Source organism: Deefgea sp. CFH1-16 (assembly GCF_016881365.1).
Classification (GTDB): domain Bacteria; phylum Pseudomonadota; class Gammaproteobacteria; order Burkholderiales; family Chitinibacteraceae; genus Deefgea.
The window spans coordinates 1937497-1995167 of sequence record NZ_WLYT01000001.1; the positions used below are offsets into that span (position 1 = coordinate 1937497).

At 49.0% G+C, this 57671-nt stretch carries 48 protein-coding genes, 3 tRNA genes, 3 rRNA genes and 7 pseudogenes (2 of these 61 only partly in view); 37 read left to right on the forward strand and 24 right to left on the reverse strand.

Going from position 1 to position 57671, the window contains the following annotated elements:
• Nucleotides 1–131: the 3' portion of a 2-hydroxychromene-2-carboxylate isomerase gene (locus GKO28_RS10670; RefSeq protein ID WP_182076242.1), read on the forward strand. Its footprint begins 472 nt before the window's first position; 131 of the gene's 603 nt are visible here — the last part of the coding sequence; its start codon lies beyond the left edge, outside the window; its stop codon occupies nucleotides 129–131.
• Between the two features lie 21 nt (nucleotides 132–152).
• On the opposite strand, the pseudogene GKO28_RS10675 reads toward GKO28_RS10670, so the two are convergent.
• From GKO28_RS10675 to GKO28_RS10700, 6 genes and pseudogenes are all read right to left on the reverse strand, one after another.
• Nucleotides 153–492, reverse strand: a pseudogene (locus tag GKO28_RS10675) (FKBP-type peptidyl-prolyl cis-trans isomerase).
• 29 nt (nucleotides 493–521) lie between these two features.
• Nucleotides 522–1136: a LysE family translocator gene (locus GKO28_RS10680; RefSeq protein ID WP_182076243.1), complete on the reverse strand. Its 615-nt coding sequence runs from the start codon at nucleotides 1134–1136 to the stop codon at nucleotides 522–524.
• Between the two features lie 80 nt (nucleotides 1137–1216).
• The gene (locus tag GKO28_RS10685; protein ID WP_182076244.1) at nucleotides 1217–2359 is read right to left on the reverse strand and encodes a hypothetical protein; all 1143 of its coding nucleotides are present in this window, start codon (nucleotides 2357–2359) and stop codon (nucleotides 1217–1219) included.
• Nucleotides 2360–2424: 65 nt separating this feature from the next.
• Nucleotides 2425–3192: a hypothetical protein gene (locus GKO28_RS10690; RefSeq protein ID WP_182076245.1), complete on the reverse strand. Its 768-nt coding sequence runs from the start codon at nucleotides 3190–3192 to the stop codon at nucleotides 2425–2427.
• An 80-nt stretch (nucleotides 3193–3272) separates the two neighbouring features.
• Nucleotides 3273–3836, reverse strand: coding sequence for a hypothetical protein (locus tag GKO28_RS10695; RefSeq protein WP_182076246.1), 564 nt, complete (start codon nucleotides 3834–3836; stop codon nucleotides 3273–3275).
• Nucleotides 3833–4117 carry a DnaJ domain-containing protein gene (locus GKO28_RS10700; RefSeq protein ID WP_173533062.1) on the reverse strand — a complete coding sequence of 95 codons (285 nt, stop codon included), beginning with the start codon at nucleotides 4115–4117 and terminating at the stop codon, nucleotides 3833–3835. Before GKO28_RS10700 ends, GKO28_RS10695 begins: the two co-directional genes overlap by 4 nt.
• Before the next feature lie 456 nt (nucleotides 4118–4573).
• On the opposite strand from GKO28_RS10700, the gene ahpC reads away from it, so the two are divergent.
• Both ahpC and ahpF read left to right on the forward strand, forming a co-directional pair.
• Entirely contained in the window at nucleotides 4574–5137 is a 564-nt protein-coding gene (ahpC, locus tag GKO28_RS10705; protein ID WP_173533073.1) for an alkyl hydroperoxide reductase subunit C, read from the forward strand.
• A gap of 133 nt (nucleotides 5138–5270) precedes the next feature.
• Nucleotides 5271–6825: pseudogene (gene ahpF / locus GKO28_RS22825) on the forward strand (alkyl hydroperoxide reductase subunit F).
• 451 nt (nucleotides 6826–7276) lie between these two features.
• Here the strand turns inward: ahpF and GKO28_RS10715 are convergent.
• Nucleotides 7277–7978 (reverse strand): glutamine amidotransferase, encoded by a 702-nt coding sequence (locus GKO28_RS10715; RefSeq protein ID WP_182076247.1) that lies wholly within the window; start codon nucleotides 7976–7978, stop codon nucleotides 7277–7279.
• A gap of 118 nt (nucleotides 7979–8096) precedes the next feature.
• Entirely contained in the window at nucleotides 8097–8642 is a 546-nt protein-coding gene (locus GKO28_RS10720) for a carboxymuconolactone decarboxylase family protein (RefSeq protein WP_182076248.1), read from the reverse strand.
• Between the two features lie 201 nt (nucleotides 8643–8843).
• On the opposite strand from GKO28_RS10720, the gene GKO28_RS10725 reads away from it, so the two are divergent.
• A complete protein-coding gene (locus GKO28_RS10725) occupies nucleotides 8844–9722 on the forward strand; it encodes an AraC family transcriptional regulator (protein ID WP_182076249.1) in 879 nt (292 codons plus the stop codon).
• A 353-nt stretch (nucleotides 9723–10075) separates the two neighbouring features.
• Here GKO28_RS10725 and GKO28_RS10730 read toward each other — a convergent pair.
• Nucleotides 10076–10152: transfer RNA gene (locus tag GKO28_RS10730), tRNA-Met, on the reverse strand.
• 80 nt (nucleotides 10153–10232) lie between these two features.
• Nucleotides 10233–11547 (reverse strand): annotated as a pseudogene (locus GKO28_RS10735) (Na+/H+ antiporter family protein).
• Between the two features lie 201 nt (nucleotides 11548–11748).
• Here GKO28_RS10735 and GKO28_RS10740 point away from each other — a divergent pair.
• Nucleotides 11749–13143, forward strand: coding sequence for an amino acid permease (locus tag GKO28_RS10740; protein ID WP_307838990.1), 1395 nt, complete (start codon nucleotides 11749–11751; stop codon nucleotides 13141–13143).
• Nucleotides 13144–13615: 472 nt separating this feature from the next.
• Here GKO28_RS10740 and GKO28_RS10745 read toward each other — a convergent pair whose 3' ends face one another.
• From GKO28_RS10745 to GKO28_RS19845, 3 genes are all read right to left on the reverse strand, one after another.
• Nucleotides 13616–14401 carry a 1-acyl-sn-glycerol-3-phosphate acyltransferase gene (locus GKO28_RS10745; protein ID WP_203564100.1) on the reverse strand — a complete coding sequence of 262 codons (786 nt, stop codon included), beginning with the start codon at nucleotides 14399–14401 and terminating at the stop codon, nucleotides 13616–13618.
• Between the two features lie 236 nt (nucleotides 14402–14637).
• Nucleotides 14638–15468, reverse strand: a complete 831-nt coding sequence (locus tag GKO28_RS10750) for a class I SAM-dependent methyltransferase (protein ID WP_247646488.1) — start codon at nucleotides 15466–15468, stop codon at nucleotides 14638–14640.
• Between the two features lie 68 nt (nucleotides 15469–15536).
• Nucleotides 15537–15806, reverse strand: coding sequence for a hypothetical protein (locus GKO28_RS19845; RefSeq protein ID WP_247646489.1), 270 nt, complete (start codon nucleotides 15804–15806; stop codon nucleotides 15537–15539).
• Between the two features lie 151 nt (nucleotides 15807–15957).
• Between GKO28_RS19845 and GKO28_RS10755 the strand changes: the two genes are divergently transcribed.
• Nucleotides 15958–16179, forward strand: a complete 222-nt coding sequence (locus tag GKO28_RS10755; RefSeq protein WP_247646767.1) for an FAD-dependent monooxygenase — start codon at nucleotides 15958–15960, stop codon at nucleotides 16177–16179.
• Nucleotides 16154–16816, forward strand: coding sequence for an FAD-dependent oxidoreductase (locus GKO28_RS10760; RefSeq protein ID WP_182076252.1), 663 nt, complete (start codon nucleotides 16154–16156; stop codon nucleotides 16814–16816). The genes GKO28_RS10755 and GKO28_RS10760 overlap by 26 nt, the downstream gene beginning before the upstream one ends.
• Nucleotides 16817–17174: 358 nt before the next feature.
• On the opposite strand, the gene GKO28_RS10765 is transcribed toward GKO28_RS10760, so the two are convergent.
• The 3 genes from GKO28_RS10765 to GKO28_RS10775 form a co-directional block, all read right to left on the reverse strand.
• Entirely contained in the window at nucleotides 17175–17498 is a 324-nt protein-coding gene (locus tag GKO28_RS10765; RefSeq protein WP_182076253.1) for a hypothetical protein, read from the reverse strand.
• Nucleotides 17499–17607: 109 nt separating this feature from the next.
• Complete coding sequence (locus GKO28_RS10770; RefSeq protein ID WP_182076254.1) at nucleotides 17608–18285, reverse strand: hypothetical protein; 678 nt, start codon at nucleotides 18283–18285, stop codon at nucleotides 17608–17610.
• Nucleotides 18254–19687, reverse strand: coding sequence for an Ig-like domain-containing protein (locus GKO28_RS10775; RefSeq protein ID WP_182076255.1), 1434 nt, complete (start codon nucleotides 19685–19687; stop codon nucleotides 18254–18256). Before GKO28_RS10775 ends, GKO28_RS10770 begins: the two co-directional genes overlap by 32 nt.
• Nucleotides 19688–20010: 323 nt before the next feature.
• Between GKO28_RS10775 and ttcA the strand changes: the two genes are divergently transcribed.
• From ttcA to GKO28_RS10810, 7 genes are all read left to right on the forward strand, one after another.
• Complete coding sequence (ttcA, locus tag GKO28_RS10780) at nucleotides 20011–20952, forward strand: tRNA 2-thiocytidine(32) synthetase TtcA (protein WP_182076256.1); 942 nt, start codon at nucleotides 20011–20013, stop codon at nucleotides 20950–20952.
• Entirely contained in the window at nucleotides 20949–21743 is a 795-nt protein-coding gene (locus GKO28_RS10785) for a spermidine synthase (RefSeq protein WP_182076257.1), read from the forward strand. The genes ttcA and GKO28_RS10785 overlap by 4 nt, the downstream gene beginning before the upstream one ends.
• Nucleotides 21744–21911: 168 nt before the next feature.
• Nucleotides 21912–22406: an RNA pyrophosphohydrolase gene (locus GKO28_RS10790; RefSeq protein WP_173533088.1), complete on the forward strand. Its 495-nt coding sequence runs from the start codon at nucleotides 21912–21914 to the stop codon at nucleotides 22404–22406.
• A 51-nt stretch (nucleotides 22407–22457) separates the two neighbouring features.
• Complete coding sequence (locus GKO28_RS10795) at nucleotides 22458–24044, forward strand: PAS domain-containing sensor histidine kinase (protein WP_182076258.1); 1587 nt, start codon at nucleotides 22458–22460, stop codon at nucleotides 24042–24044.
• Entirely contained in the window at nucleotides 24028–25395 is a 1368-nt protein-coding gene (locus tag GKO28_RS10800) for a sigma-54 dependent transcriptional regulator (RefSeq protein ID WP_182076259.1), read from the forward strand. The genes GKO28_RS10795 and GKO28_RS10800 overlap by 17 nt, the downstream gene beginning before the upstream one ends.
• Nucleotides 25396–25441: 46 nt before the next feature.
• The gene (ampD, locus tag GKO28_RS10805) at nucleotides 25442–26035 is read left to right on the forward strand and encodes a 1,6-anhydro-N-acetylmuramyl-L-alanine amidase AmpD (protein ID WP_182077461.1); all 594 of its coding nucleotides are present in this window, start codon (nucleotides 25442–25444) and stop codon (nucleotides 26033–26035) included.
• Nucleotides 26036–26137: 102 nt separating this feature from the next.
• Nucleotides 26138–28030: a potassium transporter Kup gene (locus GKO28_RS10810; protein ID WP_182076260.1), complete on the forward strand. Its 1893-nt coding sequence runs from the start codon at nucleotides 26138–26140 to the stop codon at nucleotides 28028–28030.
• Between the two features lie 174 nt (nucleotides 28031–28204).
• Here GKO28_RS10810 and GKO28_RS10815 read toward each other — a convergent pair whose 3' ends face one another.
• The 3 genes from GKO28_RS10815 to argB form a co-directional block, all read right to left on the reverse strand.
• Nucleotides 28205–28726, reverse strand: a complete 522-nt coding sequence (locus tag GKO28_RS10815) for an HAD family hydrolase (protein WP_182076261.1) — start codon at nucleotides 28724–28726, stop codon at nucleotides 28205–28207.
• A 63-nt stretch (nucleotides 28727–28789) separates the two neighbouring features.
• Complete coding sequence (locus GKO28_RS10820; protein WP_182076262.1) at nucleotides 28790–29221, reverse strand: CBS domain-containing protein; 432 nt, start codon at nucleotides 29219–29221, stop codon at nucleotides 28790–28792.
• 107 nt (nucleotides 29222–29328) lie between these two features.
• Nucleotides 29329–30207, reverse strand: a complete 879-nt coding sequence (gene argB / locus GKO28_RS10825; protein WP_182076263.1) for an acetylglutamate kinase — start codon at nucleotides 30205–30207, stop codon at nucleotides 29329–29331.
• A 170-nt stretch (nucleotides 30208–30377) separates the two neighbouring features.
• Here argB and GKO28_RS10830 point away from each other — a divergent pair, with 170 nt between their 5' ends.
• From GKO28_RS10830 to GKO28_RS10910, 16 genes and pseudogenes are all read left to right on the forward strand, one after another.
• Nucleotides 30378–31022, forward strand: coding sequence for a TetR/AcrR family transcriptional regulator (locus GKO28_RS10830; protein ID WP_182076264.1), 645 nt, complete (start codon nucleotides 30378–30380; stop codon nucleotides 31020–31022).
• Nucleotides 31015–32100 (forward strand): efflux RND transporter periplasmic adaptor subunit, encoded by a 1086-nt coding sequence (locus GKO28_RS10835; RefSeq protein ID WP_182076265.1) that lies wholly within the window; start codon nucleotides 31015–31017, stop codon nucleotides 32098–32100. The genes GKO28_RS10830 and GKO28_RS10835 overlap by 8 nt, the downstream gene beginning before the upstream one ends.
• Entirely contained in the window at nucleotides 32097–35162 is a 3066-nt protein-coding gene (locus tag GKO28_RS10840) for an efflux RND transporter permease subunit (RefSeq protein ID WP_182076266.1), read from the forward strand. Before GKO28_RS10835 ends, GKO28_RS10840 begins: the two co-directional genes overlap by 4 nt.
• Before the next feature lie 129 nt (nucleotides 35163–35291).
• Nucleotides 35292–35900 carry a TolC family protein gene (locus tag GKO28_RS10845; RefSeq protein WP_182076267.1) on the forward strand — a complete coding sequence of 203 codons (609 nt, stop codon included), beginning with the start codon at nucleotides 35292–35294 and terminating at the stop codon, nucleotides 35898–35900.
• The gene (locus GKO28_RS10850; RefSeq protein WP_182076268.1) at nucleotides 35816–36622 is read left to right on the forward strand and encodes a TolC family protein; all 807 of its coding nucleotides are present in this window, start codon (nucleotides 35816–35818) and stop codon (nucleotides 36620–36622) included. Before GKO28_RS10845 ends, GKO28_RS10850 begins: the two co-directional genes overlap by 85 nt.
• 93 nt (nucleotides 36623–36715) lie before the next feature.
• Nucleotides 36716–37033 (forward strand): H-NS family nucleoid-associated regulatory protein, encoded by a 318-nt coding sequence (locus tag GKO28_RS10855; RefSeq protein ID WP_173533099.1) that lies wholly within the window; start codon nucleotides 36716–36718, stop codon nucleotides 37031–37033.
• 102 nt (nucleotides 37034–37135) lie between these two features.
• A pseudogene (locus tag GKO28_RS10860) lies at nucleotides 37136–39293 on the forward strand (UvrD-helicase domain-containing protein).
• Nucleotides 39294–39358: 65 nt separating this feature from the next.
• Nucleotides 39359–41038 (forward strand): response regulator, encoded by a 1680-nt coding sequence (locus GKO28_RS10870; RefSeq protein WP_182076269.1) that lies wholly within the window; start codon nucleotides 39359–39361, stop codon nucleotides 41036–41038.
• Nucleotides 41039–41245: 207 nt separating this feature from the next.
• A complete protein-coding gene (locus GKO28_RS10875) occupies nucleotides 41246–42049 on the forward strand; it encodes a metal ABC transporter ATP-binding protein (protein WP_203564103.1) in 804 nt (267 codons plus the stop codon).
• A 130-nt stretch (nucleotides 42050–42179) separates the two neighbouring features.
• Nucleotides 42180–43056 (forward strand): annotated as a pseudogene (locus GKO28_RS10880) (metal ABC transporter permease).
• Between the two features lie 335 nt (nucleotides 43057–43391).
• Nucleotides 43392–44267: a metal ABC transporter solute-binding protein, Zn/Mn family gene (locus GKO28_RS10885; protein ID WP_182076271.1), complete on the forward strand. Its 876-nt coding sequence runs from the start codon at nucleotides 43392–43394 to the stop codon at nucleotides 44265–44267.
• A gap of 106 nt (nucleotides 44268–44373) precedes the next feature.
• Complete coding sequence (locus GKO28_RS10890) at nucleotides 44374–44697, forward strand: acyltransferase (RefSeq protein WP_182076272.1); 324 nt, start codon at nucleotides 44374–44376, stop codon at nucleotides 44695–44697.
• Nucleotides 44651–45454, forward strand: a complete 804-nt coding sequence (locus GKO28_RS10895) for an acyltransferase (RefSeq protein WP_182076273.1) — start codon at nucleotides 44651–44653, stop codon at nucleotides 45452–45454. The genes GKO28_RS10890 and GKO28_RS10895 overlap by 47 nt, the downstream gene beginning before the upstream one ends.
• Before the next feature lie 76 nt (nucleotides 45455–45530).
• Nucleotides 45531–46001 carry an NUDIX hydrolase gene (locus GKO28_RS10900; RefSeq protein WP_307838991.1) on the forward strand — a complete coding sequence of 157 codons (471 nt, stop codon included), beginning with the start codon at nucleotides 45531–45533 and terminating at the stop codon, nucleotides 45999–46001.
• Nucleotides 45998–47064 (forward strand): annotated as a pseudogene (mnmA, locus tag GKO28_RS10905) (tRNA 2-thiouridine(34) synthase MnmA). The gene GKO28_RS10900 and the pseudogene mnmA overlap by 4 nt, the downstream one beginning before the upstream one ends.
• Before the next feature lie 398 nt (nucleotides 47065–47462).
• Nucleotides 47463–47690, forward strand: coding sequence for a hypothetical protein (locus GKO28_RS10910; RefSeq protein WP_182076274.1), 228 nt, complete (start codon nucleotides 47463–47465; stop codon nucleotides 47688–47690).
• 401 nt (nucleotides 47691–48091) lie between these two features.
• Here the strand turns inward: GKO28_RS10910 and GKO28_RS22830 are convergent.
• The 5 genes and pseudogenes from GKO28_RS22830 to grxC all read right to left on the reverse strand — a co-directional run bounded on the left by GKO28_RS22830 (nucleotide 48092) and on the right by grxC (nucleotide 50417).
• Nucleotides 48092–49085, reverse strand: a pseudogene (locus tag GKO28_RS22830) (NAD(P)H-dependent glycerol-3-phosphate dehydrogenase).
• A gap of 36 nt (nucleotides 49086–49121) precedes the next feature.
• On the reverse strand, nucleotides 49122–49289 hold the full coding sequence (locus GKO28_RS10920) for an SH3 domain-containing protein (RefSeq protein WP_182076275.1): 168 nt from the start codon (nucleotides 49287–49289) through the stop codon (nucleotides 49122–49124).
• Entirely contained in the window at nucleotides 49261–49539 is a 279-nt protein-coding gene (locus tag GKO28_RS10925) for an SH3 domain-containing protein (RefSeq protein WP_182076276.1), read from the reverse strand. The genes GKO28_RS10920 and GKO28_RS10925 overlap by 29 nt, the downstream gene beginning before the upstream one ends.
• Before the next feature lie 40 nt (nucleotides 49540–49579).
• Nucleotides 49580–50059 carry a protein-export chaperone SecB gene (secB, locus tag GKO28_RS10930; RefSeq protein ID WP_173533111.1) on the reverse strand — a complete coding sequence of 160 codons (480 nt, stop codon included), beginning with the start codon at nucleotides 50057–50059 and terminating at the stop codon, nucleotides 49580–49582.
• Between the two features lie 103 nt (nucleotides 50060–50162).
• The gene (gene grxC / locus GKO28_RS10935; RefSeq protein ID WP_173533112.1) at nucleotides 50163–50417 is read right to left on the reverse strand and encodes a glutaredoxin 3; all 255 of its coding nucleotides are present in this window, start codon (nucleotides 50415–50417) and stop codon (nucleotides 50163–50165) included.
• 547 nt (nucleotides 50418–50964) lie between these two features.
• On the opposite strand from grxC, the gene GKO28_RS10940 reads away from it, so the two are divergent.
• The 7 genes from GKO28_RS10940 to GKO28_RS10970 all read left to right on the forward strand — a co-directional run.
• Nucleotides 50965–52499: ribosomal RNA gene (locus tag GKO28_RS10940) — 16S ribosomal RNA — on the forward strand.
• Nucleotides 52500–52627: 128 nt separating this feature from the next.
• A tRNA-Ile gene (locus GKO28_RS10945) sits at nucleotides 52628–52704 on the forward strand.
• 7 nt (nucleotides 52705–52711) lie between these two features.
• A tRNA-Ala gene (locus tag GKO28_RS10950) sits at nucleotides 52712–52787 on the forward strand.
• A gap of 360 nt (nucleotides 52788–53147) precedes the next feature.
• Nucleotides 53148–56042 (forward strand): 23S ribosomal RNA (locus GKO28_RS10955).
• A 255-nt stretch (nucleotides 56043–56297) separates the two neighbouring features.
• A 5S ribosomal RNA gene (rrf, locus tag GKO28_RS10960) occupies nucleotides 56298–56411 on the forward strand.
• The 16S, 23S and 5S rRNA genes sit together here with 2 tRNA genes alongside, the layout of an rRNA operon.
• A 202-nt stretch (nucleotides 56412–56613) precedes the next feature.
• On the forward strand, nucleotides 56614–57123 hold the full coding sequence (locus GKO28_RS10965) for an adenylyltransferase/cytidyltransferase family protein (RefSeq protein WP_182076277.1): 510 nt from the start codon (nucleotides 56614–56616) through the stop codon (nucleotides 57121–57123).
• On the forward strand, nucleotides 57120–57671 hold the beginning of the coding sequence (locus GKO28_RS10970) for a mechanosensitive ion channel family protein (protein ID WP_182076278.1). 753 nt of this gene lie beyond the right edge of the window; only the first 552 of its 1305 coding nucleotides appear in the window; its start codon is at nucleotides 57120–57122; its stop codon lies beyond the right edge, outside the window. The genes GKO28_RS10965 and GKO28_RS10970 overlap by 4 nt, the downstream gene beginning before the upstream one ends.

The following is a 57671-nucleotide window of genomic DNA, read 5'->3' on the forward strand; positions in this document are numbered from 1 at the left end:
AGGCTGAAGTCGATATGGCTGAGGCGCGCGGAGTCTTTGGCTCGCCTTTTTTTATGGTGGGGGGCGAGCGCTTTTGGGGTAATGATCGTTTGCCGCAACTCGAGCGCTGGCTGGCTACTGGCCCATACTAACGCTGCCGCCGCAGATGCGGCTTAGTCGCGTGTTAACACTTCTAATAATTCAATTTCAAAATACAAATCAGAATTGGGCTTGATATGCTCGCCAATTTGCCGCTCGCCATAGGCCAAATGCGCGGGGGACGAATAACTTTCGCTTGCCACCGACTTGCATCCCCATCAGCCCTTGATCCCAGCCTTTAATGACTCGCCCAGTCCCAATCACGCATTGAAATGGTCGACCCTTAAGGTGTGACGAATCAAACACCGTGCCGTCAAGCAAAGTGCCAGTGTAATGGGTGGTAATCAACGCGCCTTTGACAGCGGCCTTGCCATCGCCGACGACGAGGTCTTCGATAATGAGTTCTGTGGTCATCGTTTTTGAATCATAAAGTGGATAAAAAATTAACGTTTGGCGAAGGCTAAAGCACCACCTACAGCAAAAAAAGCCAGTGCACAGCTGCGATTAAACGCTTTAATTCTTTGGCCGCTGGCTAACCAGCGCGCCAGTGACATCCCACCCAAGGCATAAATCAGTTGCCAACTGAGCTCAATAACAAAAAAGCTACTGAGTAAAATCAGCCATTGTGGGCCTTGCGGCAAACTGGGGTTAATAAACTGCGGCAAAAAAGCACCGGCAAATAAAATCGCTTTGGGATTAGATAGGGCGATAGTCAGACCGGTTCGAAAGCGGGCGGGTGCAGTATCGGCGTTGGCGTTTGGCAGCGACAGTTGGCTGCCTGCATTCCAGCATTGATAGCCTAAATACAGTAAATACAAGGCACCGACTATTTTTAGCGCGGTGAATAGCATTGCTGATGCGGCTAAAATGGTGCTGACGCCCATCGCCGATGCACTCAGTAGCAAGGTCAAACCGACAATCGTTCCTGCCATCGTCGCCGTTGTTGCCCGCCAGCCATAGCGGGCACCATGGCTAATCATTAACAACATATTTGGCCCAGGCGTCGCCGAGATAAAACACGTTGTGGCAATAAATGCCAGCCAAATCTGCAAAGACATATCGTCAAATCCTTTAGGTATTGCTCTATAGCCTATTTAAAATAAAGCGCATGGCCAGATACCTATATGAACATGGCAATTTAGCTGCGGCCTTTCCAAGTGGTGTTGCAGTTGTTTTGCAGATATTTAAATGCGCGTTCCATATACAGATCCGGAAACTCTGGGTCTTTATTAGCGAGAGCAGTGTCTGCGTCTTCTTTTAAATCATTAAGCCAAAAATCGGTCAATTCTTCGCGTAATTCAACCGGCACATTGTGCTCGATAAATTCAATCACAGCGGCGTCGTTCAGGCCATGCTCACGCAGCGCTTGCACCATGGCGGTGGCTTCGCGTTTGAGCATGGCAGATTTAACCGGTTGACCAGTGGCGACCAATAAAAACAACGTGGCAATCACGCTATTGTCATCGTTATGGCTAATGCGCTGCCAGTTTTTGGCAATGGCTTCATCGTATTCGCTAATCGCATCAATGCCGCCTTTCAAATAATAATGGGCAAGATTGAAACTATTATTGCGAATTTTTGGCCATTCTTGGGCGATAAATCGCGCCATTTCTTTTTGGGCGGTTTGCTCGATTTTTTTCGGTGCATCGCTAAAAAATAATGCGAAACGCTCAGGATTTTCGCTGACTTTTTTTGGTTTTATCGCTTTAATCAAAGCATCAAATTCACTGCGTTTGGGCAGTTTAATCGCGGCTTTAGGCGCTAAAATCAACAGCATCGCGGTGTTGATCAGTTGCTCGGCATCGCAAATTTCTTCGCTAGCTAATTGCAGTTTTTTGGCTAGCCAAAAGCCTAAATCCAGCAGGTTTTGAATCGCTTGCCCACGTGCTAATTGAGCTTGGTAGTCAGGCCATGAAATTTGCGTTTCACCGCTCATTTCATTTAAAAATGATTGCTGCTCGTCGCTAGACGCTGGGCCATGCTGTAGTAGCAAGGTTTCTTTAGGCATGGCGTGCAGGCGGCGCAGCATATCGGCGCCTTGTTTCGAGTGCGATAACAGCGAGTTATTTTGCAAAGACTGCGCGCCAATTTGCACATCACCTTGAGCATGGTCTTCGAGGTAAATGCTGATTAAATTGGTGATGCGGATAATCGCTAGCTCTAGATCAGGGCGCAGGTAAGCAGTGCCAAAATAATTGGCAATCTGCACCATGCCCTTGGCTAAATCGGCTTGAATCGTCGTTTGCCGTTCAGCACTGATGATGCCGTGCTGAAACGCCATATACAAAGGCTTTATCAAAAAAGCGGCGTGAGTCAAACGCGGTGATGGTCGTGCTTATTGTCATATTAAATTGCCGATTCCTCAGCATCATCCGTTTTGCTAATCGCCTGCATGAGGCTTTCGAGTGCGCTATCACTAATCGGTTTGCTGCGGCGCTCATTGTGCATCGCTTGCATCAAAACACGGCCTTGTAATTCGCCGATGAGTAATTCAAATTCATCGGGTAGCTCGTGAAATAACAGCCAAATGGTTTCTTTCCAGTCGTTGTCTGCGACTTCTGAGCGGGTATAGCTCCAATTGGTTTTATCAAAAATATGTTCCAAGGAATGAAACACATTAAAGAACTCGCGAATTTCATCGCTGGTACTATCGCCATCATCCGACAAAAATGGCAGCGGTGTCGTGGTATTGCTGGCGTGCATCACAAAATTGAGCACGTCTTCTAAACGGCCATAAAAATAATCCGCCATCGTTTCAACGCCACCGGCTTCTTTAAAAATCGGCTCGAGATATTCGCTGGTTAAATCGGGATTTTTATAGATTACCGCATTCATCATGCCGCGCATTTTGTCTTTATTGCGCTCGCCATATTGCTTATCAAGAACCACTGCGCGGGCAAATTGCTCGGGCGTGACCATCATGCTCAGTAAAGATTCTTTGGATGAATCATATTCGCGCATAATCGCCAGCAAATCTTTGGGCGCAACATCCCCTAAAATTTGCATCAGCGCCGTATCGCCGTGTTGATCGGCAATATCGGACAGCACTTTTTCGGCGCCTAAAATATCGCCGACCAAAATAAGTTGTGAGGCATTGATAATTGCTGGATGCATGATCAGTCCTTTTGCAGCGTTGAATTTCGGTAGCAAGAGCCAATGGTCAACCGACTCTGGTCGGTGCCGATTGCGGCCACTTATTTACTCTCTGATTCGTGCGATTCAAAACCTTGTTCTGATAACCAAGATGCACCTGATGCGTCTAAATCACCCATCTGTCCACCATCGTCGTCTGAATTGTAAACATCATGATCATCGTCAATGGATTCAGACTCGGCATGGCTCTCTGGCGCGCTGCTGTAGTGGCCGCCTTTGATTCGCAAATATTCCAATGCCGCAGCAATGACTAAAAATTGCTCACCACCATCGGCATCAATGGCTGCTGTCGTGTATTGCTGCGCCCAATCGGCAATAGTGAGGTTGTCTTGCAATTGATCCCAAGAGATAAAATCATCGCCATCGGGCTCACTGGCGATCAGTGCTTTCAGCATTGCCGGCGAAGTAAAGCTAAATGCATTGTAGAAAACCACCGCCACCATTTCAGGGCTGAATTCAATCATCGGCAATAGATGCGTAAATTGTTGGCGTTTTTCATTCAGGCGTTTTTTTAGCGCTGGGCGACCTTCTGAGTCGGTCATTAAGTCATCAAGTTCCGCGTCATAAACGGGAATTAATTCGGCAAAAAAGGGCGATATATTCACTGAAACAAACCTTGTAGATATTTGGCAGTAATCTCTTGGGCAACAGCCAAAGGATCATCAATTAAGCTGCGCTGACGATAATCATCGTAAGCTTTACGTTTTTCGCTATCGGAAAGCACTTCATAGGCGACTTGGATTTCTCTAAATCGCGCAGCGGCATCAGGGGCCGGATTTCTATCGGGATGAAATTTAGTCGCATTTCTGCGGTAGGCCGATTTAATCTGCTCGATGCTGGCATTAGGCTGAACGCCAAGCCGAGCATAGTGATCATGTAAAGACATCCAGTATCCTCATTGTGAAGAGGGTGATCTTGTGAACTAGCAAACAAAAAGCCCACTTCTTGCGAAGCGGACTTTTAGCTTGATGACTGGGAGAGCTAAACGAGAGAAATAAGTCAGCTCGCCTAGGTGCTATCGAGTGAACCCAGCTCAAAATATAGCAACAAGTGGGCGCAATTATAGCAGATTTTAACTCACCCCATCGCCATGAAATCAATGCCTGTTGGATTGTTAGCTCAAGGCTGCCAATCTTGTTAGGGTTTATGGATTTTGGCGTAGGCTTTTTCAAGCTCACCGCTTTCGCGGGCGGTTTTGATGGCTTTGCTGATCTGCTGTAATTGATTTGCGATATAAAAAAACTAACGAGTCGATGTAAATATTTCATTTTAACTATCGACACATTGTGGCTAGAATAGCTCCTGTCAATTACACACAACGCTGTTCACAAGGAGTTACACCATGGCCATTATCAATACTGTTATCAAACCTTTCAAAGCAACTGCTTACCACGAAGGCAAATTTGTTCCTGTTAGCGATGAAGCGCTAAAAGGTAAGTGGTCAGTGGTTTTCTTTTACCCTGCTGACTTTACTTTTGTTTGCCCAACTGAGTTAGGCGACTTGGCTGATGTATACCCAGAATTCCAAAAAATGGGTGTTGAAGTGTACTCAGTATCGACTGATACCCACTTCACTCACAAAGCTTGGCACGATGCGTCTGACACCATCAAAAAAATCAACTACCCAATGATCGGTGATCCAACAGGTACGATTACTCGTAACTTTGACGTGATGATCGAAGAAGAAGGCTTGGCATTGCGCGGCACGTTCGTGATCAACCCAGAAGGCGAGATCAAAGTGGCTGAAATTCATGACTTGGGTATCGGTCGTGATGCCAAAGAATTGCTGCGCAAAGTACAAGCAGCGCAATACGTTGCCAGCCATCCGGGTGAAGTTTGCCCAGCTAAATGGACACCAGGCGAAGACACTTTGAAGCCGTCTTTGGATTTGGTTGGCAAGATCTAAGTCCTGCGCTGTAAACCCTCTGCTTTAGCGATCTAAGTATTTAGATCAGTCTGTTAATCCGTGCCGCCACAGGCGGCATGGATTTCAGTGATCAAGTTGCACTTGATCAGTGAAATTCAACCGGAGAATCCCCATGCTCGATGCTCAAATTAGCGCCCAATTGCAGGGCTATCTCGAAAAACTACAATATCCGATCGAATTGATTGCTTCATTAGATCAAACTGCTGCCGCCAATGAAATGGCCACTTTGTTGCAAGAAATCGCCGCTTTAAATTCTAAAGTCACAGTGCGTATGGATGGCGTTGCCGCCTTGCGCCCATCGTTTGCCATTGCTCGCCTTGGCGATGCGCCGCGCGTGCATTTTGCCGGTATTCCATTGGGGCATGAATTTACTTCTTTGGTCTTGGCTTTATTGCAAGTCGGTGGTCATCCGCCACGCGTGGATGAGGCAACGATTGCATCGATCAAATCATTGCCAGGTCCATTGAATTTTGTGTCGTTTATTTCTTTGTCTTGCCACAACTGCCCTGATGTTGTGCAAGCCTTGAATTTAATGGCGGTACTTAATCCGGCGATTACCCACACCATGGTCGATGGTGCTTTGTATCAAGATTATGTTGCTGAGCAGCAGCGCGTGATGGCGGTGCCGACCGTGTTGCTGAACGATCAGCCTTTTGGTCAAGGTCGGATGACGGTTGAAGAAATCGTGGCCAAGCTCGATACCCGCAGTGGTGAGCGTGCCGCGCAAGACATCAATGCCAAAGCAGCGTTTGATGTGTTGGTCGTCGGTGGTGGCCCAGCAGGCGCTTCTGCTGCGGTATATGCCGCTCGTAAAGGGATTCGTACTGGCGTGGTTGCTGAGCGTTTTGGCGGCCAAGTGCTCGATACCATGGGCATGAGAGAATTTTATTTCGGTTAAAGCCACCGAAGGCCCGAAATTGGCCAGTGCCTTAGAAAACCATGTTCGCGAATACGAAGTGGACATTATGAATTTGCAACGCGCAAGCAAATTAACCCCAGGCGATTTGATTGAGATTGAATTGGCCAACGGCGCAAAATTGCAAAGTCGCAGCGTGATTTTGTCGACCGGTGCGCGCTGGCGTGAAATGAATGTGCCGGGCGAGCAGCAAGAATACCGTGGTCGTGGTGTGGCGTACTGCCCGCATTGCGATGGCCCATTGTTTAAAGGCAAGCGCGTGGCGGTAATTGGTGGCGGCAATTCCGGCGTCGAAGCGGCGATTGATTTGGCAGGGATTGTGAGTCATGTGACCTTGCTTGAGTTTGGCGAACAAATGCGCGCTGATGCGGTATTGCAAAACAAATTGCGTAGCCTGCCGAATGTAACGATTTTGACGCAAGCGCAAACCACGGCCGTGATCGGCAATGGCGAAAAAGTCACTGCGCTCAATTACACTGATCGTGCGTCTGGTGAAGCGCGTAGCATTGAGCTAGAAGGCATCTTTGTACAGATTGGTTTGTTGCCTAATACCGATTGGTTAAAAGGTGTGGTCGATTTAAGCCCAAGCGGTGAAATCATCGTTGATGCGCGCGGCCAAACTTCGGTGCCAGGGGTGTTTGCCGCCGGTGATGTGACCACCGTGCCATTTAAACAAATCATTATCGCCATGGGCGAAGGCGCTAAAGCCTCGTTATCAGCGTTTGATCACCTGATTCGCAGCGGGCATTAATCGCGAGATTAAAATGACGTAAAAAACGAGGCCAAGCGCCTCGTTTTTTTATGGGCGATGAAAGTCAGCTGGCAAAACTTGCTGGTATGGCTATTTGACTTAGTGGTGTGGCGGGCACGGTTTGCGGTGTAATTGCTTTGCCAAACGTCTTTGCTTACTTAATGGTATAGGGCTGTAGGGTTTAATTTAGAAGCGATAACTGGCAATACCCTAAGGGCTGGGCGCTTTTCGCGGCATCTCTGCGTTATTTCATGCTCGAATAACGGGTTATTAGTCGCATAAAATGCCTTGATCTGCCGCGAAAATCGCGTAAGCAGCGACCGAAAACCAAACGTCAACAGACCCTAGTCTGGTAGGTGAAAGCAGAGCAAGCTGTTCGCACGCTCAAACCCCTCAAACTTGCGCGATTTTGTTCTGAGCTTAAGCCAATACGTAAATCGGGTTGGCTGGTTTATTCAGTCAGCCCAATCTGGCGCAACCATTGGCGGAGCATGTTTTTCCCGGCGGAGGCTTTGCTTAGAGCATTGTGTTTTCCACTTGCACGTAGCTTGGGAATATCAACGCCAGCAAGGTGTAGCTCGACGGTATGGCCAATGAGCCATGGCTCCATTTTATCCCCATGCGCTTCAGCATGAAATTGCAATGCCAAGGTGTGCGCGCCATAAGAAAACGCCTGATGCGGTGTGAGCGCTGTTGACGCCAGCAAGGTGGCGCCAAGGGGCAAATCAAAGGTGTCGCCGTGCCAATGCAGCACATCGACGTGCGCTAATGCGCTCAGAAATGAATTTTCTGCCGCCTGAGCCAATTGCAATGGCGACCAAGCAATTTCTTTCGCTTTACCGGGATAAACCGCCGCCCCAAGTGCTGCGGCAATGATTTGCGCGCCCAAGCAAATACCAAGCACCGGCAAGTTCTGGCGTATTCGCTGCGCTACATACTCAATTTCGGCGGTGAGCCACGGATATATTGAGGCCTCATAGACGCCAATTGGTCCGCCTAAGATAATCACGAGGTCTGCGGCATGGCATGTGCTGAGATCAAATTGCGCCATTCCCGCGTCGATATATGTGATGTCAAAACCTTGCTCGATTAAAACCTCAGCAAAGATACCAAGGTCTTCAAACTGCAGGTGTCGTATGGCAATACATTGCATAGGATGCTCCGCTCGCTTGTTGATAGTGCACGGCTGTTGATGCTCATTACCCAGTATCGCGCATTCGCTAATGGTTGCGAGGCGTTGGGTCGTGTTGCACCAAACGCCTCGCAATCGATCAATCGACAGGATTTAACGCCACTAGCGGAAAGTCCACCGGCACCTCAAAAGCGACATTCACATAATTGGTAAAAATATTCAGCGCAATATGCGCGAGGATTTCGACGATATGTTCATCGTCAAAACCAGCGGCACGTAATTCGCTGATATCGTTATTGGATAGCTGTGCGCGGTTTTTGACGACCTTTAAGGCAAACGCCAATGCCGCTGCAGTTTTCGCATCGTTTGATTGGCCAGCTTGGGCGGCCTGTAATTCATCGGCGCTCACGCCGGCGTTTTTGCCAAGTACCGTATGCGCCGCTAAGCAGTATTCACAACGATTCTGGTTGGCAATCGCGACGGCAATCTGCTCGCCGAGTTTTGCTCCCAATACACCGGCCCCTAAGGCCGCAAATGAACCCCACATACTGGTGAGTGCTGCGGGCGAGTTGGCAACGGCTTTAAACATATTGGGCGTAGCACCAAAAGCCTGCTGAATCTGCGCTAACAAAACTTGGCGGTTGGCTGTGGTTTCGGCAGCGTTAATGAGTTGTACACGGGGCATGATGATTTCCTTTTCGTAAATCGATAATCGATTGATATCGACGAGCTAATGATTGACCTTGTCCGGTTGTGATTAGCACTAGAGGTCACTTTGAATACCTTCTAGTTCGTCAAACGGTGCAAAGATGCACTGAGGGCAGTTTGCTCCGTTGCCGTGTACTATTGGTATCTAACCGTATCAACAACATATCTATTCGTACACATGCCGATTGATTCACGACCCCCTTTAGATCGACTGTCCTCGCTGCTGGAGCGTTTTCAAGTATCTGCTAGCCTTTTTCACACGGGGATGCTGTGTGGCGTTCATCGTTTTGAGGTGCAGACTGGGCGAGGTTTTTTTCATGTGCTGCGCAAAGGTGGCGTGGTGGTGACGCACCACAAAAATTCAGGAGTGCAATCGCGCATTGAGATTGTTGAGCCTACGCTGCTGTTTTATCCTCAGCCATTGGCGCATCAGTTTCACAATGCGCCGCGAAATGGCGCCGACTTTACCTGCGCGACGGTGTCTTTTGAAGGCGGAGTGACGCATCCTCTGGTGCGGGCATTGCCAGCACTCATTGTGCTACCGCTATCTAAGGTGCCGAGTTTGGCTGGGGCGCTCGAGCTATTGTTTCAGGAGGTCGATCAAGTGCGGTGCGGGCAAAAATTGATCGCAGATCGTCTATTTGACGTTGTGCTGCTGCAGTTGCTGCGCTGGCTACTCGATCATGGTGCAGAAGGGGGTGTGGCGATTGGTTTGGCGTCGGGCTTGGCTGATCCACAATTGGCGTATGCGCTCACTGCCATTCATGACAATCCACAGTTGCCTTGGACGTTAGCAGAGCTGGCTGAGCGAGCCAGTTTGTCTCGCAGTGCCTTTGCCAGCCGCTTTAAAAGGGTTGTCGGGGTGGCGCCAGCTGAATACCTCACTGACTGGCGCATGGCGCTGGCAAAGAAGCAGCTGCGACAAGGCTATGCGGTGAAATTGATTGCATCAAATTTGGGTTATGCCAATTCGTCGGCGCTGTCGCGGGTTTTTGCGCAACGAATTGGTTTGTCGCCAAGGGCTTGGCTGGCACAGCATCAGAGCCCAGAGGTTTGAGATAGATTTGAGTGCAGTGGATGCACGAAATGCCGAGCGACAGTTCAGAGAGAATGTATTCAAGCTCTGAGCTGGCTATGAGTGAATGGATTTTTCGCTAATTCGTTTGGCAAGCGATCAATGTGGGGTTTGCTGTGCTTGGCGTGATTTGCAAGCCTTGCTCCGAGCGCGGATGCCGTATTGATATTCAACCTAGATTTGGTTGTATATACAGGTATATGCTTGTAATAAGCTATTTTATTGAGATAGCTGGCAATACCTTAGTGATCAATATTGAGCAGACAACAAAAAACCCCGTAATCCTAAGATTGACGGGGCTTTTGAATTCTCTGTGCTAGCCAGAGAATGATAACTGGTGGCTATGGCGGGACTCGAACCTGCGACCCCAGCATTATGAGTGCTGTGCTCTAACCAACTGAGCTACATAGCCAAGAGAGGGCGCTATTATCACCGATGAATTTAATCTTGGCAAGCCCTTTTTTATAAATAATCAGATAAAACGCAAAATATTTATAAAACCATCACCGCAACCCAACCAAAAGCCATTAATGGCAGGTTGAAATGCAAGAAAGTCGGTACCGAAGTATCCCAAATATGGTTGTGCTGACCATCCACATTCAAACCGGCGGTCGGGCCTAGCGTTGAATCGGATGCTGGCGAACCAGCGTCACCCAATGCGCCTGCTGTACCGACTAAGCAAACAATTGCTTCTGGGCTAAAGCCGAGCTGCATCGCGAGTGGTACGTAGATGGTGGCGAGGATAGGTACCGTCGAGAATGAAGAACCGATGCCCAAGGTCACGATCAAACCGACCAACAGCATCAAAAACGCTGCCAGTGCTTTGCTATTGCCGATTAGATCCGCCGATTGCGTCACCAAGCTGGCCACATCGCCCGTGGCTTTCAGGACTTCGGCCATGCCGGAAGCCGCAATCATAATCAGGCCAATGCCGGCCATCATTTTCATGCCTTCACTAAAGACACTATCAGCTTGTCGCCAAGGCACTGCGCCACCAAGTACACAGACGGTAAAGCCTGCCAGCGCGCGCCGAGCAGCATCGAATCGACGCACAGTTGCACGATAAAGGTCGTCACCATTGCCAGCACCGCCACGCTCAATGAGCGACGCGTGTAGCGACTGTCTTCGCGTTCAACCGCTTTGAGTACGTCCATATTGTATTGGCGCGGTTTGCGGTAAGTGACAAACACGGCAGTGAGCAAACCAAACAGCATCCCCAATGCGGGTAGCGCCATTGCGTGCATCACATTCACGTGGGTGACATCTAAGCCTGATTTGGTAATGCTGCCCAATAAAATTTGGGTTAAGAAAATCTCACCAAAGCCAACAGGGAACAACATATACGGCGTAATCAAACCAAATGTCATCACGCAGGCCAATAAACGGCGGTCGACTTTAAATGTCGCCAGCGTAAATAGTAGCGGCGGAATCACCAGCGGAATAAACGCGATATGAATCGGTAAAATATTTTGCGACGAAATTGCCAGCGCCAAAACAGCCAGCACAATGCCCCATTTAACACGCGGGTATTGCTGCTCTTGGCACTTAATTTGGCCAAGCCATCGGCCATCGCGTGCGGTAAACCTGATTCGGCCAGCGCCAAGGCAAAAGCGCCCAGCAGCGCGTAAGACAGCGCAATCCCTGCGCCACCACCGAGGCCACTATTGAATGCGGCGATGGTTTTACTTAATTCCAAACCTCCGACCAAACCCCCGACCACAGCACTGATTAGGATGCTGACCACCACATGAATGCGGCTCAATGAGAGCGCGAGCATCAGTGTTACTGCAATTAAAACGGCATTCATAAGTAAAAACTTGGTCAAAAAGATGCCACTTTACCTGTAGATGAGGGAAATTGTTTAGAGAAAAATCATCAATTGATGTTTCGCTTGATTGCGTATATGGGATTTTATGGGTATTAGGAATCGATCTGAGCTGATACCATCTTGTCCCCTTGGGGGTGAAGATTGGTTTTGCTCCCCCGTTTTATGTTCAAAGGATTTAGCATGATCGCAGAGGAAGCACAGACGGCACCCCACCTCAAACGCAATTTGCGTGTTCGTCATCTTTCCATGATTGCCATTGGTGGCTCGATTGGAACTGGATTATTTGTTGCCTCGGGCGCGACGGTGGCCCAAGCGGGCGCTGGTGGCGCTTTGGCTGCTTACGCCGTGATTGGCTTGATGGTGTATTTTTTGATGACCAGCTTGGCCGAAATGGCCGCCTATATGCCGGTTTCAGGGTCGTTTTCAACTTACGGGGCTAAATTTGTTGAGCCCGGTTTTGGCTTTGCCCTTGGTTGGAACTACTGGTACAACTGGGCGGTGACCATCGCCGTTGAATTGGCGGCAGCCAGCATGGTGATGAAATTTTGGTTTCCAGAAAGCTCAGGCCTGATGTGGAGTGCCTTATTTTTGGCGCTGATGTTTTCGCTCAATTACCTCTCGGTAAAAGGCTTTGGTGAAGCTGAGTTTTGGTTCTCGCTGATTAAAGTCGTCACCGTGGTGATTTTTATTGTCACGGGTGTTGATGATTTTTGGCATCTTAAGCGGCACACACACAGCGTGGGTTTTGAAAACTTCACCATGGGCGACGGTCCTTTTGTCGGGGGTTTCCCCGCCATGCTCGGGGTAGCGATGATTGCTGGGTTCTCATTCCAAGGCACTGAATTAGTTGGTATTGCCGCTGGCGAATCAGAAAACCCGCAAAAAAACATTCCGCGTGCGATCAAGCAAGTGTTTTGGCGCATTCTGTTGTTTTATGTATTGGCGATTTTCGTCATCGGCATGTTGATTCCCTACACTGACCCGAATTTGCTTAAAAGCGATTTGGCCAATGTTGGCGTTAGCCCATTTACCTTGGTGTTTCAAAATGCCGGCATTGCCTTTGCTGCTAGCGTGATGAATGCGGTGATTTTAACGGCGATTTTATCGGCCGGTAACTCAGGCATGTATGCCTCAAGCCGCATGTTGTATTCATTGGCTTCGGAAGGCAAAGCGCCAAAAATGTTCGCTAAATTATCGAGCAATGGCGTGCCACGTAATGCTTTGTACGCGACGACTTTGGTGGCCATGTTGTGCTTTTTTGCCTCGGTATTCGGTGAAAAAACCGTGTATTTATGGCTATTGAGCACCTCAGGGATGACCGGCTTTATTGCTTGGCTCGGGATTGCGATTTGCCATTATCGCTTCCGTAAAGCGTATATCTTGCAAGGCCGTGACATCAACGATTTGCCGTATCGCTCGAAGTTTTACCCCTTTGGCCCGATGTTTGCCTTTGCCTTGTGTATGGTGATTATGCTCGGTCAAAACTACCAAGCCTTTATGGCCGGAACCATTGATTGGGGTAGCGTTACTGCGACCTATATCGGGATTCCGTTGTTTTTTTGTAATTTGGCTTAGCTATCGCTACAAAAACAAAACGAAATTTATCACGTATGAAAAAATGGATTTAGACAGCCAGCGCGATTAATCTCGCCAGCAAATGCAGAAATAGCCCCGCAGGTCGGGGCTATTTTTTTGGGCAAAAAAACAAGGCGCAACATCTGAATCATGTGGGTATGGGTATTGCCTGCAATGGTATGTAGCTTGTGGGCTGCAATTAAATACATTGCCTTTGTGTGGTGGAATAAGCTCCGCGCATTCCACCGGATCGTTGCGGTCAAGGTGGAATGCACTGCGTTTATTCCACCCTGCAGCATCGTAGCCATGTAGGGTGCGCAAATTTTGCGCACGCGGATGGGGAGCTAATTTTATCGCGACTGATTCAAATTGGCGGCTTACGCTTAAAGGCTAACCCGCCCTACGATGGTGGTGTATTTACTTGCAGCCTTTGCGCTAAAAAGCCCCGCAGGCTATACCCAACAACTACCCCTCACATCGTCGAAGCTACCGCCTCATCCACACCTTGCGCGCAGGCCGGTTGCTGCGAAGCGCCAGTCGCCTGCAAGCTGTCATGTTTAGCGCGGATCATGGCTTCGACCTCTTTGTTGAGGCTGCGTCGATCTCGTCCTTCGGGCTTTAATGGCGTCAGAAAATGGAGTTCGATACACAGTTGCTGCGCGCCGGTGATTTGCCACAGCGAGTCGGCGATGCTCATGTCGTCGATGTAGGCGGCGTCGCTGACATATTGACCGGCGGCGTTGGTGTAGCGCAGGTAGATCGGTTGGATGGTGGCGTTGGTTTCAAAAGCGCTTTGGATGAGCGAGGCTTTGAATGGGCGGATTGCTTGGCCGTCGCTGGTGGTGCCTTCGGGGAAAAAAGCGATGCATTCTTGATTGTTGAGTGCGGTGCTGATGCTGGCGTTGACGCGTTGGGTGTCGCGGGTTTTGCTGCGATCAATAAACACCGTGCCAGCGCCTTGGCACAACATGCCGATGACCGGCCAAGTTTGCACGTCGGATCGGGCGACAAAACGGGCGACGGTAATGCTATTGATGGCAAAAATATCAAACCATGAAATGTGATTGGCCAGCAGTAGATGATTGGCGGGGTGTAGCGGGGTGGCTTGGCCAAAGACTTTGAGGGTGAAGCCGAGTTTTTGCGCCAATTGTTGCGACCAAATTTGGGTTTTATTCAGTCGCGCTGCGTGATTGATCCGAGGAAACTGAAAGCGCACCATCAGCATGCCGTAAATCACATGCCGGACAAATTGCTGCAATCGATGGATTCTCAACCAAGTTCTCATCCCGACTTACCCTTGTTCAATTGGCGTGGCATTGGTGTTTGCGGCGCGTATTGCTTACGCGGGCATCAACATACACCAACTGCGTGAGCTTCAGTATTGTGCTGGGGGGTAAAGCGGATTTATCTGATTTTGTGTGTGGTTTTGGCTGCGGTTTAGCGATAGCAAGCGCCGCAAGCTACGCCCCACGCTGCGGCGGGGCGTGCGGATTTTTAGAGCTCGCCAGAGCGATCGCGCCCGCGTAAACCGGGGGCGGTGTCGCCAGTAAGGCCTTTAGAAAAAGCGATGACTTTAAAAATCTCGCCCATTTCGGCATGGGTGGTGAGTTTTTGAATCGCTGCGACGCTTTTCATATAGTCGATGCTGGTGGTGGGCAGTTGTTGGGCGAAGTCGAGAATGCCGGCGTCGAGCAAATAGCTGGCCTGAGTGGTATAGCCATCTAGGCTAAGTCCACTGGCTTCTGCAGCGGTATACATCGCCGTAAAATCAATATGACAGGTAATGTCGGTGAGGCCAGGGTAAAAGAACGGGTCGTGAATGGTGTGGTGGCGATAATGGCCAATCAGCGTGCCCATACTGCGTTCAGGGTGGTAATACTCGCGCTGCGGGAACCCATAATCAATCAGTATGATCATACCGCGCTGTAAGCTTTGTCCAAGTGCGGCGATAAAGCCTTGTGCTTCGAGGTGAATTTCGCTGGTGTAGTTGGCAATGGTAGGCAAAGGCTCGCAAGCTGCGGCCAGCTGCGCGGATTGAATCGGCCGATTTTGCATGGCAAAGCCTTGCTCGCCGAGGATGACGCCGCGTTGTTGCCATTGCCCATCGGCCAGTTGCACTAGCTCGCATGGCATGGCGTCGAGCACCTCATTGCCGATCATCACGCCAACAAAATCCTCGGGCAGCGCATCAAGCCACTGCACGCGATCGATTAAATGTGGTACTAAAGTAAGCAAAGTTTGACGCTGACGCTCGCGTAATTGGCCAGAAAGCTCCAAGATGGCATAGTGTACGGGTAAGGCATTGCGGCGTTCGAGTTCTTGCAAAATTTGCGCCGCCAGTTGACCAGTACCTGCGCCGACTTTCTAACACACTGGCGGATGCTTGGCCGAGTTCATCGAGCACATGCGCCAAAGTCGCCGCCACCGTGGCACCAAAAAAAAGGCGAAATTTCCGGTGCGGTGACAAAGTCGCCGGCGCCACCAAATTTGGTCGCGCCGCCGCTGTAATAACCCAGCGCCGGGGTGTACATCGCCAAGCGCATAAAGTCGGCAAAAGAAATCCAGCCGTCGTGGTCGTTAATCGCTTCGGCAATATGCTGACACAAGGCTTGGCTGGCTTCGAGCGCGTCGCTCGATGGCACGGGTAATTGCAATTGATTCATGGCGAAGTCGATCAAATAGAAAGGTGTCGCCGATTTTAGCATTGTTGCTGCATGGCGTACCGAAGCAATCGTCGGCACGAAACAGCGCTAGTGTTGGCATGAATGGCCGTTAAATAAAAGCATAAGCACATGGGGAAAAATTTAAACCGTGATGACTGATCACTGCGTAGATGTATTGATTATTGGCGGCGGCGTTGGTGGGTTAACGTTGGCGCAATGGCTGACTGGGCTGGGGCGCAGTTGGCGCATTGTTGAGCGCGAAGCGTATTTGGGCGGCCCTTTGGCGCACAGCCAATATGTTTTTGAAATGGATTCCGGGTTGGCCTGCGGTGTCAGGGCGCGATTATATGGCCGCCATTGTGGCGGGTATTGATACATCGCACTGCGAGCTCAGTTGTGAATTAACGCAGATTCAGCGAAATCAGATTGATCCAGCTTGGCGCTGTCAGCTCAGTAATGGGCGCGCTATGGTGGCCAAAAAGCTGGTGTTTGCCTGTGGCGCAGCGCCAGTTTCGCCGTTTGCTCAGTCTGAGCGGGTGATTGTTGGGCCGGGATTACAAAAAATTGCTCATCTACAAACTGGAGATCGGGTGTTGGTGTTAGGCGGTGGCGATAATGCCGCAGAGCACGCGCTGATTTTGCAAGAGATGGGCTGCTCGGTGGTGATGCTGGTACGGCACGCATTACGCGCATCGGCGGTATTGGCGCAGCAATTGCGCGCCTCGCAGATTGATTTTCGGGTGCATGGCGATGCTTTGCCTTTGCATGTCAGCGCCAGCGGGGTGGAGTTATTCGGTGAGTCTTACGATTATGCCGCAGTGTATTACGGCTATCAGCCATCAACAGTCGTCACGGACTTTCCGGTATTGTATGGGCCAGAGCAGCAAATCAGCCGCGATGTGTTTATTCTGGGCGATATGACTGGCCCAAGCTACCCCAATATTTTACTCACCCAAGGGCAAGCCGCCGTGGTGGCCAAGCAAATCGATCACGCGTTATCGGGTGACTGAAGGCGCAGTAGACTCTGCACCGATTTAGCCTTGGCGAGCTGTGCTTGAGTTTTTTATAGGTATATTTATGTAGGCTTTGCATCATAAAGTCGGTATGAATATACCGTGTTTAATAGACTTAACAACTTTTGACGCAGAGACGCAGAGAAAAGCAAAAACAGTTATTTCAGATGACCTCGGTTTAAAAATCCGTTGCATTGACTCGTTATTTCTTGGCATCTTTGCGTTAGGTTTTGATTTTTAAAGCTGTATTGGTATGAAGATATCGCGCTTTATTTTTTGATAGGTCCTTGGTTAAAGCGTGCCAGATGGCGTTTGCTGGCGAAGACAATATCAGCGCCTCATTGGCCAACAGCGCTCACGCATCCGGCTCAGTGGCAACAACACTGTCCGAATCGCAGCCTAGCCCAGCCGCAATTGAGCGCTGCGCCCAGCGGCTAATGCGCCGATTGAGCCAAGGCCAATTGATTGGTAAATAGCGCGCGGGTTCCAGCAACATACCGCACCAATAGCGATGTTGCGCTTCATCCCAAACCAAAGCCGCGCACCGCCCGCGCCGTTTGCGACTAATCAACACCCCCACCGGACAAGGCTCCGCCGCGCAACACACCCCGCAACCATTACACACCGCACCCATAGTGGGTTTGGCGGGTGCGAGTGGGTGGAGGTGGATGGTTTGCATGGGATTGGTCGATGTTAAGTCGCGTTAGCAAATACCAGTACCGTATGGTTTGGCGTTAATAAAAAGCCGCTGAAAAACAGCGGCTTTAGTGGTGGGTGACTGCGATTCGTTATGGCGTTATGGTGTAGTTATACGGGAAGGTGGTGATTTTTGCTGCCTGCCCGCCGCCTGCAGGCGTGGTGACCGTGACAGTTAAAATACCGCTATTTTGCGTTGCAGGACAAGTTGTAGCAAATTGAAGCTTAAATCCAAAATTGGTTTGACCTAAAACGACGGCATTGGTCGCAATTGCAGATGAGCCAATGGTATGGCTAGTACCAGAAAGCACAGAACCTTGCCCATTGGTACTTGCAATCGCGATCGTCGTACCTGCTGGCAAGATATTGCCTTTTTCATCCGGGATATAGATGGTGTAATCTTTGTTCGTTCCGCAGGTGCCAGTAACTGGCGCCGCAGGATTGAGCACAGGCGTTTTTGGATTGTCGCTAGAGAAGATAAATGTTGCTTGTTGGAAAATATGCAGTGTCTTTTGGCTTGAGCATCTTGCATAAATATTTGGATCACATAAAGTCGAACTCAGAAATCCATCCGCCGGAGTGTAAGTATTTTTGCCATCGAAGTCGACTAATTGATCTACACCTAGATTGAAAATACCATTTTCATTTTTATCTAAGAAAGCCTCACCAATATCACTTGAGTTGCCATTAATGTCGACAAGCTCACTATCTTGATCGGCAATAATATTATTATTTTTATCAACAAAGCTTTCTTTCTTCGCCGATGGCATATGCCAGCACATGAACTCGACCATTGCTTGGGCGTGGATTTTGCGAAGTTAAAGTGATTTGGCAGCTGCTATCTACCGTAGTGCAACTACCTTGGGTGCCCGTGCCAATACGGCCACCGTCGGTAATAAAATTAATCGCGGTGCCATCGGGTACTGGGTTATTAAAGTGGTCGGCAAAGCGCATGGTAATTTTGGCTTCGGTGCCATCATAGTACCAACCATTGATATTATATTTATCCGCAGCTAATGAAATCGAGTCTTGGTCTGGGAAGCCCGAGCTAATCGCTAATTTTCCAGAGGTACTACTTAAGGCTCCTGCTGTGGCGGTCACGCGGATTGGCGTCGGTTGCTTGCCAGAAATTACAGTGGCATTTGCAACGCCATTACTGTCGGTGGTTACGGTGACCTGACCAGTGGCTGCGTTAGCGTTAAGTAAAGCAACACCACCGATTGATGTATCTAAAGCAAAAGTAACCGCTTGCCCAGCAATCGGTGCGCCGGTGGCATCCACCACTTTGAATTGCACTTGGGCAGTATCAGGGCGGGTGGCGCTGGCATAGCCCTTGAGGGTAATTACGCCATCAGCAGGGGTAATTGCATTAAATGCAAGCGATGCTGCTGTAGGCGGTGCAATGACGACTTTTACATTTTGGCTTTGTCCGTTTGATAGTGTTGCAGTAATCGTGTCGGTGTTGGCGCAGCCTTTATCGGTAAATGAAGCAATCGCTTTACCGCTGGCATTGGTGAGCGCTGTTGCGTCGATCGTGGCTTTGCCGGCTTGCGCGCATTGCGATGAAAAATTAACGGTTTGTCCGGAAATTGGCTTGCCATTGGCGCTGACCAGCACTTCTACGCTGGTATTGGCATTGGCACTGATGCTGGTTAGGCCAGCCAGCATGCTATCAATTTTTAATGTGGAAGAGCCGATTTGATACGCCATCGAATTGGTAATGGTTTGATCGGTACCAGTAGCGTCTTTATATTTGGCGCTGGCAATGAGTTCACCCACTTTGCCACTGGCGCTGATATTAGCCACACTGAGTGTGGTCGTCATTTGACCGGCGGAGTTAGTCAGGCCCGCGTTCGGGCTCAACAAGCCTAAGGTTACATCGGTTGTAAAATTCACTACCGCGCCAGCAATCGGGCTGTTATTGGCATCGACGACCAACGCAGTGACTTGAATGGTTTCGCCAAGGGCAAGGGTGGCTTGTGTTGGTGTTAGAACGATTTTAGCAACAGCAGGAATGGGTGTCGGCGTTGCGCCACCCCCCCCTCCGCCATTACTGCCTCCCGCAATTAGATCGGCACCGCCGGGGCCGCCGCCGCCGCAGGCGGTGAGTGTGCTGGCGATTGCGCCAACAATGGCCAGATGAATAAGGGCTTTGCGAGGGGTTGAGTGCATTTGTCTTGCCTTTTACGATTTATTTACAAGCAAATCAGTGATTTCTTTCTACTGATTTTTTAATTTATGTATTTTAAGCAAGATATGCTGTTTGAATGTTGCTTTTCGCTTACTTTTACTAAAAGTGACACCTATTTGTCATGCGGGTCTGGCCGCCGATTGCGGTATGAGATTGCGGTGAAAAATCAAACACTCAGCAGCGTGTTGCTGTGAGCGAATGGCTTTGTGCGTACGAGTGGGGGTTTTTCAGGTAAAATCACTGCCAATTCAATTACCTATAGCGGGGCGTCCTTTGGGCGTCCCGTATTTATTCTATGAACGCAATGACCGAACAGCCGCAAGAGAAACCGCAACTGACCGAGGCGGAACAAAAGCAGAAATACAATTTCAATAAGTTGGTGAAACGCTTGCGCCATAACGTGGGCGATGCGATTAACGATTTTAATATGATCGAAGACGGCGATCGGGTGATGGTGTGTTTGTCGGGCGGCAAGGACAGCTACACCATGCTGGATATTTTGCTGAGTTTGCAAAAATCAGCGCCGATTAATTTTTCGATTGTTGCGGTGAATTTGGACCAAAAACAACCGGGTTTTCCTGAACATATTTTGCCGGCGTATCTGGCCAAAATCGGCGTTGAGTATCGAATTATCGAAGAAGATACGTATTCGATTGTGACGCGAGTGATCGAAGAGGGAAAAACCACCTGTGGTTTGTGCAGCCGTTTGCGCCGTGGCATTTTGTACCGCGTGGCTGATGAATTGGGTGCGACCAAGATTGCGCTGGGCCATCATCGGGATGATATTTTAGAAACGCTATTTTTGAATATGTTTTACGGTGGCAAGCTCAAAGGCATGCCGCCCAAATTGGTATCGGACGATGGCAAACATATGGTGATTCGCCCATTGGCGTATTGCCGTGAAAAAGACATTGAAAAATACAGCGCCGCGCGTGAATTTCCGATTATTCCGTGTAATTTATGCGGCTCGCAGCCTAATTTACAGCGCCAAGTGATTGGCGATATGTTACGCGATTGGGATCGACGTTTTCCGGGTCGTTTGGAAACGATGTTTACTGCGATGTGCAATATCGTGCCATCGCACTTGGCTGATCCAAAGCGTTACGATTTTGTGAATGCCAAGGCCGATGGCACGCCTAGGCTTGACGGCGATAAAGCGTTTGATCGCGAAACGTTTAGCGATCCGAGCCGGATTTCGATTTTGTCGAGCAAGCCTGCGGCGAGCGCATGTGGAGATGCGTCATGATGTTATCGCGCACGCGGCGTCGCCCGAGAAATTTTGAAGATGAGCTGATGATCGATGTCTCTGAAGAGGGCGGTGTTCGTAAGCTGCACTTTGGTAGTGATGACACGCAAAGTGCGATGAAGATCAATGCGCCGAATGAATTGCTACTGGCGTATTCGCGCTGCGTATTTGGTAGCTTATTGTTTTTAGATCCACCGCAAAAAATGCTGTTGATTGGTTTGGGCGGCGGCTCGATTGCCAAATGGGTGCATGAATATTTGCCGACAACGCATTTGACGTGCGTTGAGTTATTTCAGCAGGTGGTGAATGTGTGGCGCGCTCGATGTTTTTTTTTGCCGCCAGACGATGCGCGTTTGGAAGTGATTACCGGCGATGGCGCGGCGCATGTTTACAATATGGCCGACGAATCGGTCGATATGATTATGATGGATGCGTATTCAGCGACTGGCATTGCCGCACCATTGGCGAGTACCGACTTTTTTACCGCGTGCAAACATAAGCTGACCGATAATGGCGTTTTGGCGGTGAATCTATGGAGTATTGATCGCCGATTCGAGCAGTATTGTGCACAATTGTCCGAAGTGTTTGAAGGTCGATTGATTTGCTTGCCAGCAAGGCAAAAAGGCAATGTGATTGCTTTTGCTTTTATGCGTGGACAAAACAATCCGCAGTGGGAGCGATTAGCCGATAAAGCCAAAAAACTCGAAGCTGAGTATGGTCTTGAATTTAATGAATTTGTTAGTGATTTAGCGCGAATGAATCCACATAACGATCGACGTCTGTTTATCTGATGAAGGCGGGGAGTTGGGAGTGAGGGAGTAGGGAGTAAAAGCAGAAAAGAAAGGTTTTTCTCTCTCCCGATTCCCTACTCCCCACTCCCCGCGTTAATAAAGGTTTTCAAGTGCTCGCGAATGTGAAAAAATCAGGGTAATCAACGAAATCTTAAATAGGTCGTACTTATGCTCGATCGTGACGGCTATCGGCCAAACGTCGGCATCATTATCATTAATCAACAGAACCAAGTGTTTTGGGGGAAACGCGTGCGAGAGCATTCGTGGCAGTTTCCGCAAGGCGGCATTAAGCAGGGGGAAACTCCTGAGCAGGCGATGTTTCGAGAGCTGGCCGAAGAAGTTGGTCTGCTGCCGGAACATGTAGAAATTGTGGGCCGCACGCGGGACTGGATGAAATATGATGTGCCGACCAATTGGGTGCGCCGTGAATGGCGCGGTACTTATAGAGGACAAAAACAAATTTGGTTTATGCTCAGGCTAGTCGGGAAAGATTCTGACGTTTGCTTGCGTAAAACCACGCATCCCGAGTTTGATGCATGGCGCTGGAATGAATATTGGTCGCCGCTTGAGGCAGTGATTGATTTCAAACGTGGCGTGTATGAAGCGGCTTTGGGTGAGTTAGCGCGATTGATTGGTCAACATCCGCCTTCAGTCGTCAACTAAAACAGCATTAGAACGGGCGGCTTGGGTCGCCCGTTTTTTTATTTGGATCTTATGTCCGATTTCAATCGCTCATCGAGTGAGCATCTATGGCAATCGCTATCCCTATTTAATATTTTCCGGCTATTAATCGTGATCGGCTTGATGGTGGGGGCGTTTTTACTCACCGGCGAGAGCTTGCTGGAGCGCGATCATTTTTGGGTGGTGATTTGGATTTTAGGGTGTTACACCCTGTGCGGGATTATTTTTGCCTTTGGCATTGCCAAAAAATGGCCGCGTTTTGACGTGCAATTGTCGATTCAAGTGTTGATTGATGTGATTTTTATTGTGGCGTTGATGCATCTCGGTGGCGGGATTAAAAGCGGCTTTGGGATTTTATTATTGCCTTATTTAGCTGGCGCCGGTTTGATTGCGCGTGGGCGAATGACGATCTTTCATGCGGCGATTGCCAGCATTGCTTTACTGGCTGAAATGCTGTGGAGCGCGATTCACGGTGATTTAGAGTCAACGATACCAATGTCGACGGTATTTCTCTGTATCGCTTCATTTGCGGTGGCTTGGCTGGCATACCGTCTCTCTCGGTATGCCGAAGAAAATCGCGAATTAGCGGAGCGACGTAGTGTTGATATTGCCAATTTAGGTCAGCTCAATACGCGGATTTTACAAGACGTGTCTGACGGTGTGCTGGTGGTGGATAGCCGTAATTTAATTCAGCAATTTAATGAGCAAGCCGTTCGAGTCACCGGTGTTCGGACTGATTTAGGTAGCCCATTGGCTGCGGATTTTCCTGAATTGGCGGCGCCTTTACACCGCTGGCGCGAGTTTCCAGAGCTGGGCAGTAGTGAATTAGTGCAAACGGCGGGTGGGCGCAATACTTTACGAGCGCGTTTTGTGTCTTTAACGCAGGATTCGAGCGGGAATGTGCTGATTTATCTCGAAGATATGGCGCGCTTACGCCGAGAATCACAGCAATTAAAACTCGCAGCGCTGGGGCGTTTAACCGCCAATCTGGCGCATGAGATTCGCAATCCTTTAGGCGCAATTAGCCATGCGGCTGAGCTGATGCGTGAAGAGGCGAATGATGATCCCTTATTGCAAAAATTGACGCGAATTATTAACGACAATAGCCAGCGCCTTGAGCGAATGGTGAAAGACGTTTTAGAGCTTAATCGTCGCGATCGCGTTGAGCGTATCGATATTCACTTGGCCGATTGGCTGGCCAATTTTGTCGATGAATTTAAGCAGCAAGAAAAAATACCGGTGCAGCTCGCTATTATTTGCCCGCCAGATGCGACGGTGCGGTTTGATGTGGGGCATTTGCATCAAGTGCTATGGAATTTGTCGCGCAATGGTTGGCGCTATTGCTTAAAGCAAGATCATAGTCTGCGTTTTACCGTGAGTGAATTTCGCTCTGGCTGGATGCTCAGTGTCATTAACGATGGACCTAGGGTACCGAGCGACGCGCAGAGCCAGCTGTTTGAGCCTTTTTTTACCACTGAAAGTAAAGGCACCGGTTTAGGTTTGTATATTGCGCGGGAAATTTGTGCCGCCAATGCCGCTTTACTGGAGTATCAATCCCCGCCTGAGAGCGGTGCTTGTTTTCGAATTTTATTTGGATATACCGATGGCGAAAAAATCTAAAGTATTACCCCGAGTTTTGGTGGTGGATGATGAGCCTGATTTGGCCGATTTACTCGAATTAACTTTGCTCAAAATGGGGCTGGCGGTTGAAACCGCCAATGGGGTGATTGCCGCGAAAGCTTTGATTGATAAGCAGCATTTTGATTTGTGTTTGTCCGATATGCGTATGCCCGATGGCGAAGGCTTGGACTTGGTTCGGTACATTCAAAGCAAAGGTTTAGATTTACCGATTGCGGTGATTACCGCGTATGGCAATACCGAGAATGCCGTAGCGGCACTCAAAGCCGGCGCGTTTGATTATCTGGCCAAGCCCGTGGCGCTAGAGCAGTTGCGGGCTTTAGTCAAATCGGCACTGAAAATTGAAGCTACGCCAGCGGTAAAAGCGGCGCGACGAGATCGTCCGTTGTTGGGCGATTCGCCAGCTTTGCAACACGCTTTGGTGTTAATTGAAAAACTAGCGCGCAATCAAGCGCCTGTGTATGTCACCGGAGAGTCTGGCTCGGGTAAAGAGCGGGCTGCGCGAACGATTCATAGCTGTTCTAGCCGGGCGGATCAGCCATTTATTGCGGTGAACTGTGGTGCGATTCCAGAAAACTTAATGGAAAGTGAGTTTTTTGGCTACCGCAAAGGGGCATTTACTGGTGCCTTGGAGGACCGCGATGGTTTTTTTCAAGCCGCGCATGGCGGGACGCTATTTTTGGATGAAGTTGCCGATTTGCCCTTGCTGATGCAAGTTAAATTGCTGCGCGCCATTCAAGAGCGCAAAGTACGCAAAGTGGGCGGCGTGCAAGAAGAAGACGTGGATGTGCGGATTATTTCGGCAACGCATCAAAATCTATCGCGCTGCGTTGAGGCTGGGCGTTTTCGGCAAGATTTGTATTATCGATTGAATGTGATCGAGCTGAAAATGCCGGCACTGCGCGAAATGGGTAACGATGTATTGTTAATCGCTCAGTTTTTAGTCGAAGACATCGCCGCGCGCCACGGTATGCCGGTGTTGGCTTTTACTGCGGCAGCCAAAGACGCGCTATGTCGTTATGATTTTCCCGGTAATGTGCGTGAATTAGAAAATCTACTTGAGCGCGCAATGGCTTTGGCCGATGGTCAGCAGATTGATATCGATGATTTGCAATTGCAGCATGCGTCTTTTGACAAAGCCGAAGCGGTTGCTGCCAATTTAGGCGACACCTATCCATTGCAAGATTATCTGGACCGAGTCGAAAAAGTCGCCATTATCGCCGCTTTGGATAAAACCGGCTTTAATCGAACGCAGGCCGCTAAACTACTCGGTGTGACCTTTCGTAGTTTGCGCTATCGCTTAGAAAGATTGGGAATTACGCAAGATGAGTAAGTCGCTTGAGCAGCTTGAATCCGCAACAATCAAATCGAGTGAGCCAATGCTGCAATTTGAAATTGATGAATTGGGCTGGTGCAATGCGGCTAAGCGGATCCCTAGCCCCAATTGTGATGCTCGCCCAGCTGGGCAAGCACCCGATATGTTGGTGATTCACAATATTCATTTGCCACCGCAACCTGCTGGCGCGCTTGAATTTACTGGTTCGGATATTGAGCGGCTCTTTACCAATACGCTGGAGGTGGCGGATCACGCTTGTTATGCCGAGTTGGCACAATTGCGGGTGTCGGCGCATTTTTTGATTCGCCGTAGCGGTGAAATCCTGCAATTTGTACCGTGCGAGCTGCGCGCATGGCATGCCGGTGTTTCACGCTGGCAAGCGCGTGAGCGTTGTAATGATTTTTCGATTGGCATTGAAATGGAAGGCTCAGATTTTGTGCCCTTTATGCCGGCGCAATATTCGGCGTTAAATTCTCTAGCTGTAGCATTGCAGCGCCGCTACCCGCTGGCTTTTTTATTAGGGCATAGCGAGATTGCACCGGAAAGAAAAACCGATCCTGGGCCTTATTTTGATTGGAATGCACTGGCTGAGCCGATTTTGGAATTACGCCAAACTGGCAACATCAGCCAAAGCTAATATTTATGCTGCGTTGCCGCAACGATTGTCGTTTATTCATGCCCCTGCTGTGGAGCACAGGACTATAATCCGCATCCTCTACTTGGTTTGATAGAAATACACATGTCGACTTCTCAAGCGCAGGATCCAAAAAAGCTAGCCGGACTGATCGTTGGTGCGATTGGTGTGGTTTACGGCGATATTGGTACTAGCCCGCTGTACACTCTCAAAGAATGTTTTAACGGCCATGTGGCCCTTGATTTAAATCCAGCGAATATTTTAGGGGTTTTATCGCTGATTTTTTGGAGCCTGATGATCGTCGTTTCGACCAAATACATCATGTTCATTATGCGTGCAGATAATCGCGGCGAAGGCGGCATTTTGGCCCTGATGGCCTTGGCCGCGCGTAATGCCACACCAGGTTCTCGCAAGGCCATGTGGATTACCATTATTGGTCTATTTGGCGCCGCCTTGTTTTATGGCGACTCGATCATTACCCCGGCGATTTCTGTGCTTTCGGCATTAGAGGGGATTAGCATTGTTTCGCATACCTTTGATCCCTACATTATTCCGATTGCTATTGCGGTGATGGTGGCGCTGTTTTGGATGCAAGCGCGCGGTACGGCCAGCATGGGCAAGTTATTTGGCCCGATTACCATTGCCTGGTTCTTGGCATTGGCGGGCTTGGGCATCGCACAAATTATTCAAGCGCCTGAAGTTTTAAAATCGCTTAACCCTTTGTATGCGATTGAGTTTTTTATCGGTAGTCCAAAAATTGCCTTTATTTTGCTCGGTGCGGTGGTGTTGGCTTTAACCGGTGCTGAGGCTTTATATGCCGATATGGGGCACTTTGGTCGTCCGGCGATTCGCTATGCGTGGTTTGGCTTGGTATTGCCTGCCTTGATGCTCAATTATCTTGGGCAGGGCGCGCTATTGTTGACCACCCCCGAAGCGATTAAAAATCCATTTTATATGATGGCTCCGGGATGGATGGTGATGCCGCTGGTGGTATTGGCCACTTGTGCGTCGATTATTGCTTCGCAAGCGGTGATTTCTGGGGCGTATTCGGTCACTAGCCAAGCGATTCAGCTCGGCTTTGTGCCGAGGATGGATATCCAGCATACGTCTGAGCGTGAAATTGGTCAGATTTATATGCCGGGGATTAATTGGTTTTTATTGGCCTCGGTGATTTTATTGGTCATTGGTTTTAAAACCTCGAGTAATTTGGCGGCCGCGTATGGTTTTGCGGTGACCTGCACCATGGTGATGACCACTTTGTTGGCGTTTATGGTCTTGGGACGTGGTTTGGCCGGTTGGAAAAAGTACGGCCTATATGCCATGTTGAGCTTATTTTTAGTCGTTGATTTGGCGCTGTTTGCTTCAAACTCGCTCAAAATCCATGAAGGCGGCTGGTTTCCATTGGTGATTGGTTTGGTGGCCTTTATCTTGATGACGACTTGGAAACGTGGTCGTAAGATGCTTTCGGCGAAATTGCTCGAAGGTGAAATGCCATTAACGGGGTTTGTTGAAAGCCTTGAAGCGCATCCGCCGCAGCGCGTGGAAGGGATTTCAATCTTTATGACCGCCAATACCGATACGGTGCCGCATGCTTTATTACATAATTTAAAACACAATAAAGTGCTGCATGAGCAAGTGGTGTTTTTGACGGTGCAAACCAATGATATTCCCTATGTGCCACTGAAAGAGCGCGTCACAGTGCGGCGATTGGGGGAAAGTTTTTACCAAATTGTGGCGACGTTTGGCTTTAAAGAAGAGCCCAATATTCCTGCGGTATTGTTGCAAGTGACACAGCTACAGCCAGAGTTGGTATTTGATGAAATGAATACCTCGTTCTTCTTGTCGCGTGAAACGATTGTTGAGGCGAAATATCCATCAATGAGCTGGTGGCGTCGCCGCTTGTTTAGCTTGATGAGTCGCAATGCAACGCGGGTAACGAACTTCTTTAAAATCCCACCGAACCGGGTGGTTGAAATGGGGATGCAGGTAGAGCTATAGGTATATTGCTCCAAGCATTATGAATTAAGGTTTATCGACCTATACATCAACGCGGCCTACGGGCTGCGTTTTTTTATAACTGTTTCAGTTGCGTAATACAGCGATCGGCTGCGGGATGATTTTTATTGCCGTGGCGCAACCAGACCGTTTGCATGCCTAATTTTTTGGCAGTAATTAGATTGTCGATGCTGTCTTCAACCATGATGCAGTCGCTGGCTTGAAGTTTAAAAATTGGCGTAGCATTTGGTGATAAGCCTTGGGTATTGGCTTGGGGGTAAGGTTAAGCGTATCGATGGCGGCTATACCTATGAAATAACGCTCAATATCGAGTGCCGCGAGCATGGCTCTGGCGTAAGCAATGGGGCCATTGGTAAATAAAATCTTACTGCCGTTGAGTCTGGCCAGCGTGGATTTAAGCTGTGGCATTGGATGCACTTGGCTCAGTAGTTGCGGCAAGGGATGGCAAGCGGCTAAAAAATGATGCGGGTTTAGGTGGGGATGGTGGCGAACTAAACCTAATAAAGTCGCCCCATAGCGCCGCCAATAATCTTGGCGCAGCTGATTGGCCGCCGATTGCTGCAGCTGTAATTCACTTTGTAGCCAAGCGGTCATTGCCGAATCGATAACCGGAAATGCATGCCGACTGGCGTGATGCAGCGTATTGTCGAGATCAAAAATCCAAGTGGGTTGGGGCATAGCAGAGAAAATGGCCGATGAGATCGGCCATTGTGTCGAGTTTATGCAAGATAAACAATGTGTTTAGCTGTAAATATATTGCTCAAGTTGCTCAATGGTGAATTCTTGCTCGGCCATTTTTTCATGCACCAAATCACCGATCGATAACACGCCCAGTACGGTGTCGCCGTCGAGTACCGGTAGGTGACGGATGCGTTTTTCAGTCATGAGCCCCATACATTCATTGGTCGTGGCATTGGGCGGCACGCACAGTAATTTATGCGTCATGATTTCTGAAACCGGTGTGTTGGACGAGGTTTTCCCCATTAAAACGACTTTGCGCGCGTAATCACGCTCGGAGAAAATCCCAACGAGTTTGTCGTTTTCCATCACTAAAATGGCACCGATATTGGCATCGGCCATCATTTGTAAGGCTTGATAGACTGTTGCGTTTGGAGAGACTGCGACGGTATCGTGTTTGTTTTTGGCGGCGAGCATTTGACGAGCGGTTGTCATTGTTAGTTTTCCCTTGGCTAAGCAGTGTTTTTACTGTAGCTGACAGGGTTTAACATGCAAGAAAAAAGGGCGACTTTAGTCGCCCTTTGTGCCAACTTGATGCAGCCTTATTTGGCGCGAATCATCGTGCCAACGCCTTGCTCGGTCAGTACTTCAAGCAGTAAGGCATGTTTAACTCGACCATCAATAATATGCACTGCATTCACGCCGCTTTTGGCCGCATCCAGTGCCGAAGCAATTTTCGGCAACATGCCGCCAGAGATGGTGCCGTCGGCAAATAATTCATCAATCCGACGCGCAGTCAGTTTGGTGAGTAAGTTACCTTCTTTATCCAAAACGCCGGGGGTATTGGTCATTAAGATGAGTTTTTCGGCTTTGAGCACTTCAGCCAATTTGCCAGCGACCAAATCGGCATTGATATTCAGGCTCTCGCCAGTGGCATCAACACCGATTGGCGCAATCACTGGAATAAAGTCGGCAGCGTCTAAATGCAGCACAATCGATGGGTCGATGCTTTGAATTTCGCCCACTTGGCCGATGTCGATATTGTTTTCGCCCATATTGTCTTTGAGCATCATTTTACGCGCGCGGATAAAGTGGCCGTCTTGACCGGTTAAACCGACCGCTTTACCGCCGTGTTTATTAATCAGCGACACGATTTCTTTATTCACGTGGCCACCTAAGACCATTTCAACCACATCCATGGTTTCGGCGTCGGTGACGCGCATGCCTTGGATGAATTCGCCTTTTTTACCGATGCGATCGAGTAAATCATTAATTTGTGGGCCACCGCCGTGAACCACTACTGGATTCATACCCACTAGCTTGAGTAACACCACATCCGATGCAAACCCATCTTTGAGCTCTTCGTCAATCATTGCATTACCACCGTATTTAATCACGATGGTTTTATCTAAGAAGCGTTGGATATATGGCAGGGCTTCAGAAAGAATTTCAGCTTTGATTTGTGGGGTTATTTCAGGCACGGCGGTCTCCAGGATAGGCGGGACTAAATTGCCGCGATTGTACCGTATTCGTCAGAAATCTGGGGGTGGATTGTGTTGCAAAATAAATACCAGATGAATCGCTTTGAATGATTGACGCTGAAATCGCGAGTGTAGATAATAAATGAACGTTCATTTATTAGCGAAATGTCATGTGCCCCATCAAATGTTGGTCGCGACGGAAAGAGGCGCGGCCACAGGAAATTCTCGAGGCGGCTTTAGCCTTGTTTGTCGAAAAAGGCTATGCCGCCACCAAGATCGAAGACATTGCCCGTGCCGCCGGCGTAACCCGTGGCACGCCTTATTTATACTTTGCCAATAAAGAAGAAATCTTCAAATCGGTGATTCGTGCCTTGCTGTTACCGCAACTGGCGATTGGCGCAACACTATTACAAGACTGGCAAGGTAGTGCCCGGGATTTGCTGCAAGAGTTATTTCATTTGTGGTGGCGTAATGTGGGCGCAACATCTTTATCAGCATTGCCCAAGTTGATGATTGCCGAAGGGGGTAACTTCCCTGAAGTGATGCAACTTTACAATGAAGAGGTGACTGCGCCGGGTCAGGCAATGTTGCGTCACGTGCTAACACTGGGCGTGGCGCGTGGTGAGTTCGTCATTAACGATATCGACTATGCCGCGCATATTTTATCTAGCCCGATGGTGATGGCGATGCTGTTGCAAAACACCCCCTTACATTGTTTACCCGCTGATTTTTCTGCCCAACGTTACGTGCAATGCACGGTGGATTTATTTTTAACCGGCCTTTTGGCCCGTCCTATGGATGCCTCTCATGCTTAATAAATGGTCAGTGACACTACTTGCCGCGATGGTCGTTTTAGCCGGTTGCAAATCAGAACAAAAACCGGTCGAAGAAATTCGCCCGGTGCGCACCATGGTGGTGGGTGGGGCCTTACCTGCGGCGGCTGAGGTGTATAGCGGCGAGGTGAAAGCGCAACATGAAGTGCCGTTGGGGTTTCGCATTCCCGGCAAAATTATTTCTCGCTCAGTGAGTGTGGGCGATACGGTGAAAAAGGGTCAGGTGTTAGCGCAACTCGATGCTGGCGATGTGGTGCTCAATGCCACGGCGGCGCGCGCGGCTTTGTCTTCAGCACAGGCGCAGTTAGCGCAAGCCAAGCTCGATTATCAGCGCTCGCAAGATTTGCACGCACAGAATTTTGTGAGCCAGGCCGAGGTGGATAAGCGGCAAACGGCGCTGATTTCGGCGCAAAAACTCACTGAGCAAGCCAAGGCGCAAGTGGATTTGGCGAATAATCAGGCAAGCTATACCCAGCTCACGGCCGATGGTGATGGCGTGATTACGCAAACCTTGGCCGAACCAGGGGCGGTGGTGGCTGCTGGGCAATCGGTGCTGATGTTGGCTAAAGCTGGGCAGTATGAGGCGGTGATTGATGTGCCAGAAAATCGCGTTCAAGCGTGGCAGCCAGGGCAAAAAGTGGCGGTGCAGCTGTGGGCCGATGCCAACCGTGAATTGGTCGGTACGGTGAGCGAAGTCGCCCCTGCGGCCGATAGTAAAACCCGAACGTTTCGAGTTAAGGTAGCGCTACCAGAAAAAAATGCCGCAGCACTGGGTATGACGATACAGGTTAGTCAGGTATTTGCCTCTAAAGAGATACCTAATGAAATATCGCTACCCATGTCGGCGGTGTTTGGTAAAGAGCAAATGATGCGAGTGTGGTTAGTGGATGCTAAAAACACCGTGCATAGCCAAGCCATTACCGTGTTGGGTCATCAAGGTCAGCAAGTTCGAATTCAAGGTATTCCAGCCAAATCGATCGTGGTGACTGCTGGGGTGCATTTATTGCGTGAAGGGCAAAAAATCAAAGTCTTGCCATCAACGCAAGGAGCGCAGCAATGAACGAACAACGGCAGCCGTTTAATTTGTCCGCTTGGGCGCTCACGCATCAGTCTTTAGTGCTGTATCTGATGGTGATCCTTTCTGTAGCAGGCATTCTGGCATATACCCAGCTAGGGCAAAAAGAAGACCCAGAATTCACCTTTAAAGCGATGGTGGTGCGCAGTTTTTGGCCGGGCGCTTCTGCCGCCGAGGTTGAGCAGCAAGTGACGGATAAACTGGAGGAAGCACTGCAAGGTATTCCTGAGGTCGACTTTACCAAGAGCTATTCGCGCTCGGGTGAGGCACTCATTACCGTGATGCTCAAAGAAAGCATTCGTGGCAAAGAAGTCAACGACGTGTGGTATCAAGTCCGTAAGCGCATTAACGACGCCAAGGGCAAAATGCCACCCGGCGTGGTGGGGCCATTTTTTAATGATGAATTTGGTGAAACCTACGGTAGTTTGTACGCCTTTACGCGCGACGGTTTTAGCGATGCGGAGTTAAAAAAATACGTCGAGAATGTTCGAACCGAGTTGCTGCGGATTCCGGACATTAATAAAGCCACGTTAATTGCGCCGCAAGACGAAAAAATCTACGTTGAATATCGCAGCGCCAAGCTGGCCACGCTCGGCATTACCCCCTTGCAAATTAATCAAGTGCTGGCCGCGACCAATACGGTGACGCCGGCAGGGGTGGTTGAAGGGGTTGAGGAGCGGGTGTTTTTACGCGTGAGTGGCGAGTTTGACGCCATCGCCGCGATTAAAGCCACGCCAATTACCGTCAATGGCAAAACCTTTCGTGTGAATGATGTGGCGGATGTCTATCGCGCTTCGCTCAATCCGGCGGAAACGCGGATGTATTACCAAGGTCAGCCGGCGATTGGCTTAGGAGTTTCAATGCGTAAAGGCGGCAATGTGCTCAAAATGGGCGAGCAAATTGACACTGTACTGCAGCAGGCCAAGCAAAATTTACCGGTCGGTATCGAAATACAAGCGGTTTCGGATCAGCCCGCCGTGGTGAAAACCGCCGTGCATATTTTTATGAAATCCTTGCTTGAAGCGGTGGTGATTGTGCTGGCGGTGAGCTTTTTGGCGCTGGGGTTTCGGATGGGGATTGTGGTGGCGCTGTCGATTCCGCTGGTGCTGGCGCTAACCTTTTTATGCATGAAAATCTTTAATTTGGAATTACAGCGCATCTCGCTGGGGGCGCTAGTGATTGCCCTCGGGCTATTGGTCGACGACGCGATTATTGCGGTTGAAATGATGGCGTTGAAATTAGAACAAGGCTGGGATCGCTTTAGTGCCGCCACTTTTGCCTATAGCTCAACGGCGTTTCCAATGCTGACCGGTACTTTAATTACCGCAGCGGGGTTTTTGCCGGTAGGCCTTGCTAAATCAAATGCCGGTGAATATACCTTCTCGATTTTTGCTGTCGTCGGTATTGCATTGATTATGTCGTGGATTGTTGCGGTGCTGTTTACGCCGTATATGGGCTATCACTTGCTGCCAGAAAACCTCAAAGAGCATCCGCATGATGCGCATGGTGGCAAGTTTTACACCGCGTTTCGCCGTTGGGTGACGTGGTGCATTACTTGGCGTAAGACCACGATTGCGCTGACTTTAGGTGCGTTTGTGCTGTCGGTGATTTTATTTGCCATTGCCGTACCTAAGCAGTTTTTCCCGGCTTCAAGTCGGCCAGAATTGATGGTGGATTTATGGCTGCCGTATACCGCGTCATTTAACGCCACCGAGCAAGAAGTCAAAAAAATCGAAGCGATTTTAATGCAAGACCCCGATGTCGCTAGCGTGACTAGCTATGTGGGCGTCGGCTCGCCGCGTTATTACATGCCGCTTGATGAGCAAATGCCCAACTTAAATTTTGGTCAGTTGACGGTGATGACCAAAGATGAGCACGTGCGCGAGAATGTCTATCAGCGCGTGAAGCAGTTATTTGACACTGATTTTCCCAATGTTCGTGGTCGAGTCACGCGCTTAGAAAACGGCCCGCCAGTGGGTTATCCGGTGCAGTTTCGGGTGATTGGTGCTGATCAGCGCGAGCTGAAAAAAATTGCCAATGACGTTGCTAATCTCATGCGGCAGAATCCAAATCTGCGCCAAGTGCACACCGATTGGGGCGAGCAAGTTAAAGTGCTGCGTTTGGATGTGAATCAAGATAAATTGCGAGCCGCGGGTTTAACGTCGCAGCAATTGGCGCAATCACTGCAAATGGCCGTTTCTGGCATCACCGCAACGGCGCTGCGTGAAGATAACCTGCAAATTGAAGTGATTAGTCGTTTGGCGCCTGATGAGCGCACACGGCTCGATTACTTGGCCAACTTGCCGATTCCTTTGCCATCAGGGGTTAGCGTGCCCTTGTCGCAGCTGGCAACAATCAAGTTAGAAAGCGAAGAGAGTATTATCTGGCATCGCAACCGCGTACCGGCGTTAACGGTGCGGGCTGATGTGATTGGCAAAGCACAAGCGCCTGATGTTTCCAATGCTTTGTGGCCAAAAATGCAAGAGATTCAAGCCAAACTACCGGTGGGTTACCATATCGAAGCCGGTGGCACGGTGGAAGCGTCGAAAATATCGCAAGACTCCATCGCAGCAGTGATGCCTTTAATGCTGATTGTGGTCATGACCTTATTAATGATCCAACTGCAAAGCATTCAAAGAATGATTATGGTGTTGCTGACCGCGCCATTGGGGATGATTGGGGTAACGATAGCATTGTTATTATTCCAAGCGCCATTTGGCTTTGTTGCCACCTTGGGGGTGATCGCGCTTTCGGGCATGATTATGCGCAATTCGGTGATTTTAATGGACCAGATTGAGCAAGATATCCATCACGGTAGTGCCCCATGGGATGCGGTGATTGATTCGGCAGTGCGCCGTTTTAGGCCGATTATGCTCACTGCGCTGGCGGCGATTTTGGCGATGATTCCACTGACTCGCGATACATTTTGGGGCCCGATGGCGATTGCGATTATGGGCGGATTGTTTGTCGCCACGATTTTAACGCTGCTGTTTTTACCTGCGCTGTATGCCGCGTGGTTTAAATTAAAGCCCGCTCAATCGGTATAACGTCATCCAAAGTGGCACTTAATACGTTATGTATTGTTGTACTCGTTCATTGCGCCGCGAAATTGTCTTTATCGCGGCGCAAACCCTGCGTTAACAGACCCTGTTTACGAATTGATAATTGGATTAAAAATGAAAAAAAACGTATTGATATTGAGCCTTGCTTTATTCAGTATGCCCAGTTTTGCCGCTGATTTATTGGCAGCTTGGCGGGCCGCTCAGCAATATGACCCGAGTTTTTCTGCCGCACGTTATGCGCAGATTGCGGGCAGTGAAAAAAAGCAGCAGGGCCAATCTTTATTGTTGCCAACAGTGACACTCGGCGCCAATGTAGCGCATTCGGATAATGAATATTTACCCGGCAATGCCAATTCTAGTATTTCAAGTACCCAAAGTGGCCATGGATATAACTATGGCGTCACGGCAACTCAGCCGATTTATCGTGTTGATGCCTTTGCTTCGGCAGATCAATTAAAAACGCAAGCTAAATTGGCGGATGTGGCATTTAAAGCGGCCGAACAAGATCTGATTTTACGCGTGGCTAAAACGTATTTTGAGGTTTTGGCCGCCGATGAAAAAGTCGCTTTAGCGATAGCCGAAAAAAAAAAGCCATTGGTGAACAATTGGCATTTGCTAAAAAAGCCTTTGAAGTTGGCGTGGCAACTATTGCGGACACCGATGAAGCGCAAGCGAGTTATGACAGTATCTTGGCAGAAGAAGTCGTCGCAAAAAATGATTTAGTGGTAAAACAAAATGCATTTACTTTACTGACCGGTCTAAATGCTCAATCGATTGCGCGTTTACGCGAAAATATCGAACCGACTTTAGCTGAGCCCAATGATATTTCGGTCTGGTTGAAAAAATCGAGTGATACCAGTTTGAATATTGGTAGCCAATTATTGCAATTAGATATTGCCAAGCGTGAAGTCGATAAATATCGATTTGAAAGCAGCCCGCAAGTTAATTTAGTAGCTAATTACGGTCAGAATTGGGAGGCGAGTGGTATATCTCGATCAGGTGGCTTAGATCAAACCAACAAAGGTGCAATTACGTTACAGCTATCTATTCCACTCTATACTGGTGGTCGTCGTTCATCTGAATTACGCGAAGCAGCGGCCAAAGAATCCGAACAAAGACAAACATTAGAAGCGACTCGGCGTAGTACTGAACAATCCACCACGCAAGCCTTTTTAGGGGTAAATGCCGGTGCGGCACAAATTAATGCTTTGGAACAGGTATTAAAGTCGAGCCAGAGTTTATTGGCTTCAAGTAAATTAGGCCGAGATGTTGGCGTAAGAACAACAGTGGATGTTTTGAATGCAGAACAAAAACTTTATAATACGCGTTATGCATTAACCGTTGCCCGATATACCTATCTTTACACCAGATTGCAGCTTGCTGCCGTTGTTGGTGATTTAGATGAAAAACAACTGTATGCAGTAAATCAATGGTTGGTCCAATAAATATTGAATGCAATATTCGCCTTGAATTATTAGAATTGAGGCCGCATAATCAATCGGTATTGATCAAACATAGCATTATACGAGGAGTAACAAATGGATTTATCAACTTTAGGTTACCAAGAATTAGTTGAGTTACGTGCACAGCTAGACGGTGAATTAGTTCGTCGTAAAGAACAAGAAAAAAGCCGTATTTTGAGCCAATTGCAAAGCGCAGCTGCGGCTAGCGGTTTTACTATTGCTGAATTATTGGGTGAAGTATCTGGTAAAAAAGGCGCTAAAAAAGCACCAGCAGCAGCTGCTTATATCAATCCAGCAGATGCCAGCCAAACTTGGTCTGGCCGTGGTCGTAAACCACAATGGGTTCACGATGCAATCGCTAATGGCGCAACATTGGATACATTAAAAATCTAAGTATTGATTTGTATGTAAAGTAAATAAAACAGGGCGCATGGTCGCCCTGTTTGTATTTCTAAAGTTGTAATTATTTACCATTGATTATTGTCGAGCCAAGCTATGTCCCATGCTTTAACTGCTAAATTAAATCCTCAACAAGCGGCTGCGGTTGAATTACCTGCTGAACACGCTTTAATTTTAGCTGGGGCAGGCAGTGGTAAAACCAGTGTATTAACCACACGAATTGCATGGTTGTTATCTACCGGTCAAATAAGCCCATCGGGTTTATTAGCGGTGACCTTTACCAATAAATCGGCCAAAGAAATGTTGTCGCGAATTACTGCCATGTTGCCATTAAATCCGCGTGGATTATGGGTGGGCACATTTCATGGTTTATGTAATCGAATGTTACGTTTGCATCATCGTGATGCAGGCTTGCCCGAAGCTTTTGCGATTTTAGATCAATCTGAGCAATTGGGCGCGATTAAGCGGGTATTAAAATTACTGACTTTAGATGACGATAAATACCCACCGCGTACCGTGCAGCATTATATTAATGGCCATAAAGAAAATGGTCGTCGTGCTGCTGACGTTGAGGCGTGGGATGATTATTCTCGCCAATTGAAATTGGCGTATGAAGAATACGAAAAACAATGTAATCGAGAAGGTGTGGCTGACTTTTCCGAGCTACTCCTTCGGTGTTATGAATTGTTGTCTTATAAACCCGAAATTCGAGCGCATTACCAACAGCGTTTTTCGCATATTTTAGTCGATGAGTTTCAAGATACCAATCGATTGCAATATGCATGGCTTAAATTATTAGCCGGGCAAAATTCAGCTATTTTTGCGGTTGGCGATGATGATCAATCTATTTATGCATTTCGCGGTGCGAATGTGGGCAATATGATTGATTTTCAATCTGATTTTTTAGTGAAGCATGTGATTCGTTTAGAGCAAAACTATCGCAGCCACGGCAATATCCTTGACGCTGCCAATGCAGTGATTAGCCATAATACCCAGCGCTTGGGGAAAGAATTATGGACTCAGGCCAGTGCCGGTGAATTGATTCGCGTTTTTGAGGCCAGTTCCGATTTTGAAGAAGCACAATTTATTGTTGAAGAAGCGCAAGCTTTAATTCGCGATGGCATGGCGGCGAGTGAAATTGCGATTTTATATCGTAGTAATGCGCAATCACGGATTATTGAGCATGCACTGTTTTCAGCGGGTGTGGCTTATCGCGTGTATGGCGGTTTACGCTTTTTCGAGCGCCAAGAAATTAAACACGCTTTGGCGTATTTGCGCTTAATGGCCAATCCTAGCGATGACAATGCCTTGCTGCGGGTGATTAATTTCCCCACTCGCGGAATTGGCGCACGCAGCGTTGAGGCGTTGATAGAAAAAGCGCGTTTAGAAGGTTGCTCACTGTGGCAGGCCGCGTGTATGGGCGCTTCAGGGCGTGGTGCGGCGGCTTTAGGCCAGTTTGTTCAAATCATTGATGGCATGCAAAATCGGATGGCCGGTTTGGCAATGACCGATGTGGTGCGGGTGATGCTTGAGTTGTCTGGCCTGCTGGCGCATTACCAAAAAGACAAAGATGGCGAAGAGCGGGTTGCCAACTTGGAAGAGCTGGTCAATGCCGCTGCGACGTTTATTAGTGAAGATGAAAACAATCTGATCGCCTTTTTATCGCACGCCAGTTTAGAAGCGGGCGACCATCAAGCGGGGGCGCATGAAGACGCGCTGCAATTGATGACGGTGCATGCGGCCAAAGGCTTGGAGTTTAACGCGGTGTTTTTGTCTGGCCTTGAAGAAGGCTTGTTTCCACATGAAAACAGCAGTAAAGATCAAGCGAGTGTCGAAGAAGAGCGGCGCTTAATGTATGTGGCGATTACTCGCGCTCGCCAGCGCTTATATCTGACGTTAGCGCAAAGCCGCATGCTGCATGGGCAAACGCGCTACGGTGTTGCCAGCCGCTTTTTGGATGAGATTCCACAGACTTTATTAAAATATTTAAATCGTGGTTATGCGCCCAGTAGTTATAGTTCGGCTGCGCCGAGTAGTTTTTAACTCGGCAGCGGCAGCAAAACCGGTCGCGGCGCCTAAAAAATCCACGCCTGAGCATGGCTTGGCGATTGGTTGCAAGGTGGAGCATCCTAAATTTGGTCTTGGCGTGGTGACGGATCACGAAGGCGGGGCGACGGGGAATGTGCAGGTGAGTTTTGCACAGCATGGCAGTAAATGGTTGGCGGTGGCCTACGCTAAATTGAAAGTTGTGTGATGGTATTGCGCTGCAGCTTTTGTTCAGTAAGTGCTTCCTATAAATACCTATCGTAAAGAGTCAGCATGAGCCAAGTTCGTCCTTATTCGTTTACGCAGCGAGCGGCTATCGATGAACCGGTGGCGACGACCGGTGTTCGTGATTTTTCGCAATATAAAATTTTGGTGATTGATCACGTCAGCGCAATGCGGATGACGTTGGGTATGATGCTTGGGCAGTTTGGCGCCAAACAGATTGAATACGCCAGCCGCAGCGATGAGGCGTTAGCGCAAATGCGCGGCTGTGCTTACGATATTATTTTGTGTGCTTATGATTTGGGCCATGGCTTTGATGGCCTGTATGTGTTTGAAGCGGCGCGTCGCTATGGCGCGTTAAAAGCCAGTAGCGTGTTTATTTTGCTCACCGCCGAGCGGCAAAGTGGCAAAGTGATCGGCGCTGCTGAATTGGCGCCCGATGCGATTTTGCTCAAGCCCTTTACCGGCGAAGTGCTTTACGCGCGGATTGAGCGGGCCTTGCATAAAAAATCACCGTTTCAGCCGATTGATGCCGTATATATTGCCAATGATTTTGTACGTGCAATTCAATTGTGTGAGTTTGCGAGCAAAGAAAACCCAGCTCAAGCCGTCGATTTTTTGCGTATGAAGATTCATCTTTTATTGCGGATTGGCGATTGGAAAACCGTACGCGATTTAGCGCGCACTGAGCTGGTTGAGCAAGATTGGCCTTGGCTTAAAATGGCCTTGGGCAAGGCGCTATTGCAGTTAAAAGAATATACCGAAGCACAGCAGATTTTTCAGCAGGTGATCAATCAATATCCGCTGATGTTGGCGGCCTACGATGGCTTGGCGCAAACCTTTAGTGCCACGCATGATTTAGCTGCCGCTAAACAAACTTTGCAAGCCGCTTGTGAGCGCTCGCCGATGCTGGCGCGGCGACGAGAGCTGGGTGAGGTGGCGATTGCTGCCGAAGATTGGTCTTTGGCTGAGGCTGCGTTGAGTGACAGCATTCGGATGGCGCGCTTTTCATTTGTGCCACAGGTGAGCGATTACGCTGCGCTTGCCGAAGTGCAGCTACGCCGTGGTGATGTTGCTGGCGCACGGCAAACCGCTGGGCAAATTCGCCAAGATTTTCCTCGTAGCGATGACCGCATCTTGGCCGATGTATTGGAATCGAACGTCGCATTAAAGCTGGGCGAGACCAGCAAAGCCCGCAATTTGCTCGATGCGGCACTTCAGGCCGCCAGTAGCGCACCTTCCGCGACGCTGGGTTTGGCTTTAGCGCAGTCTTGTTTGGGGCTCAATCGCATGGCCGAGGCGCAAACATTAACCCGTGCCGTGCTACAAAATCGGCACGATGACCCTAAGCTTGCGGCGCAAGTGGCGCGGGTATTTAAATCACAAGGCCAAGAAGCGGAAGCGCTGCGTTTAATCGAAGCCACGGCGGCGGATATTGTGCAACTGAATAATGAAGCAGTGGCGTTGGCGCAAGCCGGTGATTTAACTGCGGCGGCGGAGCGATTTTTAGCTGCCTTGCAAGACATGCCAAATAATTTGCAAATTTTGCTCAATACCGTCAATGCCTTATTGGCCTTGGTCAATCAGCTGGGCGGTCACGCTGGCTATTTGCGGCAGGCCGGGGAGTTATTAACTCGAGTTCAGGCGCTGGATTCTACTTCGGGGCGTGCGCTGCAATTGGCTGAAATTTATCGTAAAACCCAGCGGCGATTTGCATTGAGCGCGATTTAAGTCTTGCCTGCTTGAGCGGCGATTTTGGTATGCAGTCAAAGCGAGAAGGCCACGGTAGCGTGGCTTTTTTTTTCTTACCTCCAAATGCAACTGACTTGCACCAAGGGCGGTTTTTTGTATATCCTTGCCGCTAATTGCAGCGACTTTGGCCTGCGTGGAGTGGTGTTTTGAAGCGTTTGTTGTCTCGATTTAATCTATTTGGCTTTTTTGCCATGGCCGGGGTTGGCAGCGATTATTGTGTATCGCGCCGCTATTGGCCGCGTTGTGGACGTTTACTTTTTGGGCGATGCAATCGTGATCGAAGTAGAACACCTGACTTTATGCTACCGCGATCGCGCTGCAGTGCATGCGTTGACGGGGCGTTTTGTGGCGGGTAGCCATACCGCCGTGGTTGGCCCCAATGGCGCCGGTAAGTCCACGCTTTTGGCGGCGTTAGCTGGCGTCAAACAGCCTGATGAGGGGCATATTCATCGGCATGGCGCGATTGCCTATTTGGCGCAGCTCTCGACGTTGGACAAGCAGTTTCCACTCACGGTGCGCGAATTGGCTTTGGCAGGAACATGGCAGCGGCGTGGTGCATGGCGCGGGCTATCTAAAGCCGATTGCTTGCGTGCCGATGCCGCTTTGGATCGGGTGGGCTTGAGTGATTTTATTCAAGCACCGATTAGTAATTTATCCGGCGGACAATTACAGCGTGCTCGTTTTGCCCGCTTGATTGTTGAAGACGCCGATGTGTTGCTGCTCGACGAGCCTTTTGCCAATGTGGATACCGAAACCATCGCTAATTTATTGGCGGTGCAAGACGATTGGCATCGGGCCGGAAAAACGCAAATTACCGTATTGCACGATATGAGCCAAGTGCGCGCGCACTATCCACAAACTTTATTATTGGCGCAGTCGGCTTTGGCGTGGGGCGATACCCCAGAAGTATTAACGCCGGAAAATCTACAAGAAGCCAATCGCCGAGCGCAACATTGGCGCAATGATGCGACATGGTGCCAAGAGTGTTAAATCAAAAACTTTCACCACAGAGGCACAGAGGCGCAGAGACCCGCGCTGAGCTTGAGTCCCTGACTCGTGTGCCTGTTGTTTTTCCTCTGTGTCTCTGCGCCTCTGTGGTCGCTTTTAAAATGGGCGAGCGATGCTAATTCCCGATATTGAATTATTTAACGCCTTAGGCGAATTTGCTTTTATGCGCCGCGCCTTGGTGGGTAGCTTGGCTTTGGCTGTGGGTTGTGCGCCAGTGGGGGTATTGCTCTTACTGCGGCGGATGTCCTTGTTTGGCGACGCACTCTCCCATGCGGTATTGCCCGGTGCGGCGATTGGTTTTTTGCTCGGCGGCTTGTCTTTGCCGTGGCTCGCGGGCGGTGGTTTGGTCGCTGGTTTGCTGGTGGCGCTGGCCGCTGGCTTTGCGGCGCGCAAAACGCGGCTCAATGAAGACGCGAGTTTTGCTGGGTTTTATTTACTGGCCTTGGCCATCGGCGTACTGATCGTCTCGAAATGGGGTAGTAGCGTTGATTTGATTCATTTGCTATTTGGCTCGGTGCTGGCGATTGATGATCCATCGCTGTTGATTGTGAGCTCGGTGGCGTCGATTACCTTGATTTGGCTGGCGCTGGAATACCGCGGCATTGTGCTCGAATGCGCGGATTCAGGTTTTATTGCGGCGACCACGGGCAATGGGGCGCGGTTTCATATTGGCTTTGTCATTATCGCGGTACTTGAATTTTGTCGCCGCGTTTCAAGCCATGGGCACCTTAATGGCAGTGGGCTTGATGATGTTGCCCGCAGCAACGGCGCGTTTATGGGCTGAGCGTTTGTCGATGTTGTTTGTCGCCGCGTGGATTGTGGCTCTTGCGTCGTGTCTGTTTGGCTTGATGGCGTCGTATCAATGGGATTTGCCTTCCGGGCCGGCGATTGTGTTGGTGGCGGGCGGCTTGTATTGTTTTTCTTTAGTCTTTGCGCCGTTTGGTTTATGGGCGCAGCGCCGTAAAGCGCGCCGTCATCATGCGATTTAATGGTAATGCCATGCGAGCTCGATGTGTGGGTATAGAGCGATAAGCTTTTTTGGCTAAGCACTTGCTGCATATACATCGAGTTTTTTGGTGATGTTCAGATTTGGTGTTGCTGGTTTTAAGTGCCTGCGGCACGGTGATTTACAGTCGCAGTCCGCGACGGGGACTTACTTCCCAGACCGACGAGCGCGGTACAGCATCAACATGCAATCTGAACAGCATCAGTTTTTTTGGTGTCGCCATCGGCGGCACTGATCTCTAGTTCAAAATGCAGCACTTCGATGTGCTTTGTTGCTTAACGTGAGTGTCTATGGACACGCTGATTAAATGGAAATGTGATGCGCTCAATGTTTGCTGTGATGTGTTTGCTGCTGAGTTCTTTCAGCTTTGCCGCGCCGCTTAAAGTCGTTGCCAGCTTTAGTATTTTGGGCAATCTAGTGCAAGAAGTGGGTGGGGATCACGTGCAAGTGACTACGCTGGTGGGGCCGGGCGAGGATGCGCATGTGTGGCAGGCCAAACCCGCCGATTTAAAAAAACTGTCGGGCGCTTCGCTGTTTTTTGTCAATGGGCTGGGTTTTGAAGGCTGGCTAAAACGCGTTGAACAAGCTGCGGCCTACAAAGGTAAAGTCATTACGGTGACCAAAGGCTTTAAGCCTTTGGCACTGGATGATGACCATGGGCACAGTCATGGCAAAACCGATCCACATGCTTGGCATGATCCGCGCGCCGTATTGCTGATGGTCGATCAAATTAGCGCTGCGTTGCAAGCGGCCGACGCCAGCCATGCGGCGGCTTATCAAGCCAATGCGGCGGCGTTTAAAGCCAAAATCACGCAGTTGGATCAACGCACCGCAGCGGCTTTTGCCGCAATTGCAAGTGGCAAAAAGAAAGTGGTCACGTCGCACGATGCCTTGGGTTATTTAGGCCATCGTTATGCGATTGAGTTTTTCCCTTTGCAGGGCATTTCGACCGAAGCTGAACCGAGCGCCAAAGAAATGGCGGTGTTAATTCGCCAAATGCGTAAAAGCCAAATCAAAGCGGTATTTGCCGAAAATATCAGCAATCCAAAATTGATTGAGCAAATCGCCCGCGAAACGGGCGCTAAAGTTGGCCCGCCGATTTACTCCGATGCTTTGGCCAAGCAAGCGCCAGCCAATAGCTGGATGGGCTTATTTGAATACAATACCCAAGCTATTTTGCGCGCTTTACAGTAAGCTGCGGCGCTGATCGCGGGGCAAGGCGCGGGTTTGATTTTTGCGCGCTGACTTGTTTTTTTTAATGCTAACGCCGGCAATCGCCGGCGATTTTTTGTGTAATCGTATGACGCATCCCAGCCCTAGGCATAAACATCGTTTCATTGTTTTAGATAGCTTTCGTGGCCTTTGTGCCTTGAGTGTGGTCGTGTTTCATCTGCATTTATGGCAAGGCTTTAGCGAATGGGACTTTTTTCGCTCGGCCGGCTTAATGGTGGAGTTTTTCTTTACCCTCAGTGGCTTTGTGCTGGCTTATCGCTACCAGCAAGAAGCGATGAATGGCCGTGGGTTTGCGCGCTATATGGTGAGCCGGTTTTTTTCGGATTTATCCGCTGCATCTGGTGATGTTGCTGCTGTTTACCGTGTTGCTGTTGCTGCAAGTGGGCCATAACGCATGGGCGATGACTGGGCAGTGGCTGTACCAAATTGTCTTGCTGCAAGCGTGGTTACCAACGGCAGACCCGTTTGCCTTTAATGGCCCGGCATGGAGTATCAGCGTGGAGTTCTATCTCTATGTGCTGTTCGGGCTGATACTCTGGGCTAGCGGTCGTTTTCAGCGCTGGGCTTTTGCGCTGGTGCTGCTTGGTTGCTCGGCGTGTGTGTATTTGCAAGCCGATTTTGTTGGTAGCGGCGGGTTTCGCGGCATCACGTGTTTTTTCTTAGGCGCTTTGGCGTATCACGGCTTTGATGTGATCCATCGTTGGCAGATTGGCCGTGTTCTGGGCAGTGTGATTGAGGTATTGCTCTTAATCGCTTTGTATGTGGTGATTACCGCGCAATACCCAATGAAGAGCTTTTTTGCCGCGTGGGCATTTGCTGTGGCCATCATCGGCTTTGCGTTTGAAGGCGGCATGATTTCTCGCGTCCTGCGGCAAGCGTGGTGGGTGAATCTGGGTAAATGGTCGTTTTCAATTTACCTCACGCATTACGCCGTGGTGCATTTGATTCAAGCCGGATTTGAAACCTTTTTCCCGCAATGGCACCGCGTAGGCAATGGCTTGGTGTATCTCAGTAGCGGCAGTGCCTGGGGCGATAATTTACTCGGCTTGGCGATTTTGGCCTTGGTGTTATGGCTGTCACGCTGGAGCTATCACGCGATTGAATTGCGTGGCATTCGTTGGGGCAAGCAAGTTTTGGCACGCGCTTAAGCCGCGTGTGTAATGCGACCGATAGTCGCTTACCCCGTCGATGGCGAGCTTCAGGTAAAATCGAACATTATTTGACGTGAACAAGACAGCCATGTGGAAACCCAATGCCACCGTTTGCGCGGTGATCGAAAAAGACGGTCGATTTTTGCTGGTTGAAGAGCGCATTGAGGGTGAGTTAAAACTCAATCAACCGGCGGGCCATATTGAATTTGGTGAATCGATTGTCGCCGCTTGCCAGCGTGAAACGCGCGAAGAAACCGCATATACATTCACGCCAACCGCATTTCAGGGCCTGTATCAATGGACGGTGCCGGGCAGTGAGCGAACCTATTTGCGCTTTGCTTTTACTGGCGTTTTGGGCGAATGCGATCCGACGCTGTCGCTCGATGACGGCATTGAAGCGGCGGTGTGGTTGACGCGTGACGAGATTGTGGCGCGAGCCGATCAGCATCGCAGCCCGTTATTATTGGCGTGTGTGGATGATTATTTGGCGGGGCAGTCGTACCCGCTGGCGGTACTGAAAGATTTTGATAGGTTAGCGAAATGACAAAAATTGTGATTGGATTATCTGGCGGCGTGGACTCGTCGGTGGCGGCGCATTTACTCAAAGCGGCGGGGCACGAAGTGCACGGCGTGTTTATGCAAAACTGGGAAGACGACAATAGCGACGAATATTGCTCGATCAAAGAAGACAGCATGGATGCGATTGCGGTGGCTGATTTGCTCGGCATCGATATCGAGTTGGTCAATTTTGCCGCGGAATACAAAGACCGCGTGTTCGCGCATTTCTTGGCCGAATATTCGGCTGGCCGCACGCCCAATCCGGATATTTTGTGTAATAGCGAAATCAAATTCAAATCTTTTTTGGAATTCGCCATTAAACTCGGCGGCGCAAAATTGGCTACCGGCCACTACGCAAAGACTCGTTTGCGATCCGACGGCCGTACCGAAATGCTGCGCGCTGCCGACCAAAGCAAAGATCAAACGTATTTCTTGTATCGCTTGAGCCAAGAGCAAATTTCGCACGCGGTATTTCCACTCGGCGATTTGCAAAAAACCGAAGTGCGTGTGATTGCTGAAGAAATTAATCTGCCAAACGCAAAGAAAAAAGATTCGACCGGCATTTGTTTTATCGGCGAGCGGCCATTCCGTGAGTTTTTAAATCGCTATCTGCCCAAAACACCGGGCAAAATGGTCACGCCGGAAGGTAAAGTGATGGGCGAGCATCAAGGCTTGATGTACCACACGCTCGGTCAGCGCGGCGGCTTGGGCATCGGCGGCACCAAAGGCAATACCGAACCATGGTTTGTGTCGCGGGCAAAAATCTCGAGACCAATGAGCTACTCGTGGTGCAGGGTCACGATCATCCGCTGCTACTCAATACCACCATGATCGCCAAAGATTGCTCATGGATTTTGGGTGAAACCCCGCTTGAGGGTCGCTACACCGCCAAAACCCGTTATCGCCAACAAGACGCTGCGTGTACGCTGAGCTACGTCGACGGCGGCGTGCAGCTGGTGTTCGATGAACCCCAATGGGCGATGACGCCGGGGCAGTCGATGGTGCTGTATAAGGATGAGGTTTGCTTGGGTGGGGGGATAATTCAGTGAGGGATGAGGTGGTGGTGAAACTATTCGTTTAGCCTATGGATGATAGGCAAAATACGTGTAAGGGCAGATCTTTTCATCGATGGTTTTTTATTTCATCAAGCATGTTCTGGGAATATTATTAATGAGCACAGGAATCCTGATTGAGGGCTGCAAAGATATACGTATTCTGAATTGCCATATTTCTGGCTTTGACATTGCAGTTGATGCCATAAATAGTGAAAACCTCAGCGTCACGGAGACGTCTTTTTCTCAGGTTCGCACTGGTGTTCGAGCTAGGAACGTTAGTGGTTTGAAAGCGCATAACAATACAGAATTTCATGAACCTTTATTTCGTTTGAAACCCACAGTCATTTTGGTTCTGAGTTATATCGAATTTCTTAAGAATAAGGGGGTTTAAAATGGCTATGTTTGAAATCGAAGATTCTAAAGACGTTGAGCTCCATGGTAATAAAACAAATACTGAAACACTTGCAAAAATCAAAAATGTGACTGGACTCGTTGCTGAAAATAATGAGGTGACTGTTCCATCCAAAGCGGAAGCGATTGATGATATTTTCGAATTTAAACCCAACATAAATGGCATTGGAGTAAATTTGAATGCCCTGTGGAGAAAAATTAAAAATTAAATGAGGTTCTGCCTAACTCGTAAGCAGCAATAAAGCCGAATCTGGTGCAATCGTAGGGTGGGTTAGTCCGCCACACAAGGTGTTTCAGAGGAGCAACTGCTAAAGCGGACGTAACCCACCGTGACGCTGTCTATCTAAATTCGCGTTCCGGTGGGTTACGGCCGAAACACAATGGTGTTTTTCGATGCCATGCGGCGGCCTAACCCACCCTACGGCTGCATCAATACTGCAACGACATAATTATCGCGCTGTTTATTTTTGCCATTCGCTATCTACTATTTCCTATTAAATGCTGGCTGTGGGGTCCTTGTTCCTGAATTAAAAAAGCCACTCAATCGAGTGGCTTTTTCATGGGTATTGTTATGCAGCCATTATCTGTAAATAGCTAGTGTTAAATACCTCTATTGCATCGTTTCCATTTTCGGGCTGCGGCCCATTAGGTCGGTAATGATTTCGCTGACCGGCACGTTGTCAAATAGCACTTGGCAAACGGCGCGGCTGATGGGCATTTCGATATTCAGCGCCGCCGCTTGGCTCACCACTTCACGTGCGGTCGGTACACCTTCGGCGACGTGACCGAGGTTTTTTAACACTTCGTCCAAATTTAAACCTTGCGCCAGCAACAGTCCAACACGGCGGTTACGCGATAAGTCGCCAGTCGCGGTCAGCATCAAATCGCCAATCCCCGCCAAGCCCATCATGGTTTCGGCCTTGCCGCCGAGTGCGGTGGAGAAACGCGCCATTTCCGCTAGACCGCGAGTGAGTAGTGCGGCTCGGGCATTCAGGCCCAGGTTCAAACCATCGGCAACGCCAGCGGCAATCGCCATCACGTTTTTTAACTGCGGCGCCGATTTCAACGCCGATTAAATCGTCGCTGGCATAGAGGCGCAGCACGCTGGTATTTAAGTCTTGCACCACTTGTTGAGCAAAAGCGGCATCACTCGAGGCGATAGTGACTGCGGCTGGTAGACCTTTGGCGACTTCTTGCGCAAAACTTGGGCCAGATAACATGCCGCGCGGAATGGCATCGTCCATTTCTTCGAGCGCAACTTGATGTGGCAATTTCATGGTGCCGGCTTCAAGACCTTTACACGCCCACAGTACCGGGGCAGTGCTGCCGAGTTCGCGCAGCGCTTTGAGCGTGCTGCGTAATCCTGACATCGGCGTCACGATGAGGATCAAGCCAGCATCAGCAATGGCGTCGGCGAGTGTTGCGGTCACGCTGAGATTGTCAGGGAAGGGGGCCTCGGCGAGGTAGCGCTGATTGCAGCGTTCTGCCTGCATTTGTGTTACTTGTTCGGCCTCACGCGACCACAGGCTGACGGTTTGGCGGTCAGCAAATCGAATGGCAAGGGCGGTGCCCCAAGCGCCAGCGCCTAAAACAGCTAGTTTCAATGGGTATTCCTCTTGATTGCGCGGAGAATCGACGCCTTAAGCGCCCCAAACATCTTCAATACGAATGAAGCCAATTGGACCGTCGCGATGTTTGACTTTTAGCCAGCCTGAGCCCGCAGAGTCGAGTAGTTCAAGTAGTACATTACGTTCTACTTTATAGATGGTCGCCGATGATTTATTCGCCGCTTGGTGAACGGCACTCATTCGGCTGACTTGGACGTAGCGACGGGCGACTACATCGGATTTTTTTAATCCAGCTTAGCGTGCCATCACGATCACGAACGCGAATCCAGTCGCCTTGCTCGCTGAGCATTTCGAGTGGAATGTTAGCGCTGAGAATAAAACGTTTGCTGGCTGTGTCGGCAGGGGCATCATAAACAATGACGCCGTGGCGTGCGGTTGATCGGTAATCAACCGCCTGAGCGCCACTTGCCAAAATGGCAAGTAGGCTCATGACGCACACTCGATTTAATAACGCAGATCGCGTTACCAAATTAATGTGTGATTTGTTCATTGGCTTCTTGTGCTGCCGCTTCAGCTTGTTGGCGTTGTTGCATATAAATGCCTTCAAAGTTGATTGGCTGTAAAAGCAGTGGTGGGAAGCCTGCACGAGTCGTTAAGTCAGAAACGGCTTCACGTAGGTAAGGGAATAAAATACTTGGGCAGCCAATGCCAAGTAGTGGATCAAGTTCAGTTTCTGGCACGTTTTCGATTTGGAATAAACCGGCTTGAGTAATCTCAACCAAGAAAATGGTCCGATCTTCAGCGGTTGCAGTGGCGGTCACTGTTAAGCTGGCTTCAAAAAAGCCATTGTCAAAGCTACGCGCTTGATTGCGGAACTGAATGTTAAATTCTGGCTGTTCTTGTTCCATAAATGCATTCGGTGCACTTGGAGATTCAAGAGAGATATCTTTTACATAAAGTTTTTGTACGGCAAAAATCGGTTGTTGTACTTCTTGAGTTTCTTCGCTCATGATCATCCCTTAAAAACGGTTGCGTAATATATAAAACTGAATTTTACGGTGCTTCAATAGAAATCATCGCATAGTTTGCGATGTCGATGCCATTGAGACGATACTATTTATTCAGTAATGGGTCGAGTTTACCGGCACGATCTAGCGCAGCGAGGTCATCAAAGCCACCCACATGAAAATCGTCGATATAAATTTGCGGCACAGTACGTTGACCACGCTCTACCATGACTTGTCTTTGGCTTGGATCGAGATCGACTCGGATTTTAACTAAATCAGTAATTCCTTTATGCTGTAATAAGCGTTCAGCGCGGTCGCAGTATGGGCAAGTACCGGTGCTATACATTGTTACTTTCGCCATCAATTTATTCCTCAAACGGTATATCGCTTATTTAATCTTGTTAAGAACATAGGGGCAAATGAAGCGGAAACAAGATCTAGAATGGTTTTTTCATGATTAAAATGCATGACATATAACTTTAATTGAGCCGCTTGTATGTCATTTGCGTAGTTTTGATGTTCGTTTCAATAATATATGAGTGATTAAATTTAATAATCATGAGCACTCTAGCTTTAAATAGTTAAAATGCTTTAAATTTTATTTTTTATAAATCAATAGCTTATCGCCTTGCCTCGATTTTCTTTGCAACTAGGTATTGACGGACTTTAGGTGGGTGGGTATAGTTCGGCCTCTCTGCTGCTGACACAGCAAACGAAACAAGCGGTTTTCCAGCTGATTTCGGTGTCTAAGCCACTGATCTTTAACAAAATACAGCCGATGAGTGTGAGTGCTTGGTTTGCCAGTCAAACAAGTGCTTACACTCAAGATTTAAAAGAAATCTTGGTTTTTAACCAAGTGTTTCTTTGAGTAATGAGTACTAAGCCAAGTATGTAAATTCAGCTAGATTAAACGAAAGAGTTTGATCCTGGCTCAGATTGAACGCTGGCGGCATGCTTTACACATGCAAGTCGAACGGTAACAGGGTGCTTGCACCGCTGACGAGTGGCGAACGGGTGAGTAATACATCGGAATGTACCCAGTAATGGGGGATAACGCTTCGAAAGGAGTGCTAATACCGCATACGCCCTGAGGGGGAAAGTGGGGGACCGCAAGGCCTCACGTTATTGGAGCAGCCGATGGCTGATTAGCTAGTTGGTAGGGTAAAGGCCTACCAAGGCAACGATCAGTAGCGGGTCTTAGAGGACGGATCCGCCACACTGGAACTGAGACACGGTCCAGACTCCTACGGGAGGCAGCAGTGGGGAATCTTGGACAATGGGCGAAAGCCTGATCCAGCAATGCCGCGTGCGTGAAGAAGGCCTTCGGGTTGTAAAGCGCTTTTGTCGGGGAGGAAATCCTAGTGGTTAATAACTACTGGGGATGACAGTACCCGAAGAATAAGGACCGGCTAACTACGTGCCAGCAGCCGCGGTAATACGTAGGGTCCAAGCGTTAATCGGAATTACTGGGCGTAAAGCGTCCGCAGGTGGCTTGATAAGATAGACGTGAAATCCCTGGGCTCAACCTAGGAATTGCGTTTATGACTGTCTCGCTAGAGTATGGGAGAGGGGGGTGGAATTCCACGTGTAGCAGTGAAATGCGTAGAGATGTGGAGGAACACCGATGGCGAAGGCAACCCCCTGGCCTAATACTGACACTCATGGACGAAAGCGTGGGGAGCAAACAGGATTAGATACCCTGGTAGTCCACGCCCTAAACGATGTCTACTAGTTGTTGGGCTTTTCGGAGCTTAGTAACGCAGCTAACGCGTGAAGTAGACCGCCTGGGGAGTACGGTCGCAAGACTAAAACTCAAAGGAATTGACGGGGGCCCGCACAAGCGGTGGATGATGTGGATTAATTCGATGCAACGCGAAAAACCTTACCTGGTCTTGACATGTACGGAATCCTTTAGAGATAGAGGAGTGCCTTCGGGAACCGTAACACAGGTGCTGCATGGCTGTCGTCAGCTCGTGTCGTGAGATGTTGGGTTAAGTCCCGCAACGAGCGCAACCCTTGCCATTAGTTGCTAACATTCAGTTGAGCACTTTAATGGGACTGCCGGTGACAAACCGGAGGAAGGTGGGGATGACGTCAAGTCCTCATGGCCCTTATGACCAGGGCTTCACACGTCATACAATGGTCGGTACAGAGGGTCGCCAACCCGCGAGGGGGAGCTAATCTCACAAAACCGATCGTAGTCCGGATTGCACTCTGCAACTCGAGTGCATGAAGTCGGAATCGCTAGTAATCGCGGATCAGCATGTCGCGGTGAATACGTTCCCGGGCCTTGTACACACCGCCCGTCACACCATGGGAGTGGGTTTTACCAGAAGTAGCTAGGATAACCTTCGGGAGTCCGGTTACCACGGTAGGATTCATGACTGGGGTGAAGTCGTAACAAGGTAGCCGTAGGGGAACCTGCGGCTGGATCACCTCCTTTCAAGAGAAAGATTGGTAGATTAAGTACTCACACTCATCGGCTGTAGATTTGAAGAATGTCGGCTTGACGACATGAAGAAGTACTAAGCAATTAGATACTTTGACATTGAGTTGGTTTGACGACGATATGGGTCAGTAGCTCAGTTGGTTAGAGCACCGTGTTGATAACGCGGGGGTCATAGGTTCGATTCCTATCTGACCCACCAGTATCACGGGGGTTTAGCTCATCTGGTAGAGCACCTGCTTTGCAAGCAGGGGGTGAACGGTTCGAGTCCGTTAACCTCCACCATTGTCTGCTGTAGAAAATAGAATTCTATGTATTGCACGTTGTTGTGTGCAGTGTATTTTATTCTGGTTTCTAAAATTAGAATGATTATTCATTTAATGATTAATTAAATATCGCTCTTTAACAAAATAGAAGAAGTAATTAATTCCAATAAACATTGTAATGGAATTTGATTTGAGAATAACTGCTTGCAGTTGTTGTTGAGTTTAGTTTCAAAGTAAAAATATTGGGTTGATTGTATCTGTTCAGTTGTGCTGGTCTCATGCCAGTGGAACTGAACCGCAAGTGAAATGAGAACTCACTTGCAAGTCGCAAATACGATTTCATTAATCTGAGATACGTTTTACGTGTTTGAGGTTATAGGATCAAGCGAATAAGTGCATCTGGTGGATGCCTTGGCGATGATAGGCGACGAAGGACGTGATAGCCTGCGATAAGCGTGGGGGAGCTGGCAAAGTGCTTTGATCCCACGATTTCCGAATGGGGAAACCCGGCCCTTTTGGGTCATCCTAGACTGAATACATAGGTCTAGCGAAGCGAACCCGGTGAACTGAAACATCTAAGTAACCGGAGGAAAAGAAATCAACCGAGATTCCCAAAGTAGTGGCGAGCGAAATGGGAAGAGCCTGTACGTGATAGCAGTAGACTTAATAGAATGGAATGGAAAGTCCAACCATAGTGGGTGATAGTCCCGTATATGAAAAGTCAATTGTGGTACTAAGCGTACGAGAAGTAGGGCGGGACACGAGAAATCCTGTTTGAAGATGGGGGGACCATCCTCCAAGGCTAAATACTCATCATCGACCGATAGTGAACCAGTACCGTGAGGGAAAGGCGAAAAGAACCCCGGGAGGGGAGTGAAATAGAACCTGAAACCGGATGCATACAAACAGTGGGAGCCCTTGAAAAATGGGGTGACTGCGTACCTTTTGTATAATGGGTCAGCGACTTACGTTCAGTAGCGAGCTTAACCGAATAGGGGAGGCGTAGGGAAACCGAGTCCGAATAGGGCGCATAGTTGCTGGGCGTAGACCCGAAACCAAGTGATCTATCCATGGCCAGGATGAAGGTGCGGTAACACGCACTGGAGGTCCGAACCCACTAACGTTGCAAAGTTAGGGGATGAGCTGTGGATAGGGGTGAAAGGCTAAACAAACTTGGAAATAGCTGGTTCTCCTCGAAAAAACTATTTAGGTAGTGCCTCATGTATCACTGACGGGGGTAAAGCACTGTTATGGCTAGGGGGTCATCGCGACTTACCAAACCATGGCAAACTCTGAATACCGTCAAGTGCGAGCATGGGAGACAGACCTGGGGTGCTAACGTCCTGGGTCAAGAGGGAAACAACCCAGACCGCCGTCTAAGGTCCCAAATGATCAATTAAGTGGAAAACGAGGTGGGAAGGCACAGACAGCCAGGATGTTGGCTTAGAAGCAGCCATCATTTAAAGAAAGCGTAATAGCTCACTGGTCGAGTCGTCCTGCGCGGAAGATGTAACGGGGCTCAAATTGATAACCGAAGACGCGGATATGACCATTTATGGCATATGGTAGAGGAGCGTTCTGTAAGCCTGTGAAGGTGTCTTGAGAAGGATGCTGGAGGTATCAGAAGTGCGAATGCTGACATGAGTAGCGATAAAGGGAGTGAAAAGCTCCCTCACCGAAAACCCAAGGTTTCCTGCGCAACGTTCATCGGCGCAGGGTGAGTCGGCCCCTAAGGCGAGGCAGAAATGCGTAGTCGATGGGAAACAGGTTAATATTCCTGTACTTGATATAAGTGCGATGTGGGGACGGAGAAGGTTAGGTTAGCCAACTGTTGGAATAGTTGGTTTAAGTGTGTAGGCGGGTGTCTTAGGCAAATCCGGGACGCTGTTAACGCTGAGGCATGATGACGATTCACTTAGGTGATGAAGTAACTGATACCCTGCTTCCAAGAAAAGCCACTAAGCTTCAGCTTATATTGAACCGTACCGCAAACCGACACAGGTGGGTAGGAAGAGTATTCTAAGGTGCTTGAGAGAACTCGGGAGAAGGAACTCGGCAAATTAACACCGTAACTTCGGGAGAAGGTGTGCCTTATAGGTGAAGAACCTTGCGTTTGGAGCTATATAAGGCCGCAGAGAAATGGGGGCTGCGACTGTTTATCAAAAACACAGCACTCTGCCAACACGAAAGTGGATGTATAGGGTGTGACGCCTGCCCGGTGCTGGAAGGTTAATTGATGGGGTGCAAGCTCTTGATCGAAGCCCCAGTAAACGGCGGCCGTAACTATAACGGTCCTAAGGTAGCGAAATTCCTTGTCGGGTAAGTTCCGACCCGCACGAATGGCGTAACGATGGCCCTACTGTCTCCTCCCGAGACTCAGCGAAGTTGAAGTGTTTGTGAAGATGCAATCTCCCCGCTGCTAGACGGAAAGACCCCGTGAACCTTTACTGTAGCTTTGCATTGGACTTTGAAGTGGTTTGTGTAGGATAGGTGGGAGGCTTTGAAGCTGAGACGCTAGTTTCAGTGGAGCCGTCCTTGAAATACCACCCTGACCCCTTTGAGGTTCTAACCTTGGTCCGTTATCCGGATCGGGGACCGTGCATGGTAGGCAGTTTGACTGGGGCGGTCTCCTCCCAAATTGTAACGGAGGAGCTCGAAGGTCGCCTAGGTACGGTCGGACATCGTACTGATAGTGTAATGGCAAAAGGCGGCTTAACTGCGAGACCGACAAGTCGAGCAGGTGCGAAAGCAGGACATAGTGATCCGGTGGTTCTGTATGGAAGGGCCATCGCTCAACGGATAAAAGGTACTCCGGGGATAACAGGCTGATTCCGCCCAAGAGTTCACATCGACGGCGGAGTTTGGCACCTCGATGTCGGCTCATCACATCCTGGGGCTGTAGCCGGTCCCAAGGGTATGGCTGTTCGCCATTTAAAGTGGTACGTGAGCTGGGTTCAAAACGTCGTGAGACAGTTTGGTCCCTATCTGCAGTGGGCGTTGGAAATTTGAGAGGGGCTGCTCCTAGTACGAGAGGACCGGAGTGGACTGACCTCTGGTGTACCGGTTGTCACGCCAGTGGCATTGCCGGGTAGCTAAGTCGGGAAGAGATAAGCGCTGAAAGCATCTAAGCGCGAAACTTGCCTCAAGATGAGATTTCCCTAGGGTTTTAAATCCTCTAAAGAGTCGTTCGAGACCAGGACGTTGATAGGTTGGGTGTGGAAGCGCAGTAATGCGTTAAGCTAACCAATACTAATTGCTCGTGAGGCTTGATCCTATAACCTGAAGCGCGTAGTGCGACGAAGGATATAATCGACCCAAATACGTAGGAATGTACGTAAGTGCATGAATACGAAGACAAATACTGAAACAGTGTGGTTGGAAAGTGTAGTATAATTACTTCTTCTATTGATTTTACGAGTTAGCGTTGTAGGCGGTTGTGAGATGAGGAAATAAGATTCCAAGTCAAGAGCAGAAGCTGAATGCGATAACTCTCGTGTGACTCGAAAGAGTTGCACCAGACAGTTTAATGTCTGGCGACCATAGCGAGGTGGTCCCACTCCTTCCCATCCCGAACAGGACAGTGAAACACCTCAGCGCCGATGATAGTGCGGATTGCCCGTGTGAAAGTAGGTCATTGCCAGACTTCCCTATAGAGAAGCCCGATTCGAAAGAGTCGGGCTTTTTGCTGTCCTTTACTTTTACTGAAGACACTACCAAATAGAATTGATATTTACTACATTTAAATACGTAGTTCATCGCTCTTATTTTATTGGTGTGATAACTTTAACTTAGGTTAGTATTCAGAACTTCACAGCTAAATTAATTTTTAAATCAAAGGGGCTTTAATGCAAAACGCTCTACCTATTTATTCTATGCCTGAATTCGAGAGTAAAATCTGCCCGCCAGAGTTATTGGCAGAGAAAATTCAATTACTAGCACGCCCCTTGGTTTTTACTAATGGCTGTGTTTTTGACATTTTACATCGTGGTCATGTTACTTATTTGGCGCAGGCTCGTGCATTGGGGGCGAGCCTGATTGTTGCATTGAATACTGACGAGTCGGTGCGTCGTTTAGGTAAGGGAGATGATCGACCAATTAATTCTCTGGCTAACCGTGCTGCAGTGATCGCTAGTTTAGCTGCGGTTGATCTTGTGACTTGGTTTAATGAAGATACGCCTTTTAATTTAATTGATTACGTTCAGCCGAATATTCTTGTTAAAGGTGGCGATTGGCAATTAGAGCAGATCATCGGCAGTCGAGAAGTTTTAGCCAGAGGTGGGGCTGTACATTCAATACCATTTTTATTTGTTACTTCTACGACCCAGACATTGAAGAAAATTAGAGGTGATGAATGAGTTTAAATACAGAAAATGTTTTATTCAATGTCGTTAAGGATATTAAGCATTTAGGTTTCTTTAGTGCAGACTTCTTATTACAAATTGCTGTTCTATTGTCATGCTGGGGTTTAGCTTTTTTAATTGTAAATCGTTCAAAAAAACGTGTTGCAGCAAAAAACTTCCGTTGGCAATTAGCTAATGACGGTGTGCAGCGTTTATTATTTCCTGTGTTAGCATTGATTTTCGTTACTCTAGGCAATATTACATACCAAGTGTTTGAAGGACAAACCAGCTCTTTATTGCGTCTTGCTAATCTACTGATGGTTGGCTTAGTAAATATTCGTATTCTTGTTTATATTATTCGAAGAACTTTTGAAGGTGCAACTTGGGTGCAGCGTTGGGAGCGATATATTGCTGCAATCATTTGGATTGGTTATGTATTGCATGTTGTGGGTATTTTACCTCAGATTTTAGAGACATTAGATACGATTAGTTTTGATGCTGGAAAAGTTCATATATCTATACTTACCGTAATTCAGGGTTTATTGTCGGTTGGTGCGACGCTA

Bases quoted from the DNA above. Each gene is read 5' to 3' on its own strand.
- GKO28_RS10920 (WP_182076275.1), bottom strand. From the start codon at position 49,289: ATGAGTGCCGTTCACCAAGCGGCGAATAAATCATCGGCGACCATCTAT.
- GKO28_RS10680 (WP_182076243.1), bottom strand. From the start codon at position 1,136: ATGTCTTTGCAGATTTGGCTGGCATTTATTGCCACAACGTGTTTTATC.
- secB (WP_173533111.1), bottom strand. From the start codon at position 50,059: ATGAGCGAAGAAACTCAAGAAGTACAACAACCGATTTTTGCCGTACAA.
- GKO28_RS10700 (WP_173533062.1), bottom strand. From the start codon at position 4,117: ATGTCTTTACATGATCACTATGCTCGGCTTGGCGTTCAGCCTAATGCC.
- GKO28_RS10720 (WP_182076248.1), bottom strand. From the start codon at position 8,642: ATGCCCCGTGTACAACTCATTAACGCTGCCGAAACCACAGCCAACCGC.
- GKO28_RS10835 (WP_182076265.1), top strand. From the start codon at position 31,015: ATGCTTAATAAATGGTCAGTGACACTACTTGCCGCGATGGTCGTTTTA.
- GKO28_RS10785 (WP_182076257.1), top strand. From the start codon at position 20,949: ATGATGTTATCGCGCACGCGGCGTCGCCCGAGAAATTTTGAAGATGAG.
- GKO28_RS10775 (WP_182076255.1), bottom strand. From the start codon at position 19,687: ATGCACTCAACCCCTCGCAAAGCCCTTATTCATCTGGCCATTGTTGGC.
- GKO28_RS10830 (WP_182076264.1), top strand. From the start codon at position 30,378: ATGTGCCCCATCAAATGTTGGTCGCGACGGAAAGAGGCGCGGCCACAG.
- GKO28_RS10820 (WP_182076262.1), bottom strand. From the start codon at position 29,221: ATGACAACCGCTCGTCAAATGCTCGCCGCCAAAAACAAACACGATACC.
- GKO28_RS10790 (WP_173533088.1), top strand. From the start codon at position 21,912: ATGCTCGATCGTGACGGCTATCGGCCAAACGTCGGCATCATTATCATT.
- GKO28_RS10740 (WP_307838990.1), top strand. From the start codon at position 11,749: ATGATCGCAGAGGAAGCACAGACGGCACCCCACCTCAAACGCAATTTG.
- GKO28_RS10890 (WP_182076272.1), top strand. From the start codon at position 44,374: ATGACGCATCCCAGCCCTAGGCATAAACATCGTTTCATTGTTTTAGAT.
- GKO28_RS10840 (WP_182076266.1), top strand. From the start codon at position 32,097: ATGAACGAACAACGGCAGCCGTTTAATTTGTCCGCTTGGGCGCTCACG.
- GKO28_RS10725 (WP_182076249.1), top strand. From the start codon at position 8,844: ATGCCGATTGATTCACGACCCCCTTTAGATCGACTGTCCTCGCTGCTG.
- GKO28_RS10815 (WP_182076261.1), bottom strand. From the start codon at position 28,726: ATGCCCCAACCCACTTGGATTTTTGATCTCGACAATACGCTGCATCAC.
- ampD (WP_182077461.1), top strand. From the start codon at position 25,442: ATGCTGCAATTTGAAATTGATGAATTGGGCTGGTGCAATGCGGCTAAG.
- GKO28_RS10770 (WP_182076254.1), bottom strand. From the start codon at position 18,285: ATGCCATCGGCGAAGAAAGAAAGCTTTGTTGATAAAAATAATAATATT.
- GKO28_RS19845 (WP_247646489.1), bottom strand. From the start codon at position 15,806: ATGAATCAATTGCAATTACCCGTGCCATCGAGCGACGCGCTCGAAGCC.
- GKO28_RS10690 (WP_182076245.1), bottom strand. From the start codon at position 3,192: ATGCATCCAGCAATTATCAATGCCTCACAACTTATTTTGGTCGGCGAT.
- GKO28_RS10845 (WP_182076267.1), top strand. From the start codon at position 35,292: ATGAAAAAAAACGTATTGATATTGAGCCTTGCTTTATTCAGTATGCCC.
- GKO28_RS10925 (WP_182076276.1), bottom strand. From the start codon at position 49,539: ATGAGCCTACTTGCCATTTTGGCAAGTGGCGCTCAGGCGGTTGATTAC.
- ahpC (WP_173533073.1), top strand. From the start codon at position 4,574: ATGGCCATTATCAATACTGTTATCAAACCTTTCAAAGCAACTGCTTAC.
- GKO28_RS10800 (WP_182076259.1), top strand. From the start codon at position 24,028: ATGGCGAAAAAATCTAAAGTATTACCCCGAGTTTTGGTGGTGGATGAT.
- GKO28_RS10795 (WP_182076258.1), top strand. From the start codon at position 22,458: ATGTCCGATTTCAATCGCTCATCGAGTGAGCATCTATGGCAATCGCTA.
- GKO28_RS10965 (WP_182076277.1), top strand. From the start codon at position 56,614: ATGCAAAACGCTCTACCTATTTATTCTATGCCTGAATTCGAGAGTAAA.
- GKO28_RS10715 (WP_182076247.1), bottom strand. From the start codon at position 7,978: ATGCAATGTATTGCCATACGACACCTGCAGTTTGAAGACCTTGGTATC.
- GKO28_RS10885 (WP_182076271.1), top strand. From the start codon at position 43,392: ATGCGCTCAATGTTTGCTGTGATGTGTTTGCTGCTGAGTTCTTTCAGC.
- GKO28_RS10855 (WP_173533099.1), top strand. From the start codon at position 36,716: ATGGATTTATCAACTTTAGGTTACCAAGAATTAGTTGAGTTACGTGCA.
- GKO28_RS10910 (WP_182076274.1), top strand. From the start codon at position 47,463: ATGGCTATGTTTGAAATCGAAGATTCTAAAGACGTTGAGCTCCATGGT.
- GKO28_RS10755 (WP_247646767.1), top strand. From the start codon at position 15,958: ATGACTGATCACTGCGTAGATGTATTGATTATTGGCGGCGGCGTTGGT.
- GKO28_RS10870 (WP_182076269.1), top strand. From the start codon at position 39,359: ATGAGCCAAGTTCGTCCTTATTCGTTTACGCAGCGAGCGGCTATCGAT.
- ttcA (WP_182076256.1), top strand. From the start codon at position 20,011: ATGACCGAACAGCCGCAAGAGAAACCGCAACTGACCGAGGCGGAACAA.
- GKO28_RS10810 (WP_182076260.1), top strand. From the start codon at position 26,138: ATGTCGACTTCTCAAGCGCAGGATCCAAAAAAGCTAGCCGGACTGATC.
- GKO28_RS10760 (WP_182076252.1), top strand. From the start codon at position 16,154: ATGGCCGCCATTGTGGCGGGTATTGATACATCGCACTGCGAGCTCAGT.
- GKO28_RS10895 (WP_182076273.1), top strand. From the start codon at position 44,651: ATGTTGCTGCTGTTTACCGTGTTGCTGTTGCTGCAAGTGGGCCATAAC.
- grxC (WP_173533112.1), bottom strand. From the start codon at position 50,417: ATGGCGAAAGTAACAATGTATAGCACCGGTACTTGCCCATACTGCGAC.
- GKO28_RS10765 (WP_182076253.1), bottom strand. From the start codon at position 17,498: ATGCAAACCATCCACCTCCACCCACTCGCACCCGCCAAACCCACTATG.
- GKO28_RS10685 (WP_182076244.1), bottom strand. From the start codon at position 2,359: ATGGCGTTTCAGCACGGCATCATCAGTGCTGAACGGCAAACGACGATT.